The sequence below is a fragment of the Serratia sp. JSRIV004 genome, assembly GCF_019968705.1.
Lineage (GTDB): Bacteria > Pseudomonadota > Gammaproteobacteria > Enterobacterales > Enterobacteriaceae > Chania > Chania fonticola_B.
In genome coordinates, this window is the sequence record NZ_CP074140.1 from 4822280 (window position 1) to 4879950 (window position 57671).

Consider the following 57671-nt stretch of genomic DNA (forward strand, 5'->3'; position numbering starts at 1 on the left):
CGCCAGCCATGAGGCCAGCAATGCCAAGGCAAAGAACCAGACGATCGAAGCGCTGACCGCGCCAAGGGCAAACCAGGAACGAATATCTGGCGTCAGTTGCCCTCCCAGGCTGCCGAGCACCACAAAGGTATCGAGGTACACATGTGGGTTCAGCCAGGTGACAGCCAACATGGTTACCACAATGCGCCAGCGGTTTTGCTTCATCTCTTGCGCCGCTGCCAGCTCCATATGTTGGCTAAACGCGGTGCGGAAAGCCCCCCAGCCGTACCACAGCAGGAAAGCAACGCCGCCCCAGGTCACCAGCGCCAATAGCATAGGTGAACTACTGAGCAAGGCGCTACCGCCAAAAATACCGGCGCAAATCAGAATGATATCGCTCAACGCGCACAGCGAGGCGGTCATCAGATGATAATGGCGACGGATCCCCTGATTCATCACAAACACATTTTGTGGGCCAAGCGGCAGGATCATCGCGGCGCTCAAGGCAAAGCCTTGCAGATAGATGGCTAACATGGTGTTCCTTCTGGAAATATCAGCGCCGGGAAAGCGGCGTGTGCTGTTCAACACGCGCATCATACGAAGAGAAAATTATTAGGGGAAATGGATATTTCTAATCAGGCATCAGTAATACTAATGCTCAATCGTTACGGCGATGATCTATCCACTCTTCAATCTGGATCGGGAAGACATCCGGTGCCTTTCTCAGCATCCGCCGCACCAGATCCAGCACGGTATGTTGCGATAGCGCCTCTTCCATACGTTGCTGGGCAATATTCATCACCTGGCGCACGCCGCAGATGCCTTCACAGGCCCAGTCGGGCGCAGGTTCATCAAAGACGGCCAAGCGTTGGCGGATTTCTTTGCAGTCGAAGATGGCCTTTTCACCGTCGATAGCCGCCACGATATCCAGTACGGTGATCTGATCGGCCGGTTTGGCCAGCCGAAAGCCGCCGCCCTTACCCTCGCTGCTTTCAACCAACTTAGCCTTGGAAAACTTGGTGAATATCTTGGCCAGGTAATCATAAGGCACGCCCTGCAATTCGGCGATTTCGCGCACGCTCATCTCACGCCCTTCGCCTTTGCTATCGACCATACACATCAGGCTATGGATGCCATACTCCACCCCGGAACTGTAGAACGCCATGTTTTCTCCGCATGATTAACTCTGAGTTAAATAGTAATTTCTTCTCCTCAATGATGCAACGCCAGCATCCCGCCCACACCGGAAAAAATTAAAAAACAATAAAATTCATATAATTAAATAAAACCTGCTAACGATTGAGTGTAAAAGGCTTGATGATACAAACTACGATCAATATAGTCGCAGTTAAAGATTGAGCCAATTTACAGATGAAACAACAGCGGAGTGACTGCATGAAACAACAAATTCTTATCCTGGGTGCCGGTTTTGCAGGGATGTGGGCGGCATTGAGCGCTGCACGATTAACCGATCTCTATGGTCGTCACGATATCGAGATCACCGTGCTGTCCCCTCAGGCAGAGCTGCGTATTCGCCCCCGTTTCTATGAGTCCGAGGTGGAGAACTACGCCGCTCCGCTGCTGCCATTATTCGCAGTAACCGGGGTAAAATTTGTCGCCGGGGTTGCCAGTGAGATTGATAGCGCCAGCCAGCAGGTTTGGTACCACAACGAACAGAACCAACTGACTGCCGTACGTTACGATCGCCTGATCATGGCGACCGGTAGCCACATCGCTCATACCTTGCCTGGAGCACAGCAGTACGCCTTCGACGTCGATAAAATGGAGAACGCAGCCCGCCTGGAGCGGCATCTTGCTGCGTTGGCCGATCAGCCTGACAGCGCCGCACGTAATACCGTCATCGTTTGTGGCGGCGGCTTTACCGGTATTGAGGTGGCCACCGAAATGCCTGCACGCTTACGGGCGATCCTCGGTGACTCTGCTGCAATTCGTGTGATTGTTGTCGATCGCAGCCCGGTGGCGGGAGGCCGTTACAGCGAGCAACTGCGCGACGTGATTAGCCAAGCCTCGCTAGAGTTAGGCGTCGAGTGGCGGCTGAATAGCGAGATTAAGGCCATTGATGAGAGCGGGCTGACGCTGAAAAACGGCGAACATATCGCCTCCAGCACCGTGATTTTAACCGTGGGCGTACAGGCCAGCCCGTTAACCCGGCAAATCCCAGGTGAGCGCGATCCGCAAGGCAGGCTGCACGTCGATCAGCATTTAAGAGTGATTGGGCAGAACGCAGTTTATGCTACCGGCGATGTCGCCTTTGCCAGTACTGACGATCAAGGCAATCACGCCCTGATGACCTGCCAGCACGCCATTATGTTAGGGCGCTTTGTCGGCCATAACGTCGCCGCCGATCTGATCGGTATTGACCCCTTGCCCTACCGCCAGGTGAATTACGTTACCTGTCTGGATCTTGGAGCATGGGGCGCGGTTTACAGCGAAGGTTGGGATCAGGTGGTGAAATTCACCCAAGAAGAGGCAAAGAAAATCAAAGTCTCCATTACCAACGAGTTGATCTATCCCCCACAGGCAGAACGTGAAGTAGCCTTTGCCGCCGCCGATCCGTTAGCCCCGTTTGTTTGATTGAAATCCGTTCCCTCACACAAGGTGAGGGAACGTCAGATCATGACTCCGGCTGCTCTGCCGCTTTCGCTACATGGCGGACATGCACGTCCATTTGCGGGAATGGAATACCGATCTGGTGAGCATCCAACTGACGCTTGAAGTTTTCCATCAGATCAAAGTACACGTTCCAGTACTCGGCATTGGTGGTCCAGGAGCGAGTCACAAAGTTCAGTGAAGAAGGTGCCATTTCACTGAGGCGAACCGTCACGCCTTTATCGTGCATGATGCGCTTATCTGCCGCGATCACGTCGCCCAACACTTTCTTCACCAGATCGATATCGGCGTCATAGGCCACACCGACCACGATATCCACGCGGCGGTTTGGCTCACGGGAATAGTTGATGATATTGCCCGCGATGATTTTACCGTTCGGCACCACAATGGTTTTGTTATCTGAAGTACGCAGCGTGGTGGAGAAGATCTGCACCTGATCTACCGTACCAGAAACGCCACCTAAATCGACAAACTCACCAGCCCGCAGAGGGCGGAAGGCTACCAGCAGCACACCGGCCGCAAAGTTGGAAAGTGAACCTTGTAGTGCCAGCCCCACAGCCAAGCCAGCGGCACCCAGCACGGCAATCACTGAGGTGGTCTGGACACCAATACGCCCCAGCACCGCAATAAAGGTAAACGCCAGGATGCTGTAACGCGCCATCGCAGCCAGGAAATCTGCCACGGTGGCATCGATGCCACGCAGCTTCATCACGCGGCTGAGCGCATTACTCACTACGCGAGCCACCACTGAACCAATAATGAAAATCACGATCGCGGCAACAATATTCACCGCATACTGGATCAGCATATCCTGATGGTTGACTAGCCAACTGCTGGCATTGTTAATGCCTTCTACTACGTTAAGTTCTTCCATTCTGACGTCCTACTTGACATCCCCGTGCGGGGAAAATGAGCAAAATATACTGGCAAAACAGGGCCAATAAACCAACCACAGCTAAGGGTAACCAACATTTTGCCGCAGTGCCAACCACTACGGGTAAAATTTTCCATCAGTTTTACCGGGTATAACCTGAATAAATCTCGGGTTAACCTGATTTCAACTATGATAGAAATGAATTTACGGGACAAGGAGAGCTTATCGTGATCGCCATTTCCACCTCGCTTAAACACTATTGGCAAGTGCGCCCCAGATTATTGATTTCGGTAGGTGCTGGGCTTGTGTGTGTCGGGCTGCTTCCTGCTCATCTCCCATGGCTGCAACGTTTGATCGTTGGTTGGAACGTGATGGCATGGATCTATTTATTGTGTCTTTGGCATCTGATGCTGGGCTGCACGCCACAACGTACTCGGCAATTAGCACGCAAGCAGGACGAGAGTGCCCGCCAGGTATTGGCGATGGTCACTTTGGGCTGCGTGGTGAGCATTCTAGCCATCCTGTTTGAATTGAGCACCGCCAAACACGTCAGCGGCACGTTGAAAACGCTGCACCTGACCCTGACCGGCTCCACACTAGTAGTTTCCTGGCTGCTGTTACCCACGGCATTCACCATGCACTACGCCCACCTGTTTTACCACCAGCGGGCCGATACGGAGGTGTTACCGCTATTGTTCCCCGGCAAGCTGACGGAGCCAAACTATTGGGACTTCGCCTATTTCTCCTTCACCATTGCCGTGGCTACCCAAACCGCCGACGTGGCAGTGGGCACCGCAGACGTGCGTAAAATCACCCTGTTGCAATCGGTGATCGCTTTTGTCTTCAATATCTTGATCCTGGGGCTGTCGATTAACGTCGGGGCGGGATTATTGGGGTAGCTGACTGGGTTAATGGGTGCCTGGATAGCTTTGCACAAAAAAAGAAAAGGCTCCCTCGGGAGCCTTTTAGCAACATGAACGGAGGGACGCTATTACAGCACGTCTACCGCGTTCAGTTCTTTGAATGCCAGTTCCAGACGGGTGATCATGGAAGTCTGGGCAGCACGAGTCCATACGCGTGGATCGTAGTATTTCTTGTTCGGCTTGTCGGCACCTTCTGGGTTACCCAGTTGGCCCTGCAGATAGCCTTCGTTCTTTTTGTAATAGTTCAAGATACCTTCCCAAGTTGCCCACTGGGTGTCGGTATCGATGTTCATTTTCACTACGCCGTAGCTGACCGCTTCTTTGATTTCTGCAGCGGTAGAACCTGAACCACCGTGGAACACGAAGTTCAACGCATTGTGCGGCAGGTTGTGTTTCTTGGAAACATAGTCCTGAGAATCACGCAGAATGGTTGGGGTCAGTTTCACGTTGCCTGGCTTGTAAACACCGTGTACGTTGCCGAAAGAGGCAGCGATGGTGAAGCGCGGGCTGATAGCGTTCAGTTTTTCGTACGCGTAATCAACGTCTTGTGGCTGAGTGTACAGGGACGAAGCGTCCATGTGGCTGTTGTCTACGCCATCTTCTTCACCGCCGGTGCAGCCCAGTTCGATTTCCAGGGTCATACCGATCTTCGCCATGCGGGTCAGGTACTTACTGCAAATTTCGATGTTTTCTTCCAGTGACTCTTCAGACAGGTCGATCATGTGTGAAGAGAACAGTGGCTTACCGGTCGCCGCGAAGTGCTTCTCACCCGCGTCCAACAGGCCGTCTAACCATGGCAGCAGTTTCTTCGCGCAGTGGTCGGTGTGCAGGATCACTGGCACGCCGTAATGCTCAGCCATCTGATGCACGTGATGTGCGCCAGAGATTGCGCCCAGGATCGCAGCACCTTGTGGCACGTCAGTTTTGATGCCTTTACCCGCGATAAAGCCAGCACCGCCGTTAGAGAACTGAACGATTACTGGAGCACGCACCTTGGCTGCTGTTTCCAGTACTGCGTTGATGGAGTCGGTACCCACGCAGTTTACCGCTGGCAGTGCAAAGTTGTTCTCTTTGGCAACTGCGAAGACTTTCTGCACGTCATCACCTGTGATGACACCTGGTTTTACGAAATCAAAAATTTTAGACATTAGACGTTGTCCTGTTTCGTTGGCCGTATACCCGTCGTCTTGCAAGCTACAACCTGCAAGCTAGTGGTAGCGATGGATAAATAGCGATTTTTTACTCCCACAGCCAAGCTGGGGAGCATAAACAAACGGGCGGCTTGCGCCCCCCGTTATCTGAATTACTGCTTAGCGCGCTCTTCCAGCATCACTACTGCAGGCAGAGGTTTCCCTTCAACGAACTCCAGGAAGGCGCCGCCGCCGGTAGAGATGTAGGAAATTTTGTCAGCGATACCGAACAGATCGATAGCTGCCAGAGTGTCGCCGCCGCCTGCAATGGAGAAGGCTTCGCTATCTGCGATAGCGCGTGCAACGATTTCGGTGCCACGACGGAAGTTAGGGAACTCGAATACGCCAACCGGGCCATTCCACAGAATGGTTTTGGCGTTCTTCAGGATCACGGCCAGACGCTCGGCAGAGACGTCGCCCATATCCAGAATTTGCTCGTTGTCCTGGATCTCGTTGGCCTGCTTCACAGTGGCCACTGCGGTTTCAGAGAACTCGGTTGCTACGCGTACGTCGGTTGGCACCGGAATATCGCAGGTTTCCAACAGTTTTTGCGCGTTCGGGATCAGATCCGGTTCGTACAGGGACTGCCCCACGTTATTCCCTTGCGCCGCCACGAAGGTGTTAGCGATGCCGCCACCCACGATCAGCTGATCGGCGATCTTGGACAGAGAATCCAGCACGGTCAGTTTGGTAGACACTTTAGAACCACCAACGATAGCCACCATTGGGCGAGCCGGGTTACCCAGCGCTTTGCCCAGGGCTTCCAGTTCCGCAGACAGCAGCGGGCCTGCACAGGCAACCGGAGCAAATTTGCCCACGCCATGTGTAGAAGCCTGTGCACGGTGTGCGGTACCAAAGGCGTCCATCACATACACGTCGCACAGCGCAGCATATTTCTTGGACAGCACTTCGTCGTCTTTCTTCTCGCCTTTGTTGAAGCGAACGTTTTCCAGAACAACCAGTTCACCTTCTGCAACGTCAACGCCTTCCAGATAATCTTTCGCCAGACGGACTGGGGATTTCAGATGCTCTTTCAGGTAGTTGACCACTGGCAGCAGGGAGAATTCTTCGTTGTACTCGCCTTCGGTAGGACGACCCAGGTGGGAAGTTACCATCACGCGGGCGCCTTGTTTCAGCGCAGCTTCGATAGTCGGCAGGGAGGCACGGATACGCGCATCGGAAGTCACTTTACCGTCTTTCACTGGTACGTTCAGATCGGAACGGATCAGAACGCGTTTACCCGCCAGATCCAGATCGGTCATCTTAATTACAGACATGGTGAACCCTCTTTGTTGATTCTCTATAAAGTTGCCTGAGCGACGCATCAACACCACGTTGATAGCGCCTTACTAGAAACCGCTTGCGGCCATTGCCCGTGTTGTATCCAACATCCGGTTGGCAAAGCCCCATTCGTTATCACACCAGACCAAGGTCTTGATCAGGTGCTGTCCGCTGACCCGGGTTTGCGTCCCATCAACGATGGCGCTGTGCGGGTCATGGTTAAAATCAATCGAGACTAATGGTAGTTCTGTATAGTCAACTATACCACGAAATGATCCCTGTGCCGCCTTTTGCAACAGCTGGTTTACCTCTGTGACCAACACCTTCGAGCTTACGCTGACGCTAAGATCGATGGCCGTTACGTTGATCGTCGGCACCCGCACGGAGATCGCTTCAAAACGATCGCAAAACTGCGGGAAGATGCGCGTAATGCCCGCTGCCAGCTTGGTGTCGACCGGAATAATCGACTGGCTCGCCGCGCGGGTACGCCGCAAATCCTGATGATAGGCGTCTATCACCGGCTGATCGTTCATCGAGGAGTGGATGGTGGTTACCGTGCCGGACTCAATGCTGTAGGCATCGTCCAACAGCTTGATAATCGGAATAATGCAGTTGGTGGTACAGGAGGCGTTGGACACGATGCGATGCTCGCCACGCAGCGTTTGGTGGTTAACCCCAAACACGATGGTCGCATCCAGATCGTTACCGCCCGGATGGGCAAACAGCACCTTTTTTGCCCCTGCCGCCAGATGAGCTTCGCCATCTGCCCTGCTGCCGTACACACCGCTGCAATCCAGCACCACATCCACGCCCAGTTCGCCCCAGGGCAACTGGTCCAGCGCTGGCTGATGCAACAAACGAATGCTGTCATCCCCCACGCTCAACACGTCACATTCCTGGCGCACATCCCAGGCAAAGCGGCCGTGGCTGGAGTCATATTTCAGCAGGTGGGCCATCCCCTCGGCATGTGCCAGTTCGTTGATGGCGACGACGGAAATTTCGGCGCGTCGTCCCGATTCGTACAGTGCGCGTAAAACGCTGCGGCCAATACGGCCAAAGCCGTTTATCGCTATGCGGATGGTCATGCTACTCCCTGAAAAAGGGCGCTCCCTGACGGTGGTGTTCCACTTCAAGGATCGCGCAGACTGATTATCTCGCCTAGAGTACTTTAGCGTACTGCCTGCTGTGAATCGCTGCTTTGCATTATTCGTCAAACCCCCGTTGCTCATCGCAACCGCTCACTCTGCATTTCCACTAACAACAGTGATAACTGAAACGCTTCAGCCGAGCATAAACCAAAGTTTTACCAAAAGGAACAGGTGCAATGCGCTGCCTGTCATGTCGAGGGGACTTTGCGAAAATAAAATGATCTAGCGCACATTTTTACCCTCAGCCCCCGCTAGCCGAATTGAGTTCGAATGCGCAAATGACTTGCCGCTAACGCCAAGACCACCATAATAGACCCTGCGTTTGTTAGGTGAAGCAAATGCTGATGGGTCTAACTCTCTTTCTTTTGTGGTTAATGTTATTTACAAGGAACCAAAATGAGTGAAATCAAAGTAGTCGCCCTGATCAAAGCCATGCCGGAACACCGTGCTGCGGTAGACAAAGCGGTACGCGCCATGGTCGCCCCGAGCCGTTCCGAGCCGGGCTGTATCCAATATGATTTGCATGAAGAGCAGGGCCATCCGGGCGCTTTCGTATTTATCGAACGCTGGACTTCTGAGCAAGCGCTGAAAGAGCACATGGCAATGTCTTACCACGATGCCTTCCTGGCCGAATTGGAAGGGAAACTGGTCAGTCTTGAAGTGAAAAAACTGACTCAGCTGTAATTGTAATGATTAGGGGCGCTGTTCGGCGCGCCCCTTCACACTCTATCAATGGCAAACCATTTCAGTTAATCAGCCCTTGGGGAAAATCCACAGATGTTCGGCGGGCAGAGACAGCGTACACATCTCTTGGCCACGGCCTTCTGTGCCATAGGCGCGAACCACAAAGTCCTCTGCTACCGTGCGGAACAAATATTCCCAACGATCGCCTAGGTACATGCTGGTCAGCAGGGGTAACGCGATCTGATTGCCTTGCGGATCTTCCCCCAAGCGTACGCGCTCAACGCGGATCACCGCCGTTGCTTCCTGCCCGGTGGTTAACCCAGCCCCGGCCTTGCCCCACAGCGCCCAGTCTTTACCTTCGATCCGCGCGTTGCCTTCACGGATCTCCGTCACCTTGCCAAACAGCCGGTTGTTGCTACCCATAAATTCGGCGGTAAACAGCGTGGCTGGTGAGCCGTACATTTCCTGTGGCGTGCCCTGCTGTTCAATCTTGCCGTTATTGAGCAGCAGGATCCGATCGGAGATCGCCATCGCTTCGTTCTGATCGTGGGTTACCATCAGCGCAGAAAGGCCCAGCTTGATGATCAGCTCACGCAGGAACACCCGTGCTTCCTCGCGCAGCTTGGCGTCCAGGTTAGATAGCGGCTCATCCAGCAAGATCACCGGTGGGTTATAGACCAGCGCACGGCCAATCGCCACGCGCTGCTGCTGACCACCGGAGAGCTGATGGGGATGGCGCTTACCCAACTGCCCCAAACCGAGTTGCTCAAGTACCGCCTGCACACGCTGAGTTATTTCCCCCGCAGGCGTTTTGCGTAATTTCAGCGGATAGGCCACGTTATCAAACACGGTTTTGTGGGGCCATAACGCATAGGATTGAAACACCAGGCCCAGATTGCGTTCTTCCGCCGGGATCTCGCTGCGTGCCGTACCGTCATAGACGGTATTGTTGCCAATGACGATTTTCCCCTGGGTGGGTTTTTCCAATCCGGCCACCGCGCGCAGCAAGGTGGTTTTGCCACTGCCTGACGGCCCGAGCAGTGAAACGACCTCCCCCCGTTTGAGTTGCATGGAAACGCCCTTCAATACCGGATTATCGCCGTAGGTCAGGTGCAGGTTATCTACCGAAAGCTCAATCATGGATTTTCACTCCAAATCGCAGGGCAATCCCTAGTCCTAACACGACCAGAAGGATGTTAATAAAAGAGAGCGCGGCGACAATATCGATCGCCCCCGCCGCCCACAGGGAAACCAGCATGGAACCTATGGTTTCCGTACCCGGTGACAGCAGATAGACCCCGGTGGAATATTCACGTTCGAAGATCAGGAACATCAACAACCAGGAACCAATCAGGCCATAGCGGGAGAGCGGGATCGTCACATGGCGCGTGATCTGCCCGCGAGAGGCTCCGGTGCTGCGCGCAGCCTCCTCCAACTCGGGAGCAACCTGCAACAGCGTCGATGAGATCAGCCGCAGGCCATAAGCCATCCATACCACGGTGTAAGCCAGCCAGACGCTAAAGATGGTGCTGCGCAGGGAGCGTAGCCACACCACCAGGTTTTCACGTAACCATTCGGCGATCGGCAGTGCGGAGAGCCAACCGGCTTTTAGCGATTTATCCAGCCACATCGGCAGGAACAAGAACACCCACAGGAAGGCCAGGCCTGCCAGTAAGCCAGGCACGGCTCGCGGCACCAGTACGCTGTAATCCAGAAAACGGGTCACGCCGTCAGGTTTACGGTGCATCGCAATGCCGATAAACAGATAACACACCACCGCCAGCGCACCACCGAACACCCCGATCGCCATCGAGTTGACAATCGCCCGCAGCAGGTTGGGCTGCTGCCAAATGGTGCGGAAGGTGTTGAGCGACAGCTCATCCCAAATGGAAACCCCGACGCCCCAGTTGGAGATAAAGGCACGCAGCACCACGCCCACCAGCGGAACACCGATGGTCACGGTAAGCCACAAGACCACCACGCCACCGGCGACCCAGCGCCATTTACCCAAGGGCAATGCACGGGCCTGTGAGGCTTTTCCCTTGACCGTGACAAAGCGGTTGGCGGTACGCATCAGACGCCGTTGCAGCATCACCAGCGGAATGGTGATGCAGATCAACACCACCGCCACCGCCGCCATCAGATGGTAAGACGGCGTGCCCAGCTTGTTGGTCAGTTGATACAGGTAAGTCGCCAGCACCAGGTTACCTTCCGGATCGCCCAGCACCAGCATCAGCCCAAACACTTCAAGCCCCAGGAAGAACAGCAACACGCTGGCATACAGGATCGACGGGCGTACCATAGGCAAGCTGACGGCAGTCATCACCTGTAGCGGAGAAGCCCCGGCGGTGCGGGCTGCCTCTTCGACATCCGATCCGACGCTGCGCAGTGCCGATGAAATATAGAGATAAGCGTGGGGAACGTGCGTGAGTCCGGCGATCACCACGATGCTGCCCATCGCATAGATATTCCAGGGCACAAAACCCAGCAAGGATTCCGCCCACAGCGAGAAGAAACCGACCGGCCCGGCGGCCACCACGTAGCCAAAGCCCAACACCATCGGCGAGACGAAGATCGGTACCAGGATCAGCGGTTCAATAAAGCGGCGGCCCGGCAGATCGGTTCTTACCATCAAGAACGCCAGCACACCGCCTAACGGAATGGAGATGACCACCAGACCAAATGCCAGAATAAACCCACTTTTCAGCGCTTTGTAGAAATCCGGGTCGGTAAAGATAAAGCGGAATGCCTCAAGGCTGAACACCTTGGAAGGCGAGAAAAACGGCGCGGAAAGGAAGCTTTGGATCACGATAAACGACAGTGGTACGTAGATAACCAGCGCGGTTATCAGCACCACCAAGCCGCGCGGCAGACTCTGCCACTTGTTGCGCAATGCTTTCATAGACTGTCCCGATGGTGATATCCCCTGCATCCTGAGATGCACCGGGGTAGAATTCCCTGTTCATGCTGAAGGAGAACGCAGGAGAGTGTAGCTCTGTGCATTTCCCCTCACCCTAACCCTCTCCCACAGGGAGAGGGGACTGAATGTGCCACCTTTTCACTTCTGAGACTGAACATGACACCGAACGGGTTTCCTCTCCTTTTGAAGAGGAGGACTGAATACGCCCGTGCCCCAGATTGGCTTCTGAACCCACCTACAACACCGTACCAGCCCCCTCTCCCTGTGGGAGAGGGTTGGGGTGAGGGACCCCCTCCCATCATCACTTCGCGGCGGCAGTGCGCCATTGTTTGATGTAGTCCAGGCGTTTGGTCGGTTCCAGATATTCCAGCAGGCTTTCGTCCACCGGGATCGGTTTCAACGCCTTGCCCAACATCTGCGTCATACCATCGATGTCGTTCTTGCCTTCAATATCGTTACGAATAGAGGGGATATCCGCCTGGTTGGCCAGGATGTTCTGCCCTTGCTCAGACAGCACGTAGTTCACCCACAGTTTGGCCGCATTGCTGTTGGCCGCTTCCTGGCTGATAAAGGTCACGCGTGACAACACCAGCGTGTAGTCTTTGGGATACGAGATCCCGAGTGAAGGATCGGTTTTGGCTCGCGCCTCGGCATAGGACCCCAGGATGTTAAAGCCAATCAGGTTTTCGCCTGAGGAGACCCTTTCCATCATGGTGCCGGTGGAAGACTGCACGGCCAACCCGCCCTTGGCGATATCGGCCAAGGTAGCGAAATAGTTTGGATCGGCCTTAAAGTCTTGCACCGAAAGCATAAAGCCCAGGCCCGACTTTTCGATGTCATAGGTGGTGACTTTCTTTTTGAATTTATCCGGCTGGCTGGCAATCAGCTTGGCCAGCGCAGCATGGGAGTCAGGCACCTCACCCTGTGGGATCAGGCGCTTGTTGTAGATAAACACCACCGGCTCATAAGTCGTGCCATAGGCCTTATCTTTCCACACGGCCCATTTAGGCAGTTGCCCCAGCTCTGGCGAGGCATATTCCAGCGCATAGTCGGTGGCCAGCTTCAGCGCGGTATCCATCGAGGAACTCCACACCACGTCACCACTGGTGCCCCCAGCCGCCTGCTCGCTGATATAGCGGTTATACAGCTCGGTGCTGTTCATATCGTTGTATTCGACTTTGATGCCAGGATACAGCGCTTCAAATCCCTGGATCAGTGGCCCCGCGGCTTTGGTATCCGTGGTGGAATACACCACCACCTTGCCTTCTTTTTTCGCCGCATCGACAATCTTTTGATAATCGGCGGGGTAGCCTGCCGGGAACTGCGCGAAGGCCGGAGCAGAGATTAAGACGGCCGCTGTCGCCATGGATACGCCAATCTTTAAAAACATACCATTAACTCCTGGTTACATTTACAAAACCAAAAATTAACATATAGCGAATAGCGGTGGTTAAGCAACGCCGTTAATTCGCTATGTTGCTGTTTTGTGATGGTGGGCGATTTTTGGACAGCAACAGCCATGATTATCCAATCATTAAGGATTTCTTAATGTTGCATGAGTGTTGATGGAGAGAGGTGGTTGGCGGGGAGTCAAAAAATAAGGGGCGAATAATCGCCCCTCGTACAGTTAAAGCTCAGTCATTATTTCAACAGCGCGTTAGCCTTGGCTACCACATTGTCAACGGTGAAGCCGAACTCTTTGAACAATTGCTCTGCCGGAGCAGACTCACCAAAGGTGGTCATGCCCACGATGGCGCCGTTCAAGCCAACATACTTGTACCAGTAATCCGCGATACCCGCTTCCACCGCTACGCGAGCAGAAACTGCCGCTGGCAGCACAGATTCACGGTAGGCCGCGTCCTGCTTGTCGAAGGCGTCGGTAGACGGCATGGAGACCACACGCACTTTACGCCCTTCGGCGGTCAGTTTGTCGGCAGCTTCAACGGTGATGCCCACTTCAGAACCGGTGGCAATCAGGATCACGTCCGGAGTACCTGCGCAGTCTTTCAGCACATAACCACCGCGATAAACGTTCGCCAACTGCTCGGCGGTACGTGGCTGCTGGGTCAGGTTCTGACGGGAGAACACCAGCGTAGTCGGGCCATCATTGCGTTCGATGCCGTACTGCCAGGCGATAGCCGATTCAACCTGGTCACAAGGACGCCAGGTGCTCATGTTCGGGGTCACACGCAGGCTGGCCAACTGCTCAACCGGCTGGTGCGTCGGGCCATCTTCACCCAGACCGATAGAGTCGTGGGTGTAAACGAACACGTTGCGGATTTTCATCAGCGCAGCCATACGCACCGCGTTACGGGCGTATTCCACGAACATCAGGAAGGTTGCAGAGTACGGCAGGAAACCACCGTGCAGCGCGATACCGTTGGTGATGGCGGTCATGCCGAATTCGCGCACGCCATAATGGATGTAGTTACCTGCCAGATCGTCACCCAGAGACTTGGAGCCGGACCACATGGTCAGGTTGCTTGGTGCCAGGTCCGCAGAACCACCGAGGAATTCAGGCAGCAGTTTGCCGAAGGCTTCCAGTGAGTTCTGTGATGCCTTACGGCTGGCGATGTTGGCTGGGTTAGCCTGCAACTGCTCAACGAATTTCTTCGCTTCCGCTTTCCAGTTGGCTGGCAGTTCACCGCTGGTGCGGCGTTTGAACTCTGCGGCCAGTTCCGGGAAGGCTTTGGTATAAGCGGCCAGTTTCTCGTTCCAGGCGGCTTCTTTAGCCTTACCAGCTTCTTTGGCATCCCACTGGGCATAAATGTCCTGCGGGATTTCGAAGGCGGCGTATTTCCAGCCCAGAGCTTCACGGGTAGCCGCAACTTCGGCTGCACCCAGTGGTGCACCGTGGGAATCATGGGTGCCCGCTTTGTGTGGTGAACCGAAGCCAATCACGGTTTTGCACATCAGCAGGGAAGGTTTGTCAGTGACCTTATGGGCTTCTTCGATCGCGGCTTTGATAGAGTCGCTGTTGTGGCCGTCAACGCCACGCACCACGTGCCAGCCATAGGCTTCGAAACGCTTGGCGGTATCGTCGGTGAACCAGCCTTCAACGTGGCCGTCGATGGAGATACCGTTGTCATCATAGAACGCCGTCAGTTTACCCAGCTTCATGGTACCCGCCAGGGAACAGACTTCGTGAGAGATGCCTTCCATCATGCAACCATCGCCCATAAAGGCATAGGTGTGGTGGTCAACAATCTCGTGGCCCGGGCGGTTGAACTGCGCGGCCAGCGTACGTTCGGCAATGGCGAAACCGATCGCGTTGGCGATCCCCTGGCCCAGTGGGCCGGTGGTGGTTTCTACGCCTGGGGTATAACCATATTCTGGGTGACCCGGAGTTTTGGAATGCAGCTGACGGAAGTTTTCCAGCTCGCTCATCGGCAGATCGTAGCCGGTGAGGTGCAACAGGCTATAAATCAGCATGGAGCCATGGCCGTTGGACAGCACGAAGCGGTCACGGTCAGCCCAGTGCGGGTTGGTAGGGTTGTGGTTCAGGTAGTCACGCCACAGGACTTCGGCGATATCAGCCATGCCCATAGGGGCGCCCGGGTGGCCGGAATTTGCTTTTTGAACGGCGTCCATACTGAGTGCGCGGATGGCGTTGGCAAGCTCTTTACGAGAGGACATGTTTTACTCCAGGTCGGATTAAAAAAGCGATCAAGATTTCTATTTTCTCAGACTCGGCATTGAAACAGCAATCCCTAATACCGAATGAGAGCGAGTTCATCACTAATGCGCACGTTCGGGACACATTTCGGAATATAGCTATTTCGGCCAAGCCTGCCGTACACTAGGCTATGCGCAGAATAATGGCAGCAGATCCCCCCTTAACTATCACAGGACGATAGAACGATGAAAATCCGTACTTCTTTGATTGCACTGAGCATTACTGCTTTATTGAGCGGCTGTCAAAACCTTAATACCGATACCCTACTACAATCCGGCGCCCAGGCCTACCAGGCGGCGACGCTGAGCGATAGCGACGTCAAGGCACTCAGTGATAAATCCTGTGCAGAGATGGATAGCAAGGAGCAAATCGCGCCAGCAAGCAGCGACTATACCAAGCGCCTGAACAAGATTGCCGCCGCGTTGGGGGATAACATCAACGGTACCCCTGCAAACTACAAGGTTTACGTGACCAAAGACGTCAATGCCTGGGCGATGGCCAACGGCTGTATCCGCGTCTACAGCGGCCTGATGGACATGATGGATGATAACGAAGTCGAAGGCGTACTGGGCCATGAAATGGGCCACGTTGCGCTGGGCCACACTCGTAAAGCCATGCAGGTCGCTTATGGGACAGTGGCATTACGTACCGCAGCATCTTCAGCTGGCGGCGTAGCAGCCTCACTGTCTCAGTCGCAGTTGGCCGATCTGGGCGAAAAACTGGTCAATGCCCAGTTCTCACAAAAACAGGAAAGTGAAGCGGATGATTACTCGTTCGATCTGCTGAAGAAACGCGGCATCAATCCAGAAGGTCTGGCTACCAGTTTCGATAAACTGGCGAAATTAGACGGTGGTCATGAAAGCAGCATGTTTGACAGCCACCCAACTTCCGAAGCCCGTGCCAAGCACATTCGCGATCGCATCGCCGCTGGTAAGTAACGCTATGTTCCCTCTCTTGGGAGTACACCTCTGGAGAGAGGGAACCGAGTAAGCAATCAGTACAGCTTCTGCGGTGGGCCAGCGAAGGTCAACGGCCCAACGCTTTTCATATCAACCTCTACCACCGATGGCCCAGGGTAATTAATCGCCTCCGCCAGCACGCCGCCAAACTGCGCAGCATCGCTTACTTTCCAGGCTTTCAGCCCCATCGCCTCTGCTACCTGGCAGAACGCCGGAGTATGCAATTCGTTATAATACTGGCGTCCAGAGAAATACTTGTCCTGAATGCCACGCATCACGCCATAACCGCCGTCGTTCATGATCAGCAAGGTGATATTGGCCTGCTCCTGCGCCATGGTTGCCAGTTCTCCTAGACCCAGCGCCAAACCGCCGTCCCCGACCAAGCCAACCACCTTACGCTGCGGGTTGGCAATGGCCGTGCCGATCGCCATCGGTAACCCCATGCCGATCGCTCCTGCCAGCGAGTGAATATTGCATAAAGGCGAGATGGCCCGGAACAGGCGGCTACCCCATACACTGCCAGAAACGGTGATATCACGTACCAGCAGGCCATCCTGCGGCAGCGCGGCGGCGATGGCATCGTTCAGTTTGGCATATTCACCAGACTGCTGGCGCAGCGCCGTTTCGGCCAACTCAACCGCACGGCCAATCTCCGCATCCCACTCGGCATTCACCTTCTCGCCGGGGGCCAGGCGTGCTGCCAGCGCACTCAGTAAAGCGGAACAGTCGCCATAAACCTGTTCATCCGCCAGATAATTGCGGTTGGCTGCTGCCGGATCGATATCAATCTGTACCAGCGGACGCGGCAGAGGGAGTGACCAGGTACGAGTTTCGTTACTACGCAGGCGGGAACCGGCCACCAGCGTCAAATCACACTGCGTCAGGATCGCCTCAACGCTTGGTGAGTTGTGGAAGGCCCGCAGGCTGCGCGGATGGCTATCCGGTAAAATCCCACGCCCATGGGTGCTGGAGATCACTACCACACCGGCATCCGCCAACTGTTTCACCGCCTCACGACAGGCCAGCGCACCACCACCAACCCACAGCAATGGACGTCTGGCGCGTTTTACTAGCTGATAAAGACGTTCAACCGCTGCTTCATCCGCAGCAGGCAACGCAGGAGGCAGTACCACCTTCCCTACCAGGCTGGCGGGGACCAGGCTGTTCTGAATATCGATCGGGATCTCTACCGCCACCGGGCCACAAGGCACGGTCTGCGCATCCAGAATGGCACGCTGGATCACCGCGACCGCCTGCTCCGGCGAGTTCACCCGGTAAGCCTGTTTAGAACAGGCGCGCAGGAAGCCCAGTTGATCCTTGGTTTCATGGATAAACCCGGCATCCGCATCCAGGTAGGCTTTCTCTACCTGCCCGGTGATATGCAACAGCGGCGTATTGGCATTCAGCGCTTCAATCATCGCACCGACGGCGTTACCCGCTCCGGCACCGGTACTTGTCAGCGCCACCCCCAAGCCAGAAAAGCGCCCGTGGGCATCGGCCATGGTTACAGCACCTGCCTCACCGCGCGCCGGTACAAAACGGATCGCGCCACGCTGCCCAACGGCATCGGCAATCGGCAGATTGTGGATCGAGATGATGCCGTACATTGCCGCCACCTCGTACTGTTCCAACGTTCGGGCTATCGCCTCACCAACCGTAATTTTTTCGCTCATCATCTGCCTTCTTATTGTCTTTGATCGTAGGGTACGTCAGTCGCTCCAGCGGTTAGGCTGATTGCTGAGGGAGAGATACAAACTCTTTTGCTGCATATAGGCCTGGATGCCATGCAGGCCCTTTTCGCGCCCCAGGCCGCTTTGTTTAAAGCCACCAAACGGTGTGGAAATCGAGAATGTCTTGTAGGTATTGATCCAGACGGTGCCGGTTTCCAGCTGTTCTGCCAGCGCCATCGAGCGGGCAAAATCACGGCTCCAGATCCCGGCAGCCAGGCCATAGATCGAGTCGTTGGCCTGTTCGATCAGCTGCTGTTCATCATCAAACGGCATCACCACCAGCACCGGGCCAAAGATCTCTTCCTGGCAGGTGCGGGCACTGTTACTCAGCCCTTCAATAATGGTCGGCAGGTAATAGCTGCCCTGGGCCAACTGCGGATCGGCAGGAACTTCACCACCAATGAGCACCCGGCCCCCTTCCTGCTGGGCCAAGGCCACGTAATCCGCCACGCTCTGGCGATGCTTGTCGCTGATCAGCGGGCCGAGGTGCACACCGGCTTGCAGCGGGTTACCAATACGCAGTCCGGCGGTCAGCTCGCATAAACGGGTCAACAGCGGCTGATACAGCGAGCGGTGCACAAACAGCCGTGAACCGGCGATACACGCCTGCCCGGCCGAGCTGAAAATGCCATAACAAATACCACGCGCCGCCTGTTCCAGATCCGCATCTTCCAGCACGATGGTGGGCGACTTGCCCCCCAACTCTAACGATGTAGGGATCAGTTTTTCTGCGGCAATATGCGCCAAATGACGGCCAGTGGAGGTCCCGCCGGTGAAGGAGATCTTTTTCACCAACGGATGGCGAGCCAAGGCTTCACCAATCACCGAGCCCTTGCCCGGCAATACGCTGAGCAAGCCAGCAGGCAAGCCTGCCTGTTCAAACAGTTCGGCCAGTTTCAGCGCCATTAACGGCGTAGCCTCTGCCGGTTTCAGTACCACCGCATTCCCTGCCGCCAGCGCCGGAGCCACCTTCTGCATTTCACTGGCAATCGGTGAGTTCCACGGCGTGATCGCCGCTACCACGCCCAGCGGCTGATACTGGCTCAGCGTCATCGCGTCACGGTTACGCTGGGTGGGAAGCTCTCCCTCCAACACCTCGCAGGCGGCAGCAAAATAGCGAGCCGTGGCCGCCGCACTCATGACCAGACCACGGGTTTCCGCCAGCGGTTTGCCATTGTCACGGGTTTGCAGCTGCGCCAGGGCTTCCACTTGTTCAGTAATCAAATCGCTGACGCGATGCAGGATCGCCGCGCGCTGATGCGGCACCAATCCACGCCAGCTCGGCTCGCGCCAGGCTTTTTCTGCCGCCGCAACCGCCTCATTCACATCCTCGACGTTGGCCGCTCGCAGGCGAGCATTCACGCTGCCATCCGCCGGAAAAACTGAACTCATCTCTTCGCCGCGCCCTTCGCACCAGCGGCCGGCAAGAAAAATCTTTAACGTTTCCATGCTTTGCTCCTGCCATTCAGGCAATAAAACCGCCGTCCACCAAACTGCGGCAGGCTTGTACCGCACTCAGTGCCGCCAGCGTTGACGTTTTCGGGTTGCTGGCCAGCGGGGTGCCGCACAGCTCAATCTGGAACTCGCCAAACTGACCACACACCTGTAGGCGGTGAGTATTACGTTGAGTATGAGGATCTACCTGTAAGCGTACCCGCGTGGCGTCCATCCCCAAGCCATGCAGCGCAATAGTGGCCGCTACGTTGGCGTTGGCCGGGAACAGGCTTGCGGCTTCACGTGCCGATCCTTCAAAGAACACCTGCGCTTCGCTGACGGCATCCAGATTAATCAGCTTTTCCGCCGGGCTGCCGCGCCAACTGGCCGGGCTTTTGCTGGACTGGTAGGTCACGCTGTCCAACCCGCCTTCTCGCGCCGAAGCCAGACCATCCATACCCGCCACCGCACCAGACAGCACGATCAGCCGCCCGTGGTAGCGTGAGCAGGCCTGCTGCAAACGCAGTTGCAATGCGGCATCGGCCAGGGCGCCAGTAGAGATCACCGCCAGCCGCCAGCCACGCTTAACGATAGCCTCACCAAACTCGGCGACCGCCTGCTGGCTGGCACACTCCAGCACCAAATCTGGTTGCTCGGTACACTGGTCAGGATGGGCCAGCGCCTGCACCTGTCCGGCAAACGCTGCGTCGATCTCGGCATGATGCGTTTCCCGTGCCACGATCCAACCGACTGCCACACCCTCCGGCAGGCGCGCCAGCACCTCTTTTGCCATCGCGCCATAGCCAATCATCATGATCTTCTTCATCTTTTCAGTCCCGTCAGAGATGGCGATTGAAACCGCCGGAAACGTCCAGCGCCGCACCGGTGGTAAATGAGGCCAGGGGGGAGGCTAAAAACAGCAGCGCCCGTGCCGGTTCCTGCGGTTTACCCAAACGCCCCATTGGGATGCCACGCCGCTCGGCAATCGCCGCCGTCCACTGTTCCCAGCTTTGTTGTTGATCCTGGCGTTCGGCAAAGCGCCGCCGCCATTGGCCCGACTCCACCATGCCCAGCAGGATGGAATTGACGCGAACCCCTTTGCTCACCAGCTCTTTCGATAAGGTCAGCGTCATGTTGAGCAACGCGGCACGGGCTGCCGAGGTGGCAATCATGTGCTCTTCCGGCTGTAGAGCCAGCAGTGAGTTAACGCAGGTAATGGAGGCGATATCCGAGCGCTCCAACGCCGGTAAAAAGGCCTGCACCGGGTTGATCACCCCGAACAGTTTCAGCTCTGCCTCATGCAACCAGGCTTCGCGCGGTGTCTGATCGAAATGTGCCACAAACCCCTGCCCGGCGTTGTTGATTAACATATCCACTGCGCCAAAATGCGTGCTGACCTGCTCGGCAAACTTGGTAACCTGCTCGGCGTCGAGCACGTCGCAGCGTAACGCCAGGATCTCCGCCTGCGGGAACTCTTCACGCAGGCTGGCCTCGGCGCTGGCCAGTTTGTCCTGATTGCGGCCACAGAAAGCGACTTTCGCTCCTTCGGCCAGCAACAGACGCAGCGTTTCAAAACCGATCCCCGAGGATCCTCCGGTGACCACCGCCACTCGCCGTTCAATCTGAAAATTCATGGTTGGATTGCCCCCGTAAAGTCCTGCAAATAGCGGTTAAACCGCGCTGGCGCATCGAGATAGCTGGCATGCCCCGCTGCATCAATCAGACGCATTGTCGCATCATGCTGTTGCGCCAACGTTGCGGCTCCTTCCGGCGGCGTGATGCGATCAACACTGCCACACCACACCTGTAACGGGCCGCGATAGCGCACCAGGTAGCGGTTGATATCGTCATTGGCCAGCATCCAGGCGGCGCTGAGAAAACCAGCCGGATCAAGTTGCTGCATACCGCTGCGTACCCAGGCAATATCCTGTGGTTCCGCATCGTCACGCAGCAATGCTGCCGCACGCTGTTCACCGTAGCCCTGTGGGCCAAGCGTTTCGATCATCTGTTTGCGTTGGCCAAACACCTGCTGGCGTTTTTCCAGCGGCGCAGTGGCATAACCCTGAGCCGGATCGGCCAGTACCAGTCCACTCAACCCATCCGGGTTGGCAGCGGCAAAGGCACTGCCGATCAACGCACCGAGCGAATGCCCCACGATCAGCGGCTGTTGCAACTGCAACTCGGCAATCAGCTCCACCAGCGCGTTGGCATAAGCGGCAGCATCTGGCTGTGCCTGTGCCAGCGCTGCGCTACCGCCATAACCCGGAGCATCCCAGGCAATCAGGCGGTGGCCGTCGGTCAGGGCGCGATCGCTGAACTGCTTCACCCACGAAGCAGAACCGGAACTGATGCCATGCAGCAGCACTACTGCCCGACCATGCCCGGCTTCACGCCAACTTAGCCGCTGGCCTCCACAATCCGCCTGCTGGCGTTCCGGTAAGCCGTTCATCAATTGCGCTTCACTTTCGACAACGGATGATCGGCCGGATAAGTCGGGGTTTCCGGCTTGGCAGTACCGAGCATCACGCACATCAGCGCTTCCTCTTCACCGTGATTGAACAGGCCACGATAAACCCCCGCCGGGACAGAAATCAGATCGCGCTCTTTCAGAATGGTTTCGTAATACTCTTCGCCGTCCTGGATCATCAGCGTGATTTTGCCCTTGAGCATAAAGAACACTTCTTCAACGTCGTCATGCAGGTGCAATGGCCCTTCACATTTCGACGGCAGCACCATGGTGGAGAAGGTAAAGTTCCCCGCAGGAATGGTGTTGGTGTCGCTGACGACGCCGGTGGCACCGGTGCCGATATAGCGCATCTGCGCACGGCGGTACTTCGGATCGTAATCGGCCTGGAACTTCAGCGCGTTCCAGTCATATTTACGGCCTTCAAAACGGGCGATACGCGATTCCACCCAGTTTTCCATCGTCAGATCCTGCGGCTTGATGCCGGCTTTATTCTCAACCTGGGACATGTTGTCTCTCCTTCGTTGCATCAATACTTATTCAGTAACGGCAGCAGAATGGCGCAGCCGACAAAGGCCATCACCACCAGGAACAGCAAACCGTTATCCATATTGCCGGTGGCGGCGATCAGAGCCCCCATCAGCACCGGTGCCAATGCGCCGGCAAAATTACCCAATCCGTTAAACACCCCACCAGCGGTAGCGCTCACCCGGCTGCTGGTGGCCTTGGCCAACAGCGCGAAGATGTTTGGCGCGCCGGCTCCCCACATAAAGGTGCTGAAGGACATGGCGGCGATCACGCTGTAGGTGCCCTGCATATACAGAACGACACCCAAACCGATCCCGGCACCGCACAGCGAGATGAAACAGGCCAACGCGCGGCGATCCATCTTGTCCGACAGCCAGGCCCCCACCACCTCGCCAAGCAACATGGCAATAAACGGCAGTGACGACAGGTATCCGGCGTGCTCCAGATGAATGCCTTTGCCTTCGATCAGATAGCTCGGCAGCCAGCCGTTCATGCCCCACAGGTAGGTGAGAAACGCGATGTTAAACAGGCAAATCATCCAAAAATGCGGGGTGCTGAACAGTTCGCGGCGCAGCTGCTTACGCTCGGCAACGGCCGGTTTACTGGTGGTGCTGGCCGCCGGACGTGCCACGTTAAGGTGACGCATACCAAACAGCACCAGCAACATCACCGGCACGGTCAGAAATGCCATAAAGAAGAAGGTGGTTTCCCAGTTAAAGCGGCTGAGAATGAACAGCGTGACCGGGAAGCCCAGTGCTGCGCCAATCGGGGTTCCCAGCAGCCACAGCATGGTGGCTCGCGCCTGGAGACGTTGCGGAAAAGCCTGGCGCACGATGGCATAGGCCATTGGCAACAGCGGCCCTTCGGCGATGCCCAGCAGGATACGCAGCGTCATCATGGTGTGATAAGAGCGCGTCATCCCCATCAGCACCATCAGTACGCCCCAGGTCACCATCATGCCAATCAGCACCTTGACCGGATTGAGCCGATCGCCAATGCCGCTCAACAGCATCGAAGAGAAGCCGTAGGAGAACAAAAAGGCGCTCATCAGCAGCCCGAGCCGGGTGGGATCAAAGCCGATGCCCATCGCCTGCTGAAACTCGTGGTCAGAAAACAGCGCAGCAATGCTGATCTTGTCGAAAAACGCCAGCAATACGCAGGCAAACAGGGCTGCCGGCACCGACCAACGCACGCTGGTTGGTGAATTTTCGGCAACAGCATCCCCCACCCGACCGCTGCGGGCGTCAATATCTTGCGTAGTCATAAAACGCTCCCTTTGGGTCGGGCGTTATTTCAACGCCATCAGAGAAAATTCCACATCCGCCAGTTGCTGCGGATCCAGTACCCGGCCGCTGGCCAGCCAGCGTTTACCCAGCTTGATGGTGCGCGCGTCGTTAAACGCCACCAGTTGCACCAGTTGCCGATCGGCATTCAGGGTGAAGAACAGTTGTGACTGCGGCGTACGGCGCACTATCTGGTGAACGCCGCCGGTAGGGACGCCCAGGATTTGGATATTGGCGTCGTATTGATCCGACCACAGCCAGGCAACATCATCGTAAGGTGCGGCAAACGCATCCAACATCGCGCAAGCGGTGCTGATCGCCTGATTCTGTGCGTAGGCCCAGGATTGCAGACACAGGCCGAGAGTGGGATGGCGCGCAACATCGCCTGCAGCAAAAATGGCCGGGTGGCTGGTACGCCCTTGCCCATCTACGACGATCCCGCCCTCAAGCTTCAGCCCGGCGCTGTGGGCCAGTTCCAGATTCAGTTCAACGCCAATGCCAACGACCACCAGGTCGAAGGGCTGCGCAGCACTGCTGGCGCTGCCAATCCAGGCTTCACCCTCGCGATCTTCAAGCGTGATTTCGCCGCAGTCGCAATGCACGGTGACGCCTTGCTGTTGATGCAGTTCCAACAATGCCTGGGAAACGCTAGCCCCTACGCTACGCATACACAGCGCGGCTTGGCGCTCAAACACCGTCACGTCAACACCCAGCTTGCGGGCCGAAGCGGCAATCTCCAGCCCGATCCAACCACCACCCACAATCGCCAGCTTTTGGCATTGCTGTAGGCCCTGGCGCAGGCGTGCCGCATCATCCCAGGAACGCAGGGTCATCACTCGCGGGTGCTTGGCCCAGTTGGCATCCGGCAGGCGTGGTCGGCCACCGGTCGCAATCAGCAGTTGATCAAACTGCAGCTGGCTGCCGTCGCTGAGCGTGACGATTTGCTGCTGTCCGTCGATGGCTTCGGCACGTAGCGGGCGGTGCCAATCGATATTCATCCCGGCCACCACCTCTTCACTGAACAGGCGGCTGAGTGGCGCATTGCCATCCAACAGCGCCGCCTTGGAGAGCGGTGGGCGTTCGTAAAAATCATAAGGCTCGTCACTGATCACCGACAACCTGCCGCTATAACCGCGATCGCGCAGCGTTTTCGCTGCCCAACCACCAGCCTGGCCGCCGCCGATAATGACAATGCCTGCACGGGTTGGTTGACTCATACCGCCCCCGGCTTCTTATGTTGGCGGCGGGTATCGTGATCGATCCCGCCTTCGACCGCCCATTCGGTAAACGAGACCAGCGAATGCTCCAGCTCACGCGGCTGCCAGTTTTCCGTCAGGTAGTCATCATTGGTGTAATACTCAAAGGCACCGCCGGTCGGGCTGTTGACGTACCAAAAATAAGCCGAGGAGATCGGGTGGCGGCCTGGGCCTATAAAGGTGCTCCACTGCTCTTTATTCATCGCGATGCCGCCGCCGATCACTTCATGGATATCGCGTACGGTGAAGGCGACATGGTTCAGGCCCCGTGGGCGGTTAGGCAGTTTCAGCAGGAACAGGTTGTGATGGCCACCGCGTGCCTGGGTGCGCAGGAAGACGGCGCGATCGATATAGCGGTCGGAAACCTGGAAACCGAGCAGATCGCAGTAGAAGCGTTCGGTAGCAGCCAAATCCTCAACGAAGAACACTACGTGACCGATATTGACCGGCTCGGCTTTGGCATAAACCGGGCTAGGCTGGTCGATGCGGCGTACATCGCCCCATTGGTTGATCGGCGAAACGGGCAGCTCCACCGGTTGCTGCGCAGTAACGGCAAAACGCAGCGTCATACCGTTGGGATCGCGGCATTCCAACTCTTCGCCGACGTGGCGAAAGCCAGGCATCTGCGCCAACAGGGGTTGCAACGCAGCCAGCGCCGCAGGGCTTTCAACTGCCCAGGTCATACGGCGCAAGGTCGAACCTGCCTCAAACGCGGCCGGTAAGACCTCGCTGTCTTGCGGATACAGCACCACGCTAGCCCCGCTCAACGTGGTAAATTCACGGCGCGGTTCGCCCCAATGCTGTAGCGTTGGTTGCAGACCGAAGTCCTGCATAAACTTTTCGCACGTTGGCAGATCTTCAACGCCAAATTCCAGCTTTTCGATTCCGGTTATGCTCATTATTGTGCCTCACGTTCTCGCTGAATGCGTTTTTCAGACATGATCGACCCCGGCCCATGAAGCTCATGAGTCTTATCCCTGCCTGAGTGATTGGTAGTGGGCGAATAGCTTCGCCCAGACAACAAAGCGTTTGGCTAGTTAGCCGACGTTAGCCTGCGGTGGCGCGCCCAACAGGCCGGAAATTTTCACCGCAGCGTCCCGGACTTCCATGCGCAACCGCTCGCGATCGGCCTTTGGGATCTCATCGGACGGCACCATAATGCTGACCACCGCCTCTACCCGCTGCTCGCGGTTAAAGATCGGATAGACGATCGAGGAAATGCCGTGGCGGTAGAAGGATTCGCCAATCACATAGCCACGGGCCTTATCCTGCTGCACCATCTGCCACAGCGCTTCGCGATTGGCCGGTGTCCCTGGAGCCGCATCGGGCAAGGCTTCATGCGGGAACAGGCGTTCAAACTCTTCCCGGCTGGTGCTGGTCAGCAGCATCCGGCCAAGCGAGGTACGGTGCACCGGTAAACGGGTACCCACGCTGACCTGGTTGATCTGCGAGCCAGCCGCGCTGACGCGGGCGATATAGATCACATCATGCCCATCGCGGATCGCCAGATGGCTGCTGCATTGACTGCGATCGCGCAATTGCTCGATCACCGGTTGACCAGCCTGGGCCACATCCAACGAGGCGATATATTCAAAGCCCAGACGCAGCACTTTGATCCCCAACGCAAAGGTGTTGGTGCGCGGATTGCGCTCCAAAAAGCCCAGATGCTCCAGCGTTTGCACCACGCGATAGGCAGTTGCCTTTGGCATATCGACCAGGCGATGTAATTCTGCAAAGGTCATTTCCTTATGCTGCTCGCCGAAGGCCAGCAGCAGTTGTAACCCGCGATCCAGCCCCGGGATCAGATATTTACACGCTTGATCGTCTGCCATGTGCTGCTCCTAAAATGTTTGCCTGTCCGTCAGGCGGTCAGTTAAACACAAAACCACCGTTGACCGGTATCAGTTGGCCGGTGACAAAATCCGCCAGCGGCGACAGCAGATAGAGCACGCTACCGGTCACATCGTCCGGATGCTGTGCGCCTGCCAGTGCCCGGCCCTGCTCGTAAAGCTGATGCCGTTCGGCAGGGACATACTCAGTGGCTTCAACGCGCGTCAGGCCCGGTGCAATGGAGTTGACGCAGATGCCCTGCGGCCCCAGCTCACGTGCCATGGAGCGGGTCATCGAGATGATCGCCCCTTTGCTCGCCACATAGGCCATCAGTTTGGGCGCGCCCCACAAGGCGGTATCCGAGGCAACGTTGACGATTTTGGCATGCGGCGTTTGGGCTAATAATGGCACCGCCGCCTGACTCACCAACCAGGTCCCCCGCACGTTGACCTGCATGACCTTGTCCCACAGCTCAATGTCGTATTCCATCATGGTTTTGCCACCGACACCGGTTGCCATCGCGGCGTTGTTCACCAGCCCGTCGATCGCGCCGCCCTTGGCAATCGCACTGAACGCCGCAGTGATGGATTGCGGTGAAGCCAGATCGATAACCTGAGCTTCAACCTGTGCCCCCTGCTCACGCAGGCTAGCGGCGCTGTCCTGCAACTCCTCCGCCAGGATATCGCACATCACCACGCTGGCCCCGGCCTGAGCCACTGCGGCGGCAAAGCTGCGCCCCAGCCCACGCGCCGCTCCGGTGACTACGATACGCTTTCCTGCCAGCAAGCCGCTCACTGTGCCGCCTCCAGCTCGCTGAGCGTTGCCAGCTGCTTTTGTGCCTCTTTCTGCATCATACGGCGCAGGCGGGAGAGGCCCACGTCATGCTGATACAGGTATTCACGACCGCGCGCGTTCGGTGCCATGTTCTCCAGCACGATGCGATCCTGCTCCAGTACGTCCCAGTGCAGTTCTTCCAGACGGTTGCGGTACATAAAACGCCATGCGTCACGCTGCCAGTCTTTCACTTTGCGGATACGCCAGAAGAATACCCGGCAGTGATCTTTATCTTCCGGCACCACCATGCCGATGATCCAGAAGTGGCCGCCCGGCCCAAAACGCTTTTTGTAAGGGATCGACAGGCGCATCCAATAGGCACCGCTGCTGCCAAATTCGACCCAGTCGAAGTTCACGCCAATCTGGCCGTTCTTTTTAAAGATGAAACCGCTGTCGGTAGGTTCCAGCGCCATATCGGCCTTGCGATCCCCTTCCGCCATCGAATGTGATGAAGAGTGCAGGTAGGTGCCATGCATCGGATCCATCACGTTTTCCAATGCGTATTGATAGTTACAGTCCCAGCTGGCGGTACACAGGAAGTTACTGTAATTGGCCTCATCCGCCAGTTCCTGCGGGAAGCTCAGTTCGGCAGGCTGTTCGTCGGCGGTGACGCCGAAATACAGGAACACCGCACCGTAAGCCTCTTTCGCCGGGTAGGATTTCAGGCATTTTTGCCCTACCAGCGGGCAGCGGTCTACCGCTGGCACATCTTTAACCTCGCCATCGCCACCCACTTCAACGCCGTGATACCAGCAGGCAATACGATCGCCAAGGTTCCAGCCCATCGACAGGCGCGCGCCACGATGCGGGCAACGATCTTCCAGTGCGTGGATCGCCCCTTGTTTATCGCGCCACACCACAATCTGTTGTTCAAGACGGGTGATGCCCACCGGGTTGTTACCCACTTCCCAACTGGCCAATACCGGGTACCACATACCGCGCAGGCCCTGATCCAGATAGTCTTGTACCGTCTGCGCGGAGGATGCTGTGTTTGCTGTCATTGTCCTTCTCCCTGTGCGGCTCAGAAACCGTTGACGTGTAGGAATTCGCGGAACGTGGCTTCATTCCATGGCTGACCACTGCGATCGAACAGGCGACGCTGATTGAGCGCGCTGACGATCTGCTCCAGCTCCTCCGCCCCTTGCTCGAAGATCTCTTCCAGCGCGGCTACCAGCGCGGTTTCAAACCCGTCTGGCACGCGCGCCCGGGTTTGCCAGATCACATTCTGAAACTGGCCGGGTTGATGGATTTGGCCGTTGCCGCCCTCACGCGCCGGGATAACCTGTTGGGTATCCGGCAGCCAAGGGTTGAAATCGGTAATGTGCTGCATGCTTATTCCTCCGCGATAAAGGTGATTTGGATTTGATTGTCGATCACCCGGGTAGGGTAGGTTTGCAGATCACGGCCACCGGGTTCGCGCAGGCATTGGCCGCTACGCACATCGAACACCGCTTCGTGCAGTGGACACTCCACTTTTCCGTCATCGACAAACCCTTGGCTGAGCAAGGCATAGGCATGCGGACAGACGTCTTCCAGCGCGTAATATTGACCGTCGATCAAATAGACGCCGACCTCTTTTCCCTCAATATTGGCGGAGAAAGGAAAATCTTCTTTAACTTGAGACACTTCGCACACGTTCTTCCAGCTCATTGCTTCTGTCCTCTATCTGATTGTTTCATATATGAAACTCAGTTTCTTATTTAATACAGTCACTATAGATATGGCGAATCTTTCGTCAAGCCAGCAAAGGGAAGAATGTTAATGATTGGTTATTTTAAAGTTACAACTGCGGAGTGGATCACGAAAAAATGCACCAGGGGTGAAAACAAAGCAAAACGGCCCCAGTCATCAAGACTGAGGCCGTTTAATCCGTAGTGATTGGCAGAAAACGCCGACTTAGCGCCCTTTCTTCTTGCGCCCTGGCTGAGCAAAACGCTTACGCGCTGGAGCTTGACTGCCCGCTTTATCCGCGGCTTTCTGCCCGCCGCTCACCGGTTTTTTTACCGCCGGCTTGGGCTTGGCCGCTTTCTTGGCGGGTTTGGCCTCTGAGGACGAGTCCTCGATCAACTTAAACAACTCAACCAGTTCGTCGTCCGTCAGATCGCGCCATTCCCCTAACGGCAGCCCAGACAGGCCCACGTTCATGATGCGGGTGCGCTCCAGCTTGGTCACCTCATATCCAAAATGTTCACACATGCGGCGGATTTGGCGGTTAAGCCCCTGCACCAGCACGATACGGAATACAAAGGGGGCTTCTTTCTTCACCTTACATTTCTTGGTCACCGTGCCCAGCATCGGCACTCCGGCACCCAAACCACGGATAAAATCGTCGGTCACCGGTTTGTTAACCGTGACCAGATATTCTTTCTCGTGGTCGTTACCGGCACGCAGGATCTTGTTCACCAGATCGCCATGGTTGGTGAGGAAGATCAGCCCCTGCGAATCTTTATCCAAGCGTCCAATCGGGAAGACACGGGTGCTGTGGTTGACGAAATCGACAATATTGTCTTTCTCACCGTCTTCGGTGGTACTGACGATCCCCACCGGCTTGTTCAGCGCAATAAAAATCAGGTTGTCTTCGTTACGGGGTTCAATCAGCTGCCCGTTAACCTTGACCACGTCGCCAGCGAATACCCGATCGCCGAGCGCCACGCGCTTACCGTTGATAAAAACATTGCCCTGTTCGATGTAACGATCGGCATCGCGACGCGAGCAGATACCGCTCTCGCTAATATATTTGTTGAGGCGTATAGATGGTTTAGTCAGCACGGTTCCTCCGTAAACGCGAAATACACTTTATCTTCACGGCAATATTTTCATGATGGGGTGCGGGAGATTCGGGGCGCAGCATACAGCGCCCCTCCCCATCCAGCAATCTGACTATGCCTGCTTTTTGGACGCCTGTAGATACAACATTTCCAGGCCCAGCGTTGCCGCTGCCAGTGCGGTGATCTCAGACTGGTCGTAAGCCGGAGCCACTTCTACCACATCCATGCCGACAATGTTCAGTGACTGCATACCACGCACCAGTTTCAGGGCGCGATCGGAGGTCAGGCCGCCGATCACCGGGGTGCCGGTGCCAGGTGCGAAAGCCGGATCCAGGCAGTCGATATCGAAGGTGAGATAAACCGGCATATCGCCAACGATCTGTTTGATCTGCGCCAGCAGATCGTCCACGCCACGATCGTTAACCTGCGCAGCATCCAGTACCGTGAAGCCGTTGTCACGGTCGAACTCGGTACGGATACCGATTTGCACGGAATGGTTGGGATCGATCAGGCCTTCGTTCGGCGCATGGAAGAACATGGTGCCGTGGTCAAACTTGCTGCCGTTGGCATAGGTGTCGGTATGGGCATCGAAATGCACCAACGCCATTTTGCCAAAATGCTTGGCATGCGCGCGCAGCAGCGGCAGCGTAACGAAGTGGTCACCACCGAAAGAGAGCATGCGTTTGCCGGCTGCCAGCAGTTTTTCTGCGTGCGCCTGCAGTTTGTCGCTCATATCCTGGGCATCACCAAAGTTGAATACCACGTCACCACAATCGACCACGTTCAGACGATCGCGCAGATCAAAGTTCCAAGGCCAGCGCGCCCCTTCCCATGCCAGATTGGTAGAAACCTGGCGGATCGCCGCAGGGCCATGACGCCCACCGGCGCGGCCGGAGGTAGCCATATCAAAAGGAACACCGGTGATCACCCACTCTGCATCGCTATCGTAAGGCATAAAGTTCAGCGGAAAGCGCAGGAAACCAAAGGCGTTGGACACTAAGGAATTATCGGGCTGATGGCCTAAGGTACTCATATTTACCCTCATTTTTCAACGGTTCGCCCGTAGCCGGACGCTTGGGCGGTAGCAAAAAAAAATCCCTCCCGCGTCGTTAGCCCGACGAGAAAGGGATTTATTCGATGTCTGTTTCAATGGGTAGATTATCGCCGCAATTGGTTCACTCTTCAAGGTACTCGTCATTACCAAGTATAGAAGAGACAACCTGTCATCAGTTAACCAATAGCGGCTCTGTGCGATATTGCACCGGGAACAACTGCTGTAATTGTTTTACCTTCGGCAAATCATTCACCACGATATAGGGCTGATCCGGGTTAAGGGTGAGATAGTTTTGGTGGTAAGCCTCGGCAGGATAAAAATGACCATTGTCCTCAATGCGGGTCACCAGCGGTTTGGCAAAGCGTTTACTGGCATCCAGCTGTGCAATATAAGCCTTGGCAACCTGCTGTTGTGACGCCGTCAGTGGGAAAACGGCTGAGCGATATTGCGTGCCACTGTCCGGCCCTTGGCGATCGAGCTCGGTTGGGTTATGTGCTACCGAAAAATAGATTTGCAGCAGTTGGCCATAGGTAATCTGCTGTGGATCAAAGGTGACCTGCACCGACTCTGCATGGCCGGTATCCCCTCCACTGACGGCCTCATAATTAGCCGTTTGTGCCGCACCTCCGGTATAACCGGATATGGCATTGGTCACGCCTTTAACATGTTGGAACACCCCTTGTACGCCCCAGAAACAACCACCGGCAAAGATCGCGGTTTCCGAGCGCGATGTCGTCGGCGCTTCGTCTATTACCGGCGCAGGGATCGCTACCGCCGCCTCGGCATCACCAAGTGGCCAAGCCACGCTCTGCAAACAGAATCCGGCGGCAACCACTATCGCGCCCCATATGCCGTATTTACCCAGCGATGGTAGCGTTTTGTCTACGTTTCTCATGTTATTCCTCACTATTCTGGTTAGGCAGAGCTTGGCGTGAACCGCATGGCGATGCCATTCATGCAGTAGCGCAAACCGGTGGGTTGCGGGCCATCATCAAATACGTGCCCCAAATGCCCACCACAGCGACTGCAATGCACCTCTTCGCGGACCATGCCCAGCGTTCGATCCTTACGCGTCGCCACCGCCTGTTCGAGGGGTTGCCAGAAACTGGGCCAGCCGGTGTGGCTGTCAAACTTGGTGTGGGAAGAAAACAGCGCCTGCTGGCAACCCGCACAGGCAAACTGCCCCTCGCGATGCTCATCGTTAAGCGAGCTGCTGTAAGGGGGCTCTGTGCCTTCCTCGCGCAAAACCGCATATTGGCTGGCAGAGAGCCGTTGCCGCCATTGCTCTGCGGTATAGTTGACGGCAAACGTCTCCGCCATCGCCGAACGAGAAAAAAGGGCAGGCAGCACGCCCACGGCATAGGCCACAGAGAGTGCCCCGCCGCCCAGAATAAAATACCGTCTGTTGATCATCATCGTTACCTCTGGTGCTATTCACCGACAATGACAAACTACAGAGAAAGTCGTGACCAAATCCTCACGGAGAGTTCACAAATTTGTGATAACTGGGAACGCTGCATTAATACGTTGAAAGTTTAAATGGAATTTCTAATTTGGCGGGGTAAGGGCTAAGAGGGAAAAATGAAGGAGCGCAGCCTCTGCCGCGCCCCTGGATAGGAAGTATGTCAGCCTATCGGCATAACTTACTCATCTTCGAGATAAGTATAGCCATACAGACCAGCCTCGAACTCTTCGACAAATTGCGCCTGCAACTCCGCGTCAAGATCGGTTTCTTTCACCTGATCGCGGAATTTAGCCAGCAGCGCGATCGGATCGAGCTGCACGTATTCCAGCATGTCGGCTACGCTATCGCCTTCATCAGACAGCTCGGTTTCTACGCTGCCATCAGGGAACACAAACACATCCACCGACGCCGTATCGCCAAACAGGTTGTGCATATTGCCCAGGATTTCCTGATAGGCACCAACCATAAAGAACCCCAGCAGAGGCGGGTTTTCCGGATCGTACGGCGGCATCGGCATGGTAGTGGCTACGCCGTCACCATCAATATAGTGATCGATGGTGCCATCGGAGTCACAGGTGATATCCAGCAATACCGCACGGCCTTCCGGCGGCTTGTCCAAGCCTTCCAACGGCAAGACCGGGAACAGTTGGTCGATACCCCAGGCATCCGGCATCGACTGGAACAGTGAGAAGTTGACGTAGAACTTGTCCGCCATCCGCTCCTGCAATTCATCAATGATTGGCCGGTGCGCGCGATTGCTCGGATCGAGCTGCTGCTGGATCTTGTTGCAGATATTCAGATACAGCTGCTCGGCATAGGCACGCTTGGTCAGATCCAACATACCATGGGCATACTGGGTATGCACATCGTGCAGATCCATCTGGCTATCGTGCAACCATTCACGCAGCGAACGACGGTTTTCCGGCTCGTTCATTTCCTGCCAGGTTTCCCACATGCTTTCCAGAGCGCGCGGCGCATCTTCGACCGGAGGAACCGGCTCACAGAATTCGTTGCGCTCAACGCCAATAACGTTGGAAACCAGCACCGTATGGTGGGCAGTTACGGCACGGCCAGACTCAGTGATCACCGTTGGATGCGGCAGGCCATGCTCATTACAGGCATCACCGATCCCCCAAATCACGTTGTTGGCATATTCATTCAGGCCATAGTTGACCGAACAGTCGGACTGCGAACGGGTGCCTTCATAATCCACACCCAGGCCGCCACCTACGTCGAAACATTGAATGTTTACGCCCAGCTTATGCAGCTCGACATAGAAACGCGCAGACTCACGTACGCCAGTGGCGATATCGCGAATATTGGCCAACTGAGAACCCAGGTGGAAATGCAGCAATTGCAGGCTATCCAGGCGGCCCGCTTCACGCAGGGTCTCCACCAGCTTCAATACCTGAATGGCGGCCAGACCGAACTTGGATTTCTCACCACCGCTCGACTGCCATTTACCTGCCCCTTGTGAGGCCAGGCGGGCACGCACGCCCAGGCGTGGTACGACATTCAGGCGCTCAGCTTCTTCCAGCACCATCTGGATTTCCGACATCTTCTCGATCACCAGGTACACTTTGTGCCCCAGCTTTTCACCGATCAGCGCCAGACGAACATATTCACGGTCTTTGTAGCCGTTACAGACGATCACCGAGCGGGTCATACCGGCATGGGCCAGTACCGCCATCAGTTCCGCTTTGGAACCCGCTTCCAGCCCCAGTGGTTCACCGGAGTTGACCAGTGATTCAATCACGCGGCGGTGCTGGTTAACCTTGATCGGGTAAACCAGGAAGTAACCACCTTCATAGCCGAAGGATTCACGCGCACGTTTGAACGCGGCGTTAATGGAACGCAGGCGATGCTGCAAGATCTGCGGGAAGCAGAACAAGGCGGGCAGGCGCTGGCCATCTTTTTGGCGCTCTTTCACCAACTCGGCGAGATCGACGCGCGCATGCGGGACGTCTGGGTCCGGGCACACGCTGATGTGGCCCAGCTCATTGACGTCAAAGTAATTGTTGCCCCAGTAGGCGACGTTATAAGTGCGCAGCATCTTGCTGGCATTACGATCATTCATGGCAACCTCCTGCATGGAGCGTAAAGATAAATTATCACCCGCTACTGACGGGCGTTGGATCGGCATATCTTCAGACATTACTCGCCTCACCTTGCATACTGACGATATAGTCAGCCACTATCGCAGCTACAACCCGCGAGAACAACCCGGAAACACCCCATTTTAGCAGTGAATTCACCTGCCGTTCGTGGTCAGCGATCGGTTTATACCCAATAGATTTATTGTAAGACACCCTGTTCAAACCTCGTGAATCGGGTAAAGAATCATCCCACAGGAGAGCTGTAGGCTACCCTTGTTCAGTGCTTCAGACAGCCGTTAACCGGCCCGAGAACCCTGAGTAGCGCCCAGATGTGTGTAACATCGGGTAGATGGTGTAGAGACAAGACGGGAAATAGCACAAGAATGCGCGCCAGAACGGCACTGCTGTTGAGAACCAACAACCAGTAGACAACGGATCATTAATCCAACCACCTCCACGCATGCCGCTCGCGATGAACGACAAAGCCTCTATATAGTATAAGAACGTGAACGTTCAATGAAGCGGCGGCCCCATCATTGGGTACCTACGGTAGATCATGGCGCGGCGTTGCCGGGTTTACAGAAAGTTTCAATTTTCTGCAACACGCTGTGCACCAAATGAACCGCGCGCGCAGTTTATACCGGACCCCCGGGCAAAATGCAAAATGAAAATTCGCCAGAAACTGTTTCAAGCGATGAAAATGGCGGCAAGCGGTTTGCCCAAAAGAGCGTTAGGGCAAAAAATTGCTGGCAATCCGGCTAAAGGCTGACCTAAAATAGACGTCCAGATGTTAATCCATCTATACTGATTAACCGATAAACTGCTTAACGGCTTTGCCTGAGGGGCGTTGCAGGATGCATCTCGCCATCAGCGGAAGACCCTTCGCTTTGATGCCCGGATCTCCAGCGCTGTGCAGTAATTTCCAACCCGTCTTTTGCAAGGTAAAGAACACCATGGCTAAACACCTCTTCACGTCCGAATCTGTTTCCGAAGGACATCCGGATAAAATTGCCGATCAAATCTCGGATGCCGTTCTTGATGCCATCCTGGAACAGGATCCAAAAGCCCGCGTAGCCTGCGAAACCTACGTGAAAACCGGCATGGTGCTGGTTGGCGGCGAGATCACCACCAGCGCCTGGGTCGATATCGAAGAGATCACCCGTAAAACCGTGCGTGAAATTGGCTATGTCCATTCCGATATGGGCTTTGATGCCAACTCCTGTGCCGTACTGAGCGCCATCGGTAAACAATCACCAGATATCAACCAGGGTGTTGACCGCAGCGATCCGCTGGAGCAAGGGGCTGGCGATCAGGGCCTGATGTTCGGTTATGCCTCGAATGAAACCGACGTGTTGATGCCTGCGCCAATCACTTACGCCCACCGTCTGGTTCAACGCCAGGCCGAAGTGCGTAAAAATGGTACCCTGCCTTGGCTGCGCCCAGACGCCAAAAGCCAGGTCACGTTCCAGTATGACGATGGCAAAATCGTCGGCATCGATGCCGTGGTGCTGTCCACCCAGCATTCCGATGATATCGCGCTGAAAGATCTGCAAGAAGCGGTGATGGAAGAGATCATCAAGCCGGTACTGCCAGCCGAGTGGCTGACCGCAGGCACCAAATACCACATCAACCCAACCGGTCGTTTTGTTATCGGTGGCCCAATGGGTGACTGCGGTCTGACCGGTCGTAAAATCATCGTTGATACCTACGGCGGCATGGCCCGTCACGGTGGCGGCGCATTCTCCGGCAAGGATCCTTCCAAGGTTGACCGTTCTGCGGCCTATGCTGCACGCTACGTGGCAAAAAACATCGTGGCCGCGGGTCTGGCAGATCGCTGTGAGATCCAGGTGTCCTACGCTATCGGCGTGGCAGAACCAACCTCCATCATGGTGGAAACCTTCGGCACCGAGAAGATCTCGACCGAGCAACTGACCCTGCTGGTGCGTGAGTTCTTCGATCTGCGCCCATATGGCCTGATCCAAATGATGGACCTGCTGCAACCGATTTACCGTGAAACCGCAGCTTACGGCCACTTTGGCCGCGAACACTTCCCATGGGAAGCGACCGATAAGGCAGCCCAGCTGCGTGAAGCGGCTGGTTTGAAGTAAGCCTGAGCGTTAGACGTAACAACGGCGAGCCTGAGGCTCGCCGTTTTCGTTTGTAGATGGGTGCTCGTAGATCTGTACGCTTACAACCAACGGGCGGGAGCTCGCCCCCGCCGTTGGGTTGCCTTACCGTTCGGATTCGTAGGCCAAAATGGCCGCAACCTCCGTGTTGCCCGATCGAATGCGCAGCTCACAAAGCTTGCTGCGCGTTATCCATACCAACAAGATTACGGTGGTACAGATAACGACCAGTTTTACGATATCTCCTCTGTTTGGCATTATGCCTCCTTATCCTTGCCTCACGGCGAGTAAGAAGCTAACCTAACGTTGTTGGGCGTTAGAGTTGGCCTCGGGTTGATATTATCGACCTGGGGCTTTTCTCTTTGTACCTTTCGCTCAGGCTCCAGATACAAAGATCCAGAGCACCCACCCGCAGTATATTCATCTCACCAGCCTGACTGGCGGCCGTTTTCCCCCTAACTTTCAACTTTGCGCAGTGCCACGCAATGCATTGTAACGGCCTGAAAAAAAGCGCTAAATGACAGTGGCAATATTGCTGAATGTGTAAGAGGGCAGGCATGAACTTACCTGAACGGTCACAATGCCGCGCCTCTTGTAGAGAGAAGGATGAAGTGTGTCAGCAGTCTGAAACGACGAACCGTAAGTCCGTCGCTTGAGTTTGTATGAGATGGGTGCTCGTAGATCTGTACGCTTACAACCAACGGGCGGGAGCTCGCCCCCGCCGTTGGGTTGCTTTACCGTTCGGATCCGTAGGCCAAAATGGCCGCAACCTCCGTGTTGCCCGATCGAATACGCAGCTCACAAAGCTTGCTGCGCGTTATCCATACCAACAAGATTACCGTGGTACAGATAACGACCAGTTTTACGATATCTCCTCTGTTTGGCATCATGCCTCCTTATCCTTGCCTCGCGGCGAGTAAGAAGCTAACCTAACGTTGTCGAGCGTTAGAGTTGGCCTCGGGTTGATATTATCGACCTGGGGCTTTTCTCTTTGTACCTTTCGCTCAGGCTCCAGATACAAAGATCCAGAGCACCCACCCGCAGTATATTCATCTCACCAGCCCGACTGGCGGCCGTTTTACCCCTAACTTTCAACTTTGCGCAGTGCCACGCAATGCATTGTAACGGCCTGAAAAAACCAAGGGCCCAGCAATGCTGAGCCCTTGGTGGCAAAGGTGGTAACCGAGATAATCTACGAAGTTTGCTTACGCAGCAGATAGACAAAGTACGGTGCGCCAATAAAGGTCGCCAGCAGCCCAGCAGGGATTTGGTAAGGGAACATCACCATCCGGCCACACCAGTCCGCAAACACCATCAGCAGGCCGCCTAGCAGCACAGCAATCACCATCTGGGGCAGCGCCCGGCGGAATCCCAACATACGGGCCATATGCGGTGCCATCAGGCCAATAAAACTCAGCGGCCCGACGGTTAGCGTCGCCATCGCCGTCAGCGTTGCCGCCAGCAGCAAAATGCTCATCCTGGTCGGCGTCAGAGCAATCCCTACGGAACGTGCTGTAGCGCCGCCCAACGGCAGAATTGTCAGCCAACGTCTGCACAGTGGGGCCAACACTATCAACACGCCAGCAATCGCCGCCGTACGTATTGCCTGCGGAGCATCCACCGAGTAGGTAGAACCGGAAAGCCACACCAACAGCCCCCCCATACGGGGATCGCCACTGGCCAACAGCAGGAAAATGGTCGTGCTAAAGGCGGTGCTGAGGGCGATCCCCGCCAACAGCATGCGTTCGGTAGAGAATCCGCCGCGCCCAGCCGCAATCATGATGATCAACAGCGTAGCCGCCGCCCCCAGACTCCCGGCGGGTAACAGCCACATAAAAGCATCACCAGGGACGATAAACAGCATCATCACCACGCCGAAAGCCGCGCCGGAACTGATCCCCAGCACTTCCGGGCTGGACATCGGGTTACCGGTCAGTTTCTGGATCAGCGTTCCGGCTACCGCCAGCATCATCCCGGCCGCCAGGGCAGAAACCACTCGTGGCCAGCGCCAAGGCATCAGCGCCTGTAATTCACCGCCTACGCTCCAGTGCCAGCCGTGGGGGTTTTGCCCAAACATCAGCGCCACCGCAATCCCGGCCAATAGTAAAACGCTCCCCAGCAGGATCCATATCGGCAAGTTGCCACGTTCGACAGGCACTTTGTCGCCTAAGTCCATCGGCGGAGGGGTTGCGCTGCTGCGTAAGCGTGGTAACAACCAAAGCAGCAACGGCGCACCAATCAGTGCCGTCGCCGCACCGGTCGGGATTTCACGCCATACCAACGTCAGCCAGATCATCACCTGATCGGTCAACCACAGCAGCAATGCCCCCAATAGTGGAGCCAACATCATGCGGTGGACCAAACGGCGAGCTCCCAGCATCTTGGCCATCAACGGGGCAAATAGGCCGATAAAACCGATCACGCCGACCGCATTGACCAACATGGCGCTGAACACAATCGCCACCGCCAACGCGGCAAAGCGCGACATTGCCAGGCCCAGGCCCAGATTACGTGCCACACCGTCGTCCAGCCCTAACAGCGTTAATGGGCGGATCAATAACGCGGCCAGTACGGCAACCAGCAGCAAGCGCGGCAGGATAAACTGCACCGTCCCCCAATCCTGCTGATTTAGCGCTCCGGTGCTCCACAGGAACAGGCCTTGCAACCGATCGTAATTGAACAACGCCAGCAAGCTATTGACTGCCCCGCAGTACAGGCCAAGTACCAGACCGGCCAGAATCAACGTCACGGGCGACATCCGTTTGCCCCAGGCAACGCCGAACACCAGCCCGCCGACCGCAATGGCTCCGACCATCGCCGCCAGCTGTTGGGTCAATTCGCCCCCAGGCAGCATCCACAGCGTGGCAATCGTCAAGCCTAACTGAGCTCCGGCAGCCACGCCGAGCGTGGCAGGTTCCGCCAAAGGATTGCGTAATACCTGCTGAAACAGTACGCCGACCAATCCCAGTCCGGCCCCCACCAGCAACGACACTGACAGGCGTGGCAACAGGCTGTAGTGGAACAACATCTGGTCGACATTGTCGATATCTGGCTGTACCAACGCCTGCGACCACTGGCTCCACGTCAGTTGATGCAACAGGTTGAAGAGCGTCAGGCTACCCGCCGCGGCCAGCAATAACAGGATCAGCGCTATCGGCAAGATACGCAGGCGTGTACTCATGAGCGAGTCTCCTGCGCCTGCTCCAGCAAGCGGCAAAAACGCATGGCCGACAGCGTGGCGCCGTAGAACCACACCGCAGGCACCTGCCGCAGTTGGCCCTGGCGGATAAACGGTAAGGCCTGCCACAACGGCGTCTTGCTGACCTTATCCATCATGGCTTGATTATCGTGATCGAGATAAATCGCTCGCGCATTTTTTATTGCCGCCAGACGTTCGATCCCCACCACCGAGGTCCCCCAGAAGTTGGTTTCCCCCTGCCAGGCATTCTCGATGCCTAGCTGATCCATCACTTCCTGAAACAGGCTCTTCTGGCCGATCACCAATACGTGCCGAGGATCGAGCAAAGAAAACAGCAGCAGCGGCTGTTGCCGATACCCCGCCAGGCGGTTACGCGCCTCCCGCATAAACGCATCAAACTGTTGCAGATGCTGGGTAGCCCGCGTTTCCAGACCTATCCGCTGTGCCAATTGCAGCAACGAGTTTTTGCCCACGGTGAGCGGTCTACCGCTGCCGTCGTTAAAGCCAAACTCCATCGTCGGGCCGATAGGCTGCAGTTTTTGTGGCGTAGGGCCATAGCCTTTGGAAAGCAGGATCAGAGAAGGTTTGAGCTGTTGCAACAGCTCCAGATTAGGTTCGGTACGTTGACCGACGTCGATCACCGAGTCCGGCAACCGAGGATCTTGTACCCACAGGTTGTAGTTGTGGATATCGGCCACCGCCTGCGGCATCACGCCCAGTGCGATCAGTAGCTCGACCGGTAGCCACTCCAATGCCGCGATACGGGTGATATCGGGTAAACCTGTCGCACGCGACGGTAAAGAAAACAACAGAGGCGATAACGCCATCGCCGTTAATAAACGCCGGCGCAGCGGGTCATGATGAAAATCGGCAGAGATAGACATTAATAAACGAAGCTCACTGGTGCACCGCCACTTGGATGCGGCAATATGCCCATCGGGATGCCGTAGATCTGTTCCAGCACCGGCCCTTGCATCAGTTCGAGCGATGACCCTTGGGCAATCATTTCGCCGCCGCGTAACGCCACCAGATGGTCGCAATAACGAGCCGCCATGTTGATGTCATGCAGCACTGCAATCACCGTCAAGCCGCGCTCGTGGCTCAGGCGTTGGATCAACGCCAGCACTTCAACCTGATGGGCAATATCCAACGCCGAGGTCGGTTCATCCAGCAATAGACAACGGCTATCCTGCGCGACCATCATCGCCAGCCAGGCCCGTTGACGTTCACCGCCGGAGAGGCTGTCTACCAGGCGGTTGGCAAAGGATTTGAGCCCCACCAGCCCGATCGCCTCTTCTACCAGCTCGCGATCGCCGACCTTGAAACGGCCTAACGCGCCGTGCCACGGGTAGCGCCCGATGGCGACCAGTTCGCGCACCGTCATCCCTTCCGCTGCTGGCAATTGCTGCGGCAGGTAGGCCACTTGACGAGCAAAAGCTTTGCTGTCCCATTGGCCCAGCGGTTGCCCGTTAAGCAGCACCTGGCCGGAGGTAGGATTTTGGTGACGACCGAGGATTTTCAGCAACGTGGATTTGCCGGAGCCATTATGCCCAATCAATCCACACACTTTGCCTTGAGGAAAGGCCAATGATAGCGGCTGTAACAACACCCGCCCTGGCACGGCAAAGCTAACACGGTCGAGCTGGAACGTAGCATCGCGATTAAGGTGTTTATCCTGCATAGGCCCTGCTTGGCAGGGAGCGACCAAAGGCCGCTCCCGTTAGCCGATTAGAAACTGAAGGTTGCCGTGGCGACCACTTGACGTTCTGCCCCCCAGAAACAGCCATAGGTGGCGAAACAGCTAGAGACATACTCTTTATCAAACAGGTTGTTAACGTTAAGCGCTACGGAAGAACCTGGCAGGTTGAAGCGCGCCAAATCATACTTGATCACGGTATTCCACACGGTGTAGTCCGGCACTTTGAAGGTGTTGGCTTCGTCACCATAGGTTGAGCCGGTATAACGCACACCCGCGCCCAGCGTCAAACCACTCAATGCGGTTTCATGGAAGGTATAATCTCCCCACAGCGAGGCCATATGCTTAGGAATGATCGCTGGCGTATTGCCCTGGTTGGTGGTGTCTTCGGTGTATTCAGCATCGGTATAGGTATAGGACGCCAGCAGGTTGACGTTAGCCGTCAGCGCCGCTTTGCCTTCCAACTCTACGCCGCGAGAGCGGATCTCCCCGGTTTGCTGTTGGAACCAACCTTTATCGGCATGCTCAACATCCGTGACCAGGTTATTTGACTTGGTCAGTTGGTAGATGGCAATGGTGGCAGAGACGGGGCGATCTTTTGGCATGTACTTCACGCCAGCTTCATACTGTTCGCCTTTGGAAGGCACGAAGGCTTTGCCGTCATAACCTGCGCCTACGTTCGGCTCGAAGGATTGTGCATAGCTGACATACGGCGAGATGCCGTTGTCGAACAGATAGTTCAGGCCAATACGATTGGTTGACTGGTGGTCTTTCTGCTCGCTATAAGGCACCGTTGCCGTTTCGGTGCGATCTTCGACGGTGCTCTTAGCCCAGTCGTAACGCGTACCGGCCGTCAGGATCCATTGGTTCCACTCGGCCTGTTCCTGCAGGTAAATCCCCGTCTGCCGTTGGCCATTGACCTTACTGGTTGGATTTAACGCACCCTTGGTATAATTCCCAAACTGCGGGTTGGCCAGATCCAGTGGACTGGCCACTCCCCAACCGCCCTGAATATCATTGCTCATACGCATAAAGTCTACGCCAGCCAGCAGCGTATGATCCACGCGGCCAGTGGCAAACCTGGCCTGGCCCTGAGTATCGACGCTGAAGTTATTCAGGCGTTCATCCGAAGCGATATAGTTACGGTTCAGAGTGGTGTTATCGGCGTTTACACCGGTGCCATAGATATTGTTCTGGTTGGTGTGCAGCTGCATATAGCGCAGGTTCTGGCGTACGGTCCAGGTGTCATCGAAATCATGAGAGAAGCTGTAACCAAACATCCGCGTCTGGCGCGAATAGAAGTTACTCTTTTCACCTTCGTTGAAGCTGGTTGGCAGTTTGCCATAAGGCGCGTTGACCACCGTTCCCTGCATCGGCAACCAGCCGTAGTAGCCAAGGTTAGGATCGTTTTGCAGGTAAGAATACAGCGTCAGGTTGGTATGCTCATCAGGCTGCCAACTGAATGAAGGCGCAATGGTATAGCGTTTTTCCTTGGCCATCTCCTGCTGAGCATCTGCGTCTTTGGCCAACCCGGTCAGGCGGAAGGAATACTTGCCGTCATCATCCAACGCATTGCTGAAATCAAAGCCAGTCTGGAACAGGTTATCTGTCCCCATTTTAAATTGGATTTCTTTCAGCGGTTCCGTGGTTGGGCGCTTGCTGATCAGCGAAATAATCCCACCAGGGCTGCTTTTACCGTAAAGCACGGAAGAAGGCCCGCGCAGCACTTCGGCCCGCTCCAGGAAATAAGGATCGATTACGGCTTCGTTAAAATAGTCGCCTTGCAGCTTCAAACCGTCCAGATAGATATTCTGGTTGACCGAGCCAAAACCACGAATATAAACCGCATCATAGACGTTGGAACTACCACGGCTGCCTACCATTACACCTGGGGTGAAGCCTAACGCTTCTTTCACCGAGGAAGGCTGCATAACGTCCATTTGTTCACGCGTAACCACAGACACCGATTGAGGGGTCTTCACCAGCGGCGTATCCGTTTTGGTGCCGGTCGCGCTGCGTTTCGCCACGATGGTGCCAACTGGGCCCCAGGCGTTTTCCTGTGAAGCACCACCGTTGCCGCCCCCTACCACCGTAATAGTATCGGCATCCGCAACAGCCGTCGTCTGAGCAGCAACTGCAGGCAAGCTTAGCGTAGCCGCGATCGTGGCAGCCAAAATGCTTACGGGGAACAAGCCTGATTTGGCCGGTAATGAGGAATGACGCTGGGTCGGCATGTCTGGTTTCTCTGATGTGGTTTGATAACGAATGTGAACGATAATAATTATTATAAGCGCGGCATTTTATGCAGAAGGCTAATGGAACTGCAAGCGTATTTCGGCCGTAAAAAGGCTATGGGATTGGCATGGTAACCGTATTAACAGCGTGGAAATAAAACCAACAACAGAGAAAGGAAAGCCCGTAACAGAACGCTACGGGCTTGATAACACAGTAAAATCAAATGGTAAAAATGCTTAACATAACGGCTGGGGTTTATTTGCCAAACATATCTTTTATCCAGCCAGCAACGCCGTCGGCATCTTTCTGTTCGCCGGCTTGCTGTTGTTGAGTTTGTTGCTGCTCGGCCTGGCTTGCCTGGCATAGCCCCTGTGGGTTTTCAGTCCAAACCGGGATGGTGCGCCAACTGCTGCCACCACAGATAAAGTTACCGGCCGAATCAATACCCATCTGGCTAATGCCTTCCGGCTGTTGCAGCTTCAGCACCAGCGGCGTCTGGTTTTCCAGATAGCGGCGATACAGCGTCAAGGCACCGTTGGCACCGGTCAGCTTGGCCGGGCCGTTATTGTCACGCCCTACCCAGGCAATCGCCACTTCCTTACCGTCGATACCGGCAAACCAACTGTCACGCAGATCGTTAGTGGTACCGGTTTTAGCGGCCAGGTTGTAATTAGGGAACTTGACCGACAGCGAACGGGAAGTCCCGCGTGCCACACCCTGCTGCATCGCATACAGCGTCAGGTAAGCCGCCTGCGCTGGCACCATACGTTCCGCCTGCGGGAAGCTCTGATACAACGCTGTACCGTCTTCCGCAATCACCGAACGCACGGCAGACAGCGGCGCACGGTTACCCCCGCTGGCAATGGTCTGGTATTCCTGTGCCACTTCCATCGGCGTCAGGCCGATGGCCCCCAGCAACATGGAAGGCATCGGAGTGATCGCCGATTTAGGAATACCCAACTTTTGCAGGGTAGCGCTAATTTGATCCAACCCCACCGACATGCCCAGATTGACCGTTGGCACGTTGAGCGAGTTGGCCAACGCATCCACCAGCATCACCCGACCGCGGAACTGGCGATCGTAGTTATTCGGCTGCCACGAGCTGCCGTTCGGCAGTTTGATCGACAACGGCTGATCCGCCAGCCAGGTATTGAGCCGATACTTATCCGGTTCCGACAGCGCGGTCAGATAGGTTGGCGGCTTGGCCAGTGACCCTACCAGACGGCGCGCCTGCAGCGCACGGTTGAAGCCGGCAAACTGAGGATCGGCCCCCCCCACCATGGCACGAACCTCTCCGGTAAAGCGATCGACAATCACCATCGCCGCTTCCAGATCGTTCAGATGACGCGCCGCACGCAGCGCCGGGATACCGTCTTCCACTGCTTTCTCGGCCGCATCCTGTGAAACCGGATCCAGCGTAGTGAAGATCTTCACGCCGGAAAGATCGTTAACCTTGTCACCCAGCTTGGCCTGCAACTCCTGACGCACCAGCTGCATAAACGCAGGCTGCGGTGAGATCACCCCACCTTTCGGCTGTACGCCCAGCGGACGAGCGCTCAGCATGTTATACAGCTCAGCGTCGATCACTCCCTGGTTCTGTAACAGCTTGAGCACCAGGTTACGGCGCTCCAGCGCCAACTTTGGGTTACGCCAAGGGTTATACAGCGAGGCCCCTTTTACCATGCCCACCAGTAGCGCCTGTTGATCCAGACTCAGTTCATCGACCGGGCGACCAAAGTAGTACAGGCTGGCCAACGGGAAGCCGCGGATCTGATCGCTACCGCTCTGGCCGAGATACACCTCGTTCAGATACAGCTCCAGAATACGGTCTTTGCTATAACGGTAATCCATCAGCAAGGCCATGTAGGCTTCGTTAAGCTTACGCCACAGCGAACGCTCGTTGGTCAGGAACAGGTTTTTTACCAGTTGCTGAGTCAAGGTACTGCCGCCCTGCACCGCACGCCCGGCGGTCAGGTTGGCCACCACCGCACGGCCAATGGAGTAGAAGCTGATACCATCATGCTCGTAAAAATGACGATCTTCGGTAGCGATTAGCGTGTCGACCAGCAAGTCTGGGAAACCAGAACGCGGAACAAACAGGCGTTGCTCGCCATTCGGCGATTGCAGCATGGTGATCAGGCGCGGATCGAGGCGGAAGAAGCCAAAGTTACGCTGATTCTCCATGTTGACGATTTTCGCCAGACTATTGTTTTGGAAATCGAGGCGGGCGTGGATCTGGCCTTCTTTGCCATCCGGGAAGTCAAACGGGCGGCGCAGCATCTCGATGCTGTTGGCCTGCACGGTAAACTCCCCTGGCCGGGTCATACGGCTGACCTGGCGATATTGCATCCCTTCCAGCAGGGCGACCATTTCCTTTTTGCTATACGGCATGCCCGGCTCAAGGTTAACCATGCGGCCATACACCGCCGCCGGTAACTGCCAGACTTTGCCATCGATGCGGCTACGGATCTGGGAATCCAGATAAACCCCGTAGATCGCCAGCAGCACCGCAATCACCAGGAACAGTTTTATCAGCAGGCCGAGCCAACGGCGCTTTTTACGCGGCGACTTCGCTTTTACCTTGGGCGGCATGCGTTGTTCCTCTTCGTCGTCATCGTACTCATCATCGTCATACTCATCCTGATACTCGTCTTCTTCATAATCGTCGTCACGTTGACGACGCGCCGCTTTACGCGGCTGATTACGTTTTGGTTGTTTGCCTTTGCGCCCGATGGGCTCGCGGTCATCCCCAGCCATTGCGGTTCTTCTCCACGCTTGCTGCAATTTATACCCTATGGATTTCAAGCTGCGGCTAGGCGACAAACCATCTCATCCCCAGGAGCTTACTTTTGGGTAAGTGACTGGGGTGAGATAGTGCAGGTAACAACGCTGCAGCTTGAAAGACGACGGGTCCGTTATTTTGTCGCTTAATCTGTGCCTATGTTGCTGGGCTGAACAGAAGAAACATCTGAATTCGTTACTGGTATTTCTTGGTGCGCCTGGTGGGGGCGGTATTGGCCGGATCGTCTGGCCATACGTGCTTGGGATAGCGCCCCTTCATTTCCTTTTGCACCTCGCGGTACGCCCCTTGCCAGAAGGCGGCCAGATCGCCGGTGATCTGCAATGGCCGGTGCGCCGGAGAGAGTAACTCAAGCACCACCGGGATGCGACCCTCAGCCAACGTTGGGCTACGCTGTTCACCAAACATCTCCTGTAAACGCACTGCCAATACCGGCGGTTTATCGGCATCGTAGCGGATCGGCAAGCGGCTACCGGTCGGCACAGCATAATGAGTTGGCAGGGCATTATCCAGCCGTTGCTTTTGCTGCCAGTTTAACCGGCGGGCCAAGGCTTCAGCGATATTGACCTGCTTTAATCCACGCAGATCGCGTACGCCGCTCAATGACGGTAGCAACCAGCTGTCCAGGGTGTCGAGCAACGTATCGTCATCTACCGGCGGCCAGTCGGCCTCTGGCAACCAACGTTGGGCACAGTGTAAACGCAGGCGCAATTGTTCGGCAGCGGTGTCCCAATTAAGTACCGCCAATCCCTGGGCGCGGACCCAATTTATCAGTGCCTGTTGCAGTTCCTCTTCCGCCGGTTTGGCCAGCGGCTGAGCCCGCAGCGTTAAGCGGCCAATCTGTTGGCGCTTCCAGGCCCGCAGGGTGCCCTTTTCTTCATCCCACTCGACGGCGGTCTGGCTGCTGACAATCTCGGGCAACCGAGCGACCAACGCATCAATTTCAATCGGTAACGCCAGCAGGATACGGGCATCCGGGCTGTTATGGCCTTGCAACAGGCTGGGAATAATCAACCAGGGAGCCCTGGAGAGCGCTTCATCCTGAGCCATCGCTGCGCCCAAACCATTGGCCAACAGATAGCGTCCATCCTGCCCACGCCGTTGGGCGATACGATCGGCAAAAGCCTGCGCTAACAGAGGAGCGGCCAGATCGGCATCAATCTGCCCACTTTTCTGCGGTAAGCGCTTACTCAGTTGCGCCGCCCGGCGTTGCCAATGCGGCTGCGGACGGCTCAGCCAATAGCCGATATCCATCTGCCCGCTGCGTGGCGGTTCCTCCAGCAAAGCGGACAACATCGCCGCCGTGGCTAATCCATCGGGTCCCATCTTGGCGCCAGCGCATAGCATGGCAGCCAGTCTGGGTTCACACCCCAACCCGGCCATTTGGCGACCAATGGTTGTGAGCTTCTCGCCGTCATCGATAGCTGCCAGTGTATGCAATAAACGGCGAGCGGCGGCTAATGCGGCCAACGGTGGCCGATCGAGCCAGGTAAGTTGATCCACATCCACACAGCCCCATTGCAACAGCTCCAGCCAGAAGCTGGCCAGATCGCTTTGCAGGATCTCCGGTTCAGCATGTTCTGCAGCGCGCTCCGCCTGCTCTTTGGCAAACAGATGCCAGCAAATTCCAGGTTCCAAACGCCCAGCACGCCCGGCGCGTTGGATCATCGAAGCCTGGCTGATGCGTTGGGTAACCAATCGCGTCAGGCCATTACGGACGTCATAACGCGCTACGCGCTCCAGCCCGCTGTCGACGACCAGGCGGATGCCTTCAATGGTCAAGCTGGTTTCCGCAATATTGGTCGCCAACACCACTTTGCGCCGCCCGTGCTGCGCCGGTTGGATCGCCTTTTGCTGCTGTGCCAACGGCAATGCGCCATACAGCGGGCAGAGATCGGTATCCGCTGGCACTTCGCCAATGAGCCGTTCCTGCACGCGATTAATCTCCGCCACGCCGGGTAAGAATAACAACAGCGAACCTGATTGCTCAGCCAACAGACGCTTCACCGCCGAGGCAACGCCATCCTCCAACCGTTGATGGCTTGGCAAAGGTTGGTACTGCCGTTCAACCGGGTAGCTACGCCCTTCCGACACCACCACCGGCGCTTGCGGCAGCAGTTGCGACAGCCGCGCATTATCCAGCGTCGCCGACATGATCAGCAGTTTCAGATCGTCACGCAGGCCCTGTTGCACATCCAGCAGCAGGGCCAAGGCCAAATCGGCCTGTAAACTACGCTCGTGGAATTCATCAAGAATAATCAGCGAGACGCCCTGCAGTTCGGCGTCCTGCTGCAACATGCGGGTTAGAATGCCCTCGGTCACCACCTCCAGCCGCGTCTGTGGCCCGCTTTTGCTCTCGGCACGCATGCGATAGCCCACGGTCTGGCCTGGTTCTTCACCCAACTGTTGCGCCAAGCGATACGCGACGTTTTTTGCCGCCAGCCGCCGTGGCTCCAGCATGATGATACGCCCCGGCAGCCCGGCGTTTGCCAGGATCTGCAACGGCAGCCAGGTGGATTTCCCGGCACCGGTGGGGGCATGCAACAACACCTGCGGGGCAGATTGCAGTGCGGCAAGCAGCTCATCAAGAACCGCGCTGACGGGCAGTGAGGACACAAAACTCTCCATGGGGTAGTTAATGGACAGCGCACATTGTAGCATTAGGCTCAGCATTTCATTCATTTACCGGGGTTCCATGTCCAGCTCGCGCCGCTTGTTCTTCGCCTTGTCGCTACCCGATACCTTGCAGCAGCAGGTGATCCGCTGGCGGGCTGAAGCATTCAAACCCGAAGATGGCCGCCCGGTGGCCGCAGCCAATCTGCATCTGACGCTGGCCTTTCTCGGCGAAGTTAGCGCACAGAAAGAACAGGCACTAAAAACGCAGGCCGGGCGTATCACACAGGCGGGTTTTAGCCTCAATCTGGACGATCTTGGCCACTGGCCGCGCCCCGGAGTGGTATGGTTGGGCAGCAAACGCCCCCCACGCGCGCTGTTACAGTTGGCGGAATTGCTGCGTTCGCAAGCGGCTCGCAGCGGCTGTTATCAAAGCCCGATGCCGTTTCATCCCCATATCACGTTATTACGCGCCGCGACCCAGCCGGTCGCTATTCCTCCTGGCACGCCGGGTTGGCTGTTCAACGCCAGCCATTTCTCACTCTACCAATCGTCGTTTGAACAAGGCCGCACCCGCTATCACGAATTAGCGCAGTGGCCACTCGGCACACAGGATAAATCATGATTTTTGACCCACCGCTAAAACCGGCCACGCTCATCAAGCGCTACAAACGTTTTCTGGCCGATGTGATCACCCCCGAAGGTGAAACCTTTACCCTGCACTGCGCCAACACCGGCGCCATGACCGGTTGTGCGACGCCAGGAGACACCGTTTGGTACTCCACTTCGGACAATGCCAAACGCAAATATGCCCACAGTTGGGAGCTGACGCATACCCAGGCTGGCGACTGGATCTGCGTCAACACCCTGCGGGCCAACACTCTGGTTCGTGAAGCCATTGAACAGAATATAATCAGTGAATTATCCGGTTACAGTAAAATCACCGGCGAAGTGAAATATGGCGGCGAAAACAGCCGTATCGATTTGTTATTACAGGCAGAAAATCGGGTTGACTGCTATATTGAAGTGAAGTCAGTCACGCTATTGCAACATCAACAGGGCTACTTCCCCGATGCCGTAACGCTGAGAGGGCAGAAGCATCTGCGTGAGTTGCAAAACGTGGTTGAACAAGGGCAGCGGGCGGTGCTGTTCTTTGCCGTGTTACACAGCGGCATCGATCGGGTCACCCCAGCAAATCATATAGATGAGCATTATGCGGTGCTACTAGCGCAGGTTCAGCAGTTGGGAGTGGAAGTTGTTTGTTACGGGGCAAAATTATCACCTGACGGTATCTCGCTAAGCGCTAAGTTACCGTTTTTTATTGGCTAGCGGTGCCGGGCACAAATAAATCGACAACCGGATATTGCTTCGCCAAATACGCCTTCCTTCACACCATTGTCAAGCAGGCGACAGGAATAATTGCCATCCCTCTTCCCTTCTGTTATTTATAGCGGCCTGTTTTTCCCCCGTATTGGGGATTCGACATACCCTACTGGCATTAAAGGGTATAGTGCGTGTGTATGTAGGAGAAGCAATATGCAAGAAGGGCAAACCCGTAAAACCTCGTCCTTGAGCATTCTCGCCATCGCTGGGGTGGAGCCGTATCAAGAGAAACCGGGCGAAGAGTACATGAACGACGCCCAGTTGACGCATTTCAGGCGCATCCTTGAAGCATGGCGCAACCAACTCAGGGACGAAGTCGACCGTACCGTGTCGCATATGCAAGAAGAGGCAGCCAACTTCCCCGATCCGGCAGACCGTGCCACTCAGGAAGAAGAATTCAGCCTCGAACTGCGTAACCGTGACCGCGAGCGCAAACTGATCAAAAAGATCGAGAAAACGCTGAAGAAAGTAGAAGACGATGATTTCGGCTTCTGCGAGTCTTGCGGCGTGGAGATTGGCATTCGTCGCCTTGAAGCGCGTCCGACTGCCGATTTGTGCATCGACTGCAAGACGTTGGCCGAAATCCGCGAAAAGCAGATGGCCGGCTAAGCAGTTGTTACCTCCTGCGGCGCGTGCCAATAACGCGCGCCGCACAGAGTTAAGGGAAGCAATCCCTTCAGATATGCTAGCAAGTCACTATGTGGGGCGCTTTGCCCCATCGCCTTCCGGGGATCTGCATTTCGGTTCGCTGATTGCCGCTCTGGGAAGCTACCTCCAGGCTCGTGCTCAACGCGGGCAATGGCTGGTACGTATTGAAGATATCGACCCTCCGCGCGAAGTCGCCGGAGCTGCCGGGCGTATCTTATCCGCACTTGAACACTATGGTCTCCACTGGGACGGCCAGGTCATCTATCAATCCCAACGCTCTGAAGCTTACCGCGCAACCCTTGATTGGCTGCAACGCCAGGATCTCAGCTATTACTGCACCTGTACCCGCAGCCGCATCCAGCAGATTGGCGGTTTGTACGATGGCCATTGCCGCCAGTTACGGCTTGGCCCGCAGGGTGCCGCAATCCGCTTACGTCAATCAAACCCGGTATATGCCTTCCACGATCGGTTGCAGGGCGAGCTACGGGCCGATCCGGCGCTGGCACAGGAAGATTTCATCATCCGCCGCCGTGATGGCCTGTTTGCCTACAATCTGGCGGTGGTGATCGACGATCATTTTCAAGGCGTGACCGAAATCGTCCGCGGTGCCGATCTGATCGAACCCACGGTGCGTCAGATTGCGCTGTATCAGCAATTGCAGGCACCGGTTCCCGCCTATGTGCATTTGCCGCTGGCGCTGGGGAACAACGGCATTAAACTGTCGAAGCAAAATCATGCCCCCGCCCTGCCCACTGGCGATCCGCGGCCGGTCCTGGTTGCTGCCCTGAAATTTCTGCGTCAACCGCTGCCGGAAAAGTGGCAAGATCTTGATCTGCCATTATTATTGAGCTGGGCGGTTGAGCATTGGCAGTTGGCAAATGTGCCACGTCAGCCAGCGATCCCCCCGTGTGAAAACACAACGGCATTCTCAAAACAGCTGGGGTAAGCTATGATTAGCCGCTATTTTTTTGTTAGCGCCATTTTTATCCGTCACTATCGAGGTGTACCATTTTTACCCGAGTAGCCAATTTCTGCCGTAAGGTACTAATCCGCGATGACAAGTTGACCCGCGAAGATGCGCCGGCCAGCGATAAAAACCAAGTCCGCGAAGAAAGCGCGCCTGCAGAACCGTTAGCCACAACGCCACCGCGCTCTACCGAGAGCGGCAGGGAGACACCTGCCCGCCGTCCAGCGCCGCGTAAACGCCCGCCATTTGTAGCCGCAGAGGGAACGCGCTCAATGACCGTTATCCCCCGCGATCAACATGCGATCTCGCGCAAAGATATCAGCGAAAATGCGCTGAAGGTGCTGTATCGCCTGAATAAATCCGGCTATGAAGCCTATCTGGTCGGCGGCGGTGTACGCGATCTGTTGCTCGGCAAAAAGCCGAAAGATTTCGACATTACCACCAACGCCACCCCAGAGCAGGTACGCAAGTTGTTCCGCAACTGCCGCCTGGTAGGCCGCCGTTTCAGGCTGGCGCACGTGATGTTCGGGCCGGAAATTATCGAAGTCGCCACCTTCCGTGGCCACCACGAGCAGAGTCAGGAATCTGACAAGAACTCTTCCCAGCAGGCCCAGAACGGCATGCTGCTGCGCGATAACATCTTCGGCACCATCGAAGACGATGCCCAGCGCCGCGATTTTACCATCAACAGCCTGTATTACGGCGTAGCCGACTTTGCCCTGCGTGATTACGTTGGGGGCCTGCGCGATCTGCAACAGGGCGTGATCCGCCTGATCGGCGATCCGGAAACCCGCTACCGCGAAGATCCGGTGCGGATGCTGCGCGCGGTGCGCTTTGCCGCCAAGCTGGATATGACCATCAGCGAAGAAACCGCCGAGCCTATTCCACGCCTGGCCTCCCTGCTGCACGAAATCCCACCGGCTCGCCTGTTTGAAGAGGCGCTGAAGCTGCTGCAAACGGGTTACGGCTACCAGACCTACCTGAAGCTGTGTGAATATCAGCTGTTCCAGCCGCTGTTCCCGTTGATTGCGCGCAACTTCACGCCAAATCACGACACGCCGATGGAGCGCATTCTGGAGCAGGTATTGAAAAATACCGATCACCGTCTGCAAAACGACAAGCGCGTCAACCCGGCGTTCCTGTTTGCCGCCATGCTGTGGTACCCGCTGCTGGAGCACGCACAGAAACTGGCGCAGGAAAGCGGTCTGGCCTATTACGATGCCTTTGCCCTGGCCATGAACGATGTGCTGGACGAAGAGTGCCGTTCACTGGCAATCCCCAAACGAATCACTACACTGGTACGTGACATCTGGCAACTGCAGTTACGCCTGTCCCGTCGCCAGGGCAAGCGTGCGCACAAGCTGATGGAACACCCTAAATTCCGTGCGGCGTATGATTTGCTGGCACTGCGTGCCGAAGTGGAAAACAACCCGGAGATGCTGCGTCTTGCCGAATGGTGGGATGAGTTCCAGGTGGCCACCGCGGCCCGCCAGAAAAACATGTTGAGCACGCTAGGCGAAGATCCGGCACCGCGTCGGGCTCGTCAGCGCCGCCCACGCCGCAGGACTCCGAATAACGAAGGAGCATAATGATCCGCGTTTATATCGCGCTGGGCAGCAATCTGGCGCAACCTTTGCAACAGGTGAATACCGCGCTGGAGGCGTTGGAGCATATTCCACGCACCCGTCTGATCGTTTGCTCACCGCTGTACCGCACCAAACCGCTGGGGCCACAGAACCAGCCGGATTATCTCAACGCGGTGGTGGCACTGGATACTCAGTTGCCACCGGAACAGCTGCTCGATCACACCCAGGCGATAGAACGTAATCAGGGCCGAGTGCGCAAAGATGAGCGCTGGGGCCCTCGTACGCTGGATCTGGATATGATGCTGTACGGCGATCTGGTGATCGACACCGAGCGTCTCACCGTTCCCCATTACGGCCTGAAACAACGTGAATTTATGCTCTACCCGTTGGCGGATATCGCTCCGGACCTGGTTTTCCCAGACGGTGAAACCCTGGCAGAGTGCCTGCAACGTGTGCCAAAAAACGGCATGACGCTGTGGCATCAGCCCAAGGCTTGAATACCGCCCCCAGACAAGGTTAACGTCGCGATAAACCCACCCTCCTGCCGATTGGCAAAGCTGATACGTAATCCATGCAGGCTGGCAATCCGCTGCACAATAGACAAGCCCAGTCCGCTTCCCACCTGTTCCTGCCCCGGTGGGCGATAAAAGCGCTCACCCAGTCTTTCCAGATGCTCAGCCGTGACGCCAGGACCGTCGTCCTCTACCGTCAGTTGCCGCTGGCTGAGCGTGACCGTTACCGTGCCACCGGCCGGAGTGTAACGTACCGCATTATCTACCAGATTGCGCACCAACAGCGATAACAGCAGCGACTGGCCGGATAATGCGGGAGGTTCGCCCTGCTGCTGGTAACACAGCGTGATCCCGGAGGTATGAGCCTGTCGATCCAGCTCCGCCAAGGTCATCGGCACCAGTTGGCTCCAGTCGACCAAGGCCAGACCGTGCAAATCGGCGAGCGAGTCCAGCCGGGATAAGGTGAGCAGTTGATCCACCAGGCGCGTGGCTCGATCGATACCCACCGTCAGGTTATTCACCGCATGTTCACGCATGGGCACATCGTCGCCCGCCAGTTGCACCACCTCGGTCTGCACCCGCAATGCCGCCAATGGGCTACGCAACTCATGGGCTGCATCCGAAGTAAACCGCCGCTCACGCACCAGCAGGCTATTAATGCGCGTAAACAGCGTATTCAGCGCTTCCACCAGCGGACGCACCTCACTGGGTACCTGGTGTGCATTCAGCGGCGTAGCGTCGTCTGGGGCTCGTTTACGCAGGCTGGCGGCCACCTCACGTAACGGTCTTAGCTCGCGGCCAACCATCAGGGCGATCAACAACATCAGGATCGGCAACGTCACCAGCCAGGGCAGCAGCTGCCCCATCACCAATCCCAACGCCATATCCTGCCGATAATCCCATTCCTGGCCGACCACAATGCGGTAGCGTCCATCCGGGCTGGTGAGCCATAGCAAGCGCCAGCTGTCGCTATCTCCTTTGCGTTGGCCATCGACAAACCCTTGCCGATCGCCGTCAAACAGGAAATCCTCACCATTTTCACCGTCGTTGAGCAGCATACGCCCATCGTGGGAAAAGATAGCGAACGCCAACGCATCATCGTCCTGCTCACCACGTTTGCCGTGGTTCAGCATCTTCTTGGTTTTTGGCAGGCTGCGCACTTGCTGATTAGCCAGCAAATCCCCCAGATCGGCGGTCGCCAGCCGTTTGGCAAACAGCATCTGTTGGGTGTCGAACACTTCGTTGATATTGTGGCGCGTCATCATCCACGCCACCACGCTGGCGGAACACCAGGTCAGCAATGCCAGCAGGCTGAAGATCAGGATCAGCCGCAACCGCAAACTCAATGACTTCACGGCTCATCCCCCAGCGTGTAGCCCACGCCATGTACGGTGCGGATAAAGCCGTTACCCAGCTTACGCCGCAAATGATGGATATGAACCTCAACCGCGTTACTGCTCACATCATCATCCCAGTTATACAGTTTTTCCTGGATCAGCGGCCGTGCCAGCACGCGCCCCTTGTTGTGCAGAAACAGTTCCAGCACCGCCAGTTCGCGCGGGGTCAACGTCACGGGCTCACCGTTGCAGCTCACGCTGCGGGATGCGGCATCAAACACCAGCTTGCCGTGGACCAGTTGAGGCGTCAGTTGCCCATGGCGGCGGCGGATCAACGCCTGTAAACGCGCGGCAACCTCCGTCAGGGCAAACGGCTTGCACAGATAATCATCGGCTCCGCTCTGCAACCCGTTGACACGCTGTTCCAACGCGTCACGCGCGGTCAGGATCAGTACCGGCACATCCTGCCCGGCCTGACGCCACTGGCGCAGCAAATCCAACCCGTCCAATCCCGGCAAGCTGAGATCGAGGATCACCGCATCATAAGGTGCACTGTCCAGGGCGTTCTTACCGACGATGCCATCGGTGAACCAGTCGAGGGTAAACCCCAGCTTGGTCAAGCCCGCCTTGATGCCATCACCGATCAGTTTATCGTCTTCAATCAACAGAATTCTCATGCGCTCTCCCTTTGGACAGACCATTACATCATAAGCTTCTTAAGAACATCTTAACCATCAGCATCGGAGCTACCCACCCCTGAAGGGTTACAGTAGAATGACAACACTTTTTACCACCGTGCTACAAATCCAGGCCGCGCGGTTACTGCAGGAGACGTTGTGATGAAACCTACCACCCTGAGCCATTTACGCCAGTGGAAGCAGGAGCAGCGCAAGTTTGCGACTATTACCGCCTACGATGCCAGCTTTGCCCAGCTGTTTGAAGAACAAGGTATTAAAGTATTGCTGGTCGGCGACTCGCTGGGGATGACGCTGCAAGGGCATGACTCAACGCTGCCGGTAACCGTGGCCGACGTGGCTTACCATACCCGCGCGGTACGCCGTGGGGCACCAGCCAGCCTGCTGTTGGCCGACCTGCCTTTCATGAGTTACGCCACGCCTGAGCTTGCCTGCCAAAGCGCGGCCGAGGTGATGCGCGCTGGGGCCAACATGGTCAAAATAGAAGGCGGCAGTTGGCTCTGCGAAACGGTGAAAATGCTCACGGAGCGCGCCGTCCCCGTCTGCGGCCATCTTGGCCTCACGCCGCAATCCGTCAATGTATTTGGCGGCTACAAGGTACAGGGGCGCGACGAGTTGGCGGCCAAGCAACTGCTGATCGACGCCCAGAATCTGGAGCTGGCCGGTATGCAGTTGCTGGTGCTGGAGTGCGTACCGACCGAACTGGCCCGCCAGGTTACTGAAGCCTTGTCGATCCCGGTGATCGGTATTGGTGCCGGCAATGCTACCGATGGCCAGATCCTGGTAATGCATGACGCCTTGGGGATCACCGGCGGCCATACCCCTAAATTTGCCAAAAACTTTCTGGCGCAGGGCGGCGATATTCGC

The 57671-nt window shown here is 56.3% G+C and carries 52 protein-coding genes (2 of these 52 running past the window's edge); 12 read left to right on the plus strand and 40 right to left on the minus strand.

The features are described 5' to 3' along the window. Positions 1 to 513: the 5' portion of an arginine exporter ArgO gene (argO, locus tag KGP21_RS22955; protein ID WP_021806213.1), read on the minus strand. The gene continues 111 nt to the left of window position 1, outside the view; the window shows 513 of its 624 coding nt (coding positions 1–513); the start codon lies at positions 511 to 513; its stop codon lies off the left edge, out of view. Positions 514 to 637: 124 nt separating this feature from the next. Then, positions 638 to 1144 carry an Rrf2 family transcriptional regulator gene (locus KGP21_RS22960; RefSeq protein ID WP_021806214.1) on the minus strand — a complete coding sequence of 169 codons (507 nt, stop codon included), beginning with the start codon at positions 1142 to 1144 and terminating at the stop codon, positions 638 to 640. A gap of 230 nt (positions 1145 to 1374) precedes the next feature. Here KGP21_RS22960 and KGP21_RS22965 point away from each other — a divergent pair, with 230 nt between their 5' ends. Then, positions 1375 to 2574, plus strand: a complete 1200-nt coding sequence (locus tag KGP21_RS22965; protein ID WP_209522761.1) for an NAD(P)/FAD-dependent oxidoreductase — start codon at positions 1375 to 1377, stop codon at positions 2572 to 2574. A 40-nt stretch (positions 2575 to 2614) separates the two neighbouring features. Here the strand turns inward: KGP21_RS22965 and mscS are convergent, their stop codons facing one another. After that, the gene (gene mscS, locus KGP21_RS22970; protein ID WP_223500299.1) at positions 2615 to 3484 is read right to left on the minus strand and encodes a small-conductance mechanosensitive channel MscS; all 870 of its coding nucleotides are present in this window, start codon (positions 3482 to 3484) and stop codon (positions 2615 to 2617) included. A gap of 230 nt (positions 3485 to 3714) precedes the next feature. Between mscS and KGP21_RS22975 the strand changes: the two genes are divergently transcribed. Further along, a complete protein-coding gene (locus KGP21_RS22975; RefSeq protein ID WP_223538544.1) occupies positions 3715 to 4383 on the plus strand; it encodes a DUF1345 domain-containing protein in 669 nt (222 codons plus the stop codon). A 92-nt stretch (positions 4384 to 4475) separates the two neighbouring features. Here KGP21_RS22975 and fbaA read toward each other — a convergent pair whose 3' ends face one another. The 3 genes from fbaA to epd all read right to left on the minus strand — a co-directional run bounded on the left by fbaA (position 4476) and on the right by epd (position 7963). Continuing rightward, positions 4476 to 5555: a class II fructose-bisphosphate aldolase gene (fbaA, locus tag KGP21_RS22980; protein ID WP_021179781.1), complete on the minus strand. Its 1080-nt coding sequence runs from the start codon at positions 5553 to 5555 to the stop codon at positions 4476 to 4478. A gap of 155 nt (positions 5556 to 5710) precedes the next feature. Continuing rightward, positions 5711 to 6874 carry a phosphoglycerate kinase gene (gene pgk / locus KGP21_RS22985; RefSeq protein ID WP_037375818.1) on the minus strand — a complete coding sequence of 388 codons (1164 nt, stop codon included), beginning with the start codon at positions 6872 to 6874 and terminating at the stop codon, positions 5711 to 5713. Positions 6875 to 6946: 72 nt separating this feature from the next. Then, positions 6947 to 7963: an erythrose-4-phosphate dehydrogenase gene (epd, locus tag KGP21_RS22990; RefSeq protein ID WP_059201700.1), complete on the minus strand. Its 1017-nt coding sequence runs from the start codon at positions 7961 to 7963 to the stop codon at positions 6947 to 6949. A gap of 459 nt (positions 7964 to 8422) precedes the next feature. Between epd and KGP21_RS22995 the strand changes: the two genes are divergently transcribed. Next, positions 8423 to 8710: a putative quinol monooxygenase gene (locus tag KGP21_RS22995; protein WP_021806219.1), complete on the plus strand. Its 288-nt coding sequence runs from the start codon at positions 8423 to 8425 to the stop codon at positions 8708 to 8710. A gap of 69 nt (positions 8711 to 8779) precedes the next feature. Here the strand turns inward: KGP21_RS22995 and KGP21_RS23000 are convergent, their stop codons facing one another. The 4 genes from KGP21_RS23000 to tkt form a co-directional block, all read right to left on the minus strand. Next, positions 8780 to 9850, minus strand: coding sequence for an ABC transporter ATP-binding protein (locus KGP21_RS23000; protein WP_115159292.1), 1071 nt, complete (start codon positions 9848 to 9850; stop codon positions 8780 to 8782). Next, complete coding sequence (locus KGP21_RS23005; protein ID WP_074029700.1) at positions 9843 to 11612, minus strand: iron ABC transporter permease; 1770 nt, start codon at positions 11610 to 11612, stop codon at positions 9843 to 9845. The genes KGP21_RS23000 and KGP21_RS23005 overlap by 8 nt, the downstream gene beginning before the upstream one ends. A 319-nt stretch (positions 11613 to 11931) precedes the next feature. Then, positions 11932 to 12996, minus strand: a complete 1065-nt coding sequence (locus tag KGP21_RS23010; RefSeq protein ID WP_371822718.1) for an ABC transporter substrate-binding protein — start codon at positions 12994 to 12996, stop codon at positions 11932 to 11934. Positions 12997 to 13271: 275 nt separating this feature from the next. Further along, positions 13272 to 15266 (minus strand): transketolase, encoded by a 1995-nt coding sequence (gene tkt, locus KGP21_RS23015; RefSeq protein ID WP_037375718.1) that lies wholly within the window; start codon positions 15264 to 15266, stop codon positions 13272 to 13274. A 225-nt stretch (positions 15267 to 15491) separates the two neighbouring features. Here tkt and KGP21_RS23020 point away from each other — a divergent pair, with 225 nt between their 5' ends. Then, positions 15492 to 16244: a M48 family metallopeptidase gene (locus tag KGP21_RS23020; RefSeq protein ID WP_021179773.1), complete on the plus strand. Its 753-nt coding sequence runs from the start codon at positions 15492 to 15494 to the stop codon at positions 16242 to 16244. A 56-nt stretch (positions 16245 to 16300) separates the two neighbouring features. On the opposite strand, the gene KGP21_RS23025 is transcribed toward KGP21_RS23020, so the two are convergent. The 20 genes from KGP21_RS23025 to KGP21_RS23120 form a co-directional block, all read right to left on the minus strand. Further along, positions 16301 to 17938 carry a thiamine pyrophosphate-binding protein gene (locus KGP21_RS23025; RefSeq protein WP_021806223.1) on the minus strand — a complete coding sequence of 546 codons (1638 nt, stop codon included), beginning with the start codon at positions 17936 to 17938 and terminating at the stop codon, positions 16301 to 16303. 36 nt (positions 17939 to 17974) lie between these two features. Then, positions 17975 to 19444: an aldehyde dehydrogenase gene (locus tag KGP21_RS23030; RefSeq protein ID WP_223536348.1), complete on the minus strand. Its 1470-nt coding sequence runs from the start codon at positions 19442 to 19444 to the stop codon at positions 17975 to 17977. Between the two features lie 16 nt (positions 19445 to 19460). Continuing rightward, positions 19461 to 20255 (minus strand): aspartate dehydrogenase, encoded by a 795-nt coding sequence (locus tag KGP21_RS23035; protein ID WP_021806225.1) that lies wholly within the window; start codon positions 20253 to 20255, stop codon positions 19461 to 19463. 13 nt (positions 20256 to 20268) lie between these two features. Further along, positions 20269 to 21063, minus strand: a complete 795-nt coding sequence (locus KGP21_RS23040; protein WP_223500302.1) for an SDR family oxidoreductase — start codon at positions 21061 to 21063, stop codon at positions 20269 to 20271. Beyond that, positions 21060 to 21878, minus strand: coding sequence for an alpha/beta fold hydrolase (locus KGP21_RS23045; RefSeq protein WP_115159296.1), 819 nt, complete (start codon positions 21876 to 21878; stop codon positions 21060 to 21062). Before KGP21_RS23045 ends, KGP21_RS23040 begins: the two co-directional genes overlap by 4 nt. Next, entirely contained in the window at positions 21878 to 22402 is a 525-nt protein-coding gene (locus KGP21_RS23050; RefSeq protein ID WP_021806228.1) for a cupin domain-containing protein, read from the minus strand. The genes KGP21_RS23045 and KGP21_RS23050 overlap by 1 nt, the downstream gene beginning before the upstream one ends. A 20-nt stretch (positions 22403 to 22422) precedes the next feature. Next, positions 22423 to 23685 (minus strand): MFS transporter, encoded by a 1263-nt coding sequence (locus tag KGP21_RS23055; protein ID WP_021806229.1) that lies wholly within the window; start codon positions 23683 to 23685, stop codon positions 22423 to 22425. Between the two features lie 24 nt (positions 23686 to 23709). After that, entirely contained in the window at positions 23710 to 24921 is a 1212-nt protein-coding gene (locus KGP21_RS23060) for an NAD(P)/FAD-dependent oxidoreductase (RefSeq protein WP_223500304.1), read from the minus strand. Further along, positions 24918 to 25859 (minus strand): VOC family protein, encoded by a 942-nt coding sequence (locus tag KGP21_RS23065; RefSeq protein ID WP_021806231.1) that lies wholly within the window; start codon positions 25857 to 25859, stop codon positions 24918 to 24920. Before KGP21_RS23065 ends, KGP21_RS23060 begins: the two co-directional genes overlap by 4 nt. A 138-nt stretch (positions 25860 to 25997) precedes the next feature. Next, positions 25998 to 26792 carry an IclR family transcriptional regulator gene (locus KGP21_RS23070; protein ID WP_021806232.1) on the minus strand — a complete coding sequence of 265 codons (795 nt, stop codon included), beginning with the start codon at positions 26790 to 26792 and terminating at the stop codon, positions 25998 to 26000. 37 nt (positions 26793 to 26829) lie between these two features. Then, entirely contained in the window at positions 26830 to 27585 is a 756-nt protein-coding gene (locus KGP21_RS23075; RefSeq protein ID WP_223500305.1) for an SDR family oxidoreductase, read from the minus strand. After that, a complete protein-coding gene (locus tag KGP21_RS23080) occupies positions 27582 to 28625 on the minus strand; it encodes an aromatic ring-hydroxylating dioxygenase subunit alpha (RefSeq protein WP_021806234.1) in 1044 nt (347 codons plus the stop codon). Before KGP21_RS23080 ends, KGP21_RS23075 begins: the two co-directional genes overlap by 4 nt. 20 nt (positions 28626 to 28645) lie before the next feature. Then, positions 28646 to 28954 carry a recombinase-like helix-turn-helix domain-containing protein gene (locus KGP21_RS23085; protein WP_021806235.1) on the minus strand — a complete coding sequence of 103 codons (309 nt, stop codon included), beginning with the start codon at positions 28952 to 28954 and terminating at the stop codon, positions 28646 to 28648. A gap of 2 nt (positions 28955 to 28956) precedes the next feature. Next, entirely contained in the window at positions 28957 to 29274 is a 318-nt protein-coding gene (locus KGP21_RS23090; protein ID WP_021179759.1) for a non-heme iron oxygenase ferredoxin subunit, read from the minus strand. A gap of 246 nt (positions 29275 to 29520) precedes the next feature. Continuing rightward, the gene (gene rluF, locus KGP21_RS23095) at positions 29521 to 30393 is read right to left on the minus strand and encodes a 23S rRNA pseudouridine(2604) synthase RluF (RefSeq protein ID WP_166733296.1); all 873 of its coding nucleotides are present in this window, start codon (positions 30391 to 30393) and stop codon (positions 29521 to 29523) included. Positions 30394 to 30504: 111 nt separating this feature from the next. Further along, complete coding sequence (speB, locus tag KGP21_RS23100) at positions 30505 to 31425, minus strand: agmatinase (RefSeq protein WP_021179757.1); 921 nt, start codon at positions 31423 to 31425, stop codon at positions 30505 to 30507. Between the two features lie 193 nt (positions 31426 to 31618). After that, positions 31619 to 32341, minus strand: a complete 723-nt coding sequence (gene msrA / locus KGP21_RS23105) for a peptide-methionine (S)-S-oxide reductase MsrA (RefSeq protein WP_223536350.1) — start codon at positions 32339 to 32341, stop codon at positions 31619 to 31621. Positions 32342 to 32361: 20 nt separating this feature from the next. Continuing rightward, a complete protein-coding gene (msrB, locus tag KGP21_RS23110; protein WP_223498321.1) occupies positions 32362 to 32862 on the minus strand; it encodes a peptide-methionine (R)-S-oxide reductase MsrB in 501 nt (166 codons plus the stop codon). 227 nt (positions 32863 to 33089) lie between these two features. Then, positions 33090 to 35066, minus strand: a complete 1977-nt coding sequence (gene speA, locus KGP21_RS23115) for a biosynthetic arginine decarboxylase (RefSeq protein ID WP_021806238.1) — start codon at positions 35064 to 35066, stop codon at positions 33090 to 33092. A gap of 749 nt (positions 35067 to 35815) precedes the next feature. Further along, positions 35816 to 35962, minus strand: a complete 147-nt coding sequence (locus tag KGP21_RS23120) for a hypothetical protein (protein ID WP_021179752.1) — start codon at positions 35960 to 35962, stop codon at positions 35816 to 35818. On the opposite strand from KGP21_RS23120, the gene metK reads away from it, so the two are divergent. Continuing rightward, positions 35961 to 37115, plus strand: coding sequence for a methionine adenosyltransferase (metK, locus tag KGP21_RS23125; RefSeq protein ID WP_021806239.1), 1155 nt, complete (start codon positions 35961 to 35963; stop codon positions 37113 to 37115). The two genes, KGP21_RS23120 and metK, sit on opposite strands and share 2 nt — an antisense overlap. Positions 37116 to 37238: 123 nt before the next feature. Here the strand turns inward: metK and KGP21_RS23130 are convergent, their stop codons facing one another. The 8 genes from KGP21_RS23130 to hrpB all read right to left on the minus strand — a co-directional run bounded on the left by KGP21_RS23130 (position 37239) and on the right by hrpB (position 49691). Further along, on the minus strand, positions 37239 to 37391 hold the full coding sequence (locus KGP21_RS23130) for a Hok/Gef family protein (protein WP_024484362.1): 153 nt from the start codon (positions 37389 to 37391) through the stop codon (positions 37239 to 37241). Positions 37392 to 37867: 476 nt separating this feature from the next. Continuing rightward, a complete protein-coding gene (locus KGP21_RS23135; protein ID WP_037375722.1) occupies positions 37868 to 38020 on the minus strand; it encodes a Hok/Gef family protein in 153 nt (50 codons plus the stop codon). A gap of 305 nt (positions 38021 to 38325) precedes the next feature. After that, positions 38326 to 40314: a Fe(3+)-hydroxamate ABC transporter permease FhuB gene (gene fhuB, locus KGP21_RS23140; RefSeq protein ID WP_223500307.1), complete on the minus strand. Its 1989-nt coding sequence runs from the start codon at positions 40312 to 40314 to the stop codon at positions 38326 to 38328. Then, entirely contained in the window at positions 40311 to 41216 is a 906-nt protein-coding gene (gene fhuD / locus KGP21_RS23145) for a Fe(3+)-hydroxamate ABC transporter substrate-binding protein FhuD (protein ID WP_223500309.1), read from the minus strand. The genes fhuB and fhuD overlap by 4 nt, the downstream gene beginning before the upstream one ends. Further along, positions 41216 to 42013: a Fe3+-hydroxamate ABC transporter ATP-binding protein FhuC gene (gene fhuC / locus KGP21_RS23150; RefSeq protein ID WP_223500310.1), complete on the minus strand. Its 798-nt coding sequence runs from the start codon at positions 42011 to 42013 to the stop codon at positions 41216 to 41218. Before fhuC ends, fhuD begins: the two co-directional genes overlap by 1 nt. A gap of 47 nt (positions 42014 to 42060) precedes the next feature. Continuing rightward, positions 42061 to 44262 carry a ferrichrome porin FhuA gene (gene fhuA, locus KGP21_RS23155; protein ID WP_223500312.1) on the minus strand — a complete coding sequence of 734 codons (2202 nt, stop codon included), beginning with the start codon at positions 44260 to 44262 and terminating at the stop codon, positions 42061 to 42063. A 256-nt stretch (positions 44263 to 44518) separates the two neighbouring features. Then, complete coding sequence (gene mrcB / locus KGP21_RS23160; RefSeq protein ID WP_223500314.1) at positions 44519 to 47020, minus strand: bifunctional glycosyl transferase/transpeptidase; 2502 nt, start codon at positions 47018 to 47020, stop codon at positions 44519 to 44521. 220 nt (positions 47021 to 47240) lie between these two features. Then, entirely contained in the window at positions 47241 to 49691 is a 2451-nt protein-coding gene (gene hrpB, locus KGP21_RS23165) for an ATP-dependent helicase HrpB (RefSeq protein ID WP_223501554.1), read from the minus strand. A gap of 67 nt (positions 49692 to 49758) precedes the next feature. Between hrpB and thpR the strand changes: the two genes are divergently transcribed. The 6 genes from thpR to folK all read left to right on the plus strand — a co-directional run bounded on the left by thpR (position 49759) and on the right by folK (position 54757). Next, positions 49759 to 50301, plus strand: coding sequence for an RNA 2',3'-cyclic phosphodiesterase (gene thpR / locus KGP21_RS23170; RefSeq protein WP_223500315.1), 543 nt, complete (start codon positions 49759 to 49761; stop codon positions 50299 to 50301). Continuing rightward, positions 50298 to 51005: a DNA/RNA nuclease SfsA gene (sfsA, locus tag KGP21_RS23175; RefSeq protein WP_021806247.1), complete on the plus strand. Its 708-nt coding sequence runs from the start codon at positions 50298 to 50300 to the stop codon at positions 51003 to 51005. Before thpR ends, sfsA begins: the two co-directional genes overlap by 4 nt. 207 nt (positions 51006 to 51212) lie before the next feature. After that, positions 51213 to 51668, plus strand: a complete 456-nt coding sequence (gene dksA / locus KGP21_RS23180; protein WP_021179742.1) for an RNA polymerase-binding protein DksA — start codon at positions 51213 to 51215, stop codon at positions 51666 to 51668. A 73-nt stretch (positions 51669 to 51741) separates the two neighbouring features. Then, entirely contained in the window at positions 51742 to 52653 is a 912-nt protein-coding gene (gluQRS, locus tag KGP21_RS23185; protein ID WP_223536352.1) for a tRNA glutamyl-Q(34) synthetase GluQRS, read from the plus strand. A 293-nt stretch (positions 52654 to 52946) separates the two neighbouring features. After that, complete coding sequence (pcnB, locus tag KGP21_RS23190) at positions 52947 to 54263, plus strand: polynucleotide adenylyltransferase PcnB (protein WP_021806249.1); 1317 nt, start codon at positions 52947 to 52949, stop codon at positions 54261 to 54263. Then, positions 54263 to 54757, plus strand: coding sequence for a 2-amino-4-hydroxy-6-hydroxymethyldihydropteridine diphosphokinase (folK, locus tag KGP21_RS23195; RefSeq protein ID WP_021179739.1), 495 nt, complete (start codon positions 54263 to 54265; stop codon positions 54755 to 54757). Before pcnB ends, folK begins: the two co-directional genes overlap by 1 nt. On the opposite strand, the gene qseC is transcribed toward folK, so the two are convergent. Both qseC and qseB read right to left on the minus strand, forming a co-directional pair. After that, the gene (gene qseC / locus KGP21_RS23200) at positions 54742 to 56127 is read right to left on the minus strand and encodes a quorum sensing histidine kinase QseC (RefSeq protein ID WP_115159304.1); all 1386 of its coding nucleotides are present in this window, start codon (positions 56125 to 56127) and stop codon (positions 54742 to 54744) included. The two genes, folK and qseC, sit on opposite strands and share 16 nt — an antisense overlap. Beyond that, positions 56124 to 56786: a quorum sensing response regulator transcription factor QseB gene (qseB, locus tag KGP21_RS23205; RefSeq protein ID WP_021806251.1), complete on the minus strand. Its 663-nt coding sequence runs from the start codon at positions 56784 to 56786 to the stop codon at positions 56124 to 56126. The genes qseC and qseB overlap by 4 nt, the downstream gene beginning before the upstream one ends. A 162-nt stretch (positions 56787 to 56948) precedes the next feature. On the opposite strand from qseB, the gene panB reads away from it, so the two are divergent. Further along, positions 56949 to 57671: the 5' portion of a 3-methyl-2-oxobutanoate hydroxymethyltransferase gene (panB, locus tag KGP21_RS23210; RefSeq protein ID WP_021806252.1), read on the plus strand. The gene runs 72 nt beyond the window's last position; the window shows 723 of its 795 coding nt (coding positions 1–723); the start codon lies at positions 56949 to 56951; the stop codon falls past the right edge of the window.

Coding starts and splice junctions, on each gene's coding strand:
- KGP21_RS23010 (WP_371822718.1), bottom strand. CDS start 12,996: ATGGCGACAGCGGCCGTCTTAATCTCTGCTCCGGCCTTCGCGCAGTTC.
- KGP21_RS23060 (WP_223500304.1), bottom strand. CDS start 24,921: ATGAGTCAACCAACCCGTGCAGGCATTGTCATTATCGGCGGCGGCCAG.
- KGP21_RS22965 (WP_209522761.1), top strand. CDS start 1,375: ATGAAACAACAAATTCTTATCCTGGGTGCCGGTTTTGCAGGGATGTGG.
- dksA (WP_021179742.1), top strand. CDS start 51,213: ATGCAAGAAGGGCAAACCCGTAAAACCTCGTCCTTGAGCATTCTCGCC.
- mrcB (WP_223500314.1), bottom strand. CDS start 47,020: ATGGCTGGGGATGACCGCGAGCCCATCGGGCGCAAAGGCAAACAACCA.
- msrB (WP_223498321.1), bottom strand. CDS start 32,862: ATGATGATCAACAGACGGTATTTTATTCTGGGCGGCGGGGCACTCTCT.
- KGP21_RS23120 (WP_021179752.1), bottom strand. CDS start 35,962: ATGGTGTTCTTTACCTTGCAAAAGACGGGTTGGAAATTACTGCACAGC.
- tkt (WP_037375718.1), bottom strand. CDS start 15,266: ATGTCCTCTCGTAAAGAGCTTGCCAACGCCATCCGCGCACTCAGTATG.
- folK (WP_021179739.1), top strand. CDS start 54,263: ATGATCCGCGTTTATATCGCGCTGGGCAGCAATCTGGCGCAACCTTTG.
- KGP21_RS22995 (WP_021806219.1), top strand. CDS start 8,423: ATGAGTGAAATCAAAGTAGTCGCCCTGATCAAAGCCATGCCGGAACAC.
- KGP21_RS23135 (WP_037375722.1), bottom strand. CDS start 38,020: ATGCCAAACAGAGGAGATATCGTAAAACTGGTCGTTATCTGTACCACG.
- fhuA (WP_223500312.1), bottom strand. CDS start 44,262: ATGCCGACCCAGCGTCATTCCTCATTACCGGCCAAATCAGGCTTGTTC.
- KGP21_RS23045 (WP_115159296.1), bottom strand. CDS start 21,878: ATGAACGGCTTACCGGAACGCCAGCAGGCGGATTGTGGAGGCCAGCGG.
- KGP21_RS23050 (WP_021806228.1), bottom strand. CDS start 22,402: ATGTCCCAGGTTGAGAATAAAGCCGGCATCAAGCCGCAGGATCTGACG.
- KGP21_RS23000 (WP_115159292.1), bottom strand. CDS start 9,850: ATGATTGAGCTTTCGGTAGATAACCTGCACCTGACCTACGGCGATAAT.
- epd (WP_059201700.1), bottom strand. CDS start 7,963: ATGACCATCCGCATAGCGATAAACGGCTTTGGCCGTATTGGCCGCAGC.
- KGP21_RS23065 (WP_021806231.1), bottom strand. CDS start 25,859: ATGAGCATAACCGGAATCGAAAAGCTGGAATTTGGCGTTGAAGATCTG.
- speA (WP_021806238.1), bottom strand. CDS start 35,066: ATGTCTGAAGATATGCCGATCCAACGCCCGTCAGTAGCGGGTGATAAT.
- metK (WP_021806239.1), top strand. CDS start 35,961: ATGGCTAAACACCTCTTCACGTCCGAATCTGTTTCCGAAGGACATCCG.
- sfsA (WP_021806247.1), top strand. CDS start 50,298: ATGATTTTTGACCCACCGCTAAAACCGGCCACGCTCATCAAGCGCTAC.
- speB (WP_021179757.1), bottom strand. CDS start 31,425: ATGAGTACCTTAGGCCATCAGCCCGATAATTCCTTAGTGTCCAACGCC.
- KGP21_RS23025 (WP_021806223.1), bottom strand. CDS start 17,938: ATGAGCGAAAAAATTACGGTTGGTGAGGCGATAGCCCGAACGTTGGAA.
- fhuC (WP_223500310.1), bottom strand. CDS start 42,013: ATGCAGGATAAACACCTTAATCGCGATGCTACGTTCCAGCTCGACCGT.
- KGP21_RS23085 (WP_021806235.1), bottom strand. CDS start 28,954: ATGCAGCACATTACCGATTTCAACCCTTGGCTGCCGGATACCCAACAG.
- KGP21_RS23020 (WP_021179773.1), top strand. CDS start 15,492: ATGAAAATCCGTACTTCTTTGATTGCACTGAGCATTACTGCTTTATTG.
- fhuD (WP_223500309.1), bottom strand. CDS start 41,216: ATGTCTATCTCTGCCGATTTTCATCATGACCCGCTGCGCCGGCGTTTA.
- KGP21_RS23090 (WP_021179759.1), bottom strand. CDS start 29,274: ATGAGCTGGAAGAACGTGTGCGAAGTGTCTCAAGTTAAAGAAGATTTT.
- msrA (WP_223536350.1), bottom strand. CDS start 32,341: ATGAGAAACGTAGACAAAACGCTACCATCGCTGGGTAAATACGGCATA.
- gluQRS (WP_223536352.1), top strand. CDS start 51,742: ATGCTAGCAAGTCACTATGTGGGGCGCTTTGCCCCATCGCCTTCCGGG.
- KGP21_RS22960 (WP_021806214.1), bottom strand. CDS start 1,144: ATGGCGTTCTACAGTTCCGGGGTGGAGTATGGCATCCATAGCCTGATG.
- fbaA (WP_021179781.1), bottom strand. CDS start 5,555: ATGTCTAAAATTTTTGATTTCGTAAAACCAGGTGTCATCACAGGTGAT.
- KGP21_RS23080 (WP_021806234.1), bottom strand. CDS start 28,625: ATGACAGCAAACACAGCATCCTCCGCGCAGACGGTACAAGACTATCTG.
- pcnB (WP_021806249.1), top strand. CDS start 52,947: ATGACCGTTATCCCCCGCGATCAACATGCGATCTCGCGCAAAGATATC.
- KGP21_RS23030 (WP_223536348.1), bottom strand. CDS start 19,444: ATGGAAACGTTAAAGATTTTTCTTGCCGGCCGCTGGTGCGAAGGGCGC.
- fhuB (WP_223500307.1), bottom strand. CDS start 40,314: ATGAGTACACGCCTGCGTATCTTGCCGATAGCGCTGATCCTGTTATTG.
- KGP21_RS23005 (WP_074029700.1), bottom strand. CDS start 11,612: ATGAAAGCATTGCGCAACAAGTGGCAGAGTCTGCCGCGCGGCTTGGTG.
- KGP21_RS23035 (WP_021806225.1), bottom strand. CDS start 20,255: ATGAAGAAGATCATGATGATTGGCTATGGCGCGATGGCAAAAGAGGTG.
- KGP21_RS23130 (WP_024484362.1), bottom strand. CDS start 37,391: ATGCCAAACAGAGGAGATATCGTAAAACTGGTCGTTATCTGTACCACC.
- thpR (WP_223500315.1), top strand. CDS start 49,759: ATGTCCAGCTCGCGCCGCTTGTTCTTCGCCTTGTCGCTACCCGATACC.
- mscS (WP_223500299.1), bottom strand. CDS start 3,484: ATGGAAGAACTTAACGTAGTAGAAGGCATTAACAATGCCAGCAGTTGG.
- KGP21_RS23040 (WP_223500302.1), bottom strand. CDS start 21,063: ATGAATTTTCAGATTGAACGGCGAGTGGCGGTGGTCACCGGAGGATCC.
- hrpB (WP_223501554.1), bottom strand. CDS start 49,691: ATGGAGAGTTTTGTGTCCTCACTGCCCGTCAGCGCGGTTCTTGATGAG.
- KGP21_RS23070 (WP_021806232.1), bottom strand. CDS start 26,792: ATGGCAGACGATCAAGCGTGTAAATATCTGATCCCGGGGCTGGATCGC.
- KGP21_RS23055 (WP_021806229.1), bottom strand. CDS start 23,685: ATGACTACGCAAGATATTGACGCCCGCAGCGGTCGGGTGGGGGATGCT.
- pgk (WP_037375818.1), bottom strand. CDS start 6,874: ATGTCTGTAATTAAGATGACCGATCTGGATCTGGCGGGTAAACGCGTT.
- qseB (WP_021806251.1), bottom strand. CDS start 56,786: ATGAGAATTCTGTTGATTGAAGACGATAAACTGATCGGTGATGGCATC.